Consider the following 57,671-nt stretch of genomic DNA (forward strand, 5'->3'; position numbering starts at 1 on the left):
AAAGCTAGCACAGGTATTAATAAACCAGAAGAAACTAAAAAAGATGATAGTAAAAAAGAAGAGTCAAAACCTGAAATTAATACAAATGCTAAAACCCATACTGTAAAAAAGGGTGAATATTTATATTCAATTGCTAGAAAATATGGTTTAACTGTAAGCAAATTAAAAGCATTAAATAATTTATCCTCAAATGTACTCTTGACAGGTCAAGTGCTAAAAGTCACAGAAGGTGAAATTGATTCAACCATTACTAATCCGGAAACAAGTCCAACTAAGATAAGTACTGATAATCTTCCTGATTTATCTCGTGCTAATGCTATTGAAGTTGATTATGATGTTAAATTAAATTCAAAAACTGAACCATTCAGAACTAGCATAAACCTAGCTTCTAGACCAATTAATGCAGTCAATAAATTTGGTCAACGCTTTACTGTAACTCGCGAATTCTATGAAAATGGTCAAAAATACTTGGAACTTAGTCAAAATGGAATGGTTAAAGGTTATGTTCCAGCAAGTGCCGCTGTAAAAGTGCCAAAAAATTCAAAAGTTATTTATCTAGATGCAGGACATGGCGGAAGTGAAACAGGAGCCTATTCATTTGGTACGGCTGAAAAAAATCTTAACTTAAATATTACCCGTCGTTTGGCCAGTGACTTACGTAAACAAGGTTATACTGTTTATGAATCCAGAACAACAGATAAAGCTATCCCATTAAATCAAAGAACTATCGAACCTAATCGGATTATGCCAGATTTATATTTAAGTGTTCACCATAATGCTATGCCTAATCCAGGTTCTGCCAGAGGAATTGAAACCCTTTATCACAATTCAAGTATTGATGAAGAGGGTTATATGACCATGGCACACCATAAGTACACTAACTTACAAGCAGAAAGCAAACGGTTAGCTGACACAGTTCAAAGCTATCTTATTGCCGAAACCGGAGCAGTAAATCGGGGTGCTCGCCCACAAAACCTTCATGTCACAAGAACAAACGATGCACCAGCTATTTTAGTTGAACTTGGCTTCCAAGATAATTATAGTGAGTATAAGAATCTCACCTCACCAAGTTACCAAAATAAACTGATCAAAGGTTTATTAAAAGGTATCAATGCTTTCTTGAATTAAAGAAATAATTAGACTAGAAACCAGGCAACTAGTTTCTAGTTTTTTTAATTTCAACCATTGACAATTTTTGATTTATCTTAAGTTGCTATGCTATAATAAAAAAGAAACATAGAAAAAAGGAGTTTTAATATGGGATTTTTTGATTTTTTAAAAGGAAATAAGGAAAACACACAAAATCAAGTTCTAGAATTTAAAGTTTATAGTCCTTTAAAAGGTAAACATGTTGCATTGAGTGATGTGTCTGATGCTGCTTTTTCATCAGGAGCCTTAGGAAACGGACTGGCAATTATACCCGAAGAAGGTAAATTATTTGCACCAGTTGATGGTACTATCATGACTTTATTCCCAACCGGACATGCTGTGGGCATTAAATCCGCCGAAGGAGCAGAGATCCTAATCCATATTGGAATGGATACTGTAACCTTAGACGGTGACGGATTCAATATCTTGGCTGCTGCAGATCAAACTGTCAAAAAAGGCGATTTACTGATTGAATTTGATATTCAAAAGATTCAGGCAGCTGGTTTAGAAATTATTACTCCTGTAGTGATTACAAATTCTGGAGATTATGCAAGTGTCACGGATGTTGCAAGTGAGATGGTAACTCCTGGAGATGAGATCATCCAAGTCAATAAGTAATTTCTATTTGCTAAATTGAAAGGAGCTTTCCATGACTAAAGTCTATACTAATTTTTGGCATAGTCGACGTGATAATGTTATCAAGCAGCATGGGAGTTATAAAACCGAAGACGAAGCATTAGAAGGAATCAAAGCTTGGTGGGAAATTCATAAAGAGAAGTTTGAAGATATGCAAACCCGCCGTACAAATTCTGGTGCTTTAGAAATAACATATCTACCTGATGATAATTATTATTATCGGATTGAAGCTAAAGAAATTGAGGGTGCTTTACCAAGTGCAAAACCAAAAAAACGATCTAAAGGTGAAATTGATAAACTAAGAAGTACCCATCAACTAAATGAAGAAGCATTTCTCTTTGAAGAATTACCTGAACCATACCAAGATCGTTTAATTATTTGTATGAATGATGGTAAAGCTTTACTGAACTTTACTTATGATCAACACGGACGGCCAATTAAGAGATTCGCTTAAATATGCAAAATGAAGATTTCCTAGATTAGATTAATTATGTCTAGTCTAGGAATTTTTATTTTTAAAAATTATAATACATATTATGTAAACTAAAACTAGTTTGTTCCTGTTGGTTAGTCCACGATTTCGCTTCTTCTCTTCTACATCTTACGAGGTGGAACTTCCAAGTAGCTAACTGGCATCATTGGAAACTTTATTCTAATGGAACTTGCGACCAAGATGTTAAAAATACCAGTTATACCCAAAAAGGATTGTGAAAATCATTTTCCCCAATTCTTTTTTGCTTTTACTGACAATGTGGAGCCTATTCCACCAACTCATATTCAACGCCGGCATAGACCGAGCTTTGATTGTTAAGGTCTCCACTGAAAAATTCATAACCTTTCCAACGAATTCTTAACACATTATCTACATATGATAAATCTGTCTGGTTAATCGCAACAATAGTAGTATCGTCTTTATCTACTATGAGATGTACACCTGCCATTTGTTCTCGAATGGCTATGAGCATTTCTCGTGGACTTGCTCCATTTTCTTCTAATTCGGTTACCAAAGGAACTAATGATTCAGATTCTTCTTCAACTTTTTCTTCATTGGGTACGGATTTTTTTAAAGATAGGCTTCCATATTTCTTACAAAGCTTAGATTATTTGGCGCAAACAAAACATAACCCACTGCTATTCCCTGGTCATTCAAGAGTAAGAGCCTTTTTCCATGATCTAGATATTCCCGGCAATACATCAGTAGCGTAAAGCGGCACCGTTCTAGGTTGCTTTAATTTTTGGATTACCCGTTTGAATACAGCTTTGGTGAATCTGGGCTTAATAAGCAGCTTGATATGGGATAATTTGCATAGGCTCCCTCCTTCTTGGTTATAATTACAAATAAATAAGACCGACTCTCATGCTATTGTTGCACAGGAGTCGGTCTTTGTATTTATTGCTTAGAATGAATACCTAAGCTTATTTAATATTCCGTGATTCTAAGCCTTCAGCTTCAAGATATTCTCTAAAAGGTACTAAATCTTGCGCTTCATATTTTTCTTTAAAGGCATTGATTTGATCGGTAGAGAAAAGTTTAGGATCGAGTTCTAAGACTTCAACTGGTAATGGACGATGGTGGGTAATTTTGGCATCAATAACCACCGTTTTACCGGCTTTATTGGCAGCTACGGCTTCGGCCATAACCTTGTCCATGTCTTCAATTCGATCGACATGGAAGCCTACCGCACCTTGGGCATCCGCAATCTTTGCATAGTCAACATCCATAAAGTCTACCCCAAATAAGTGTTCATTGGTATCCTCATATTTATTTTTAATGAAGGCATACTCAGTATTTGAGAAGACAACATTGATAACTGGTAAATTATATTGAACGTTAGTAGCAACATCAGGATAAGACATATTAAAGGCGCCATCCCCCATAATATTCCATACTTGACGGTCTGGATTATCTTTTTTAGCTGCAATCCCACCAGGTAATGCAATACCCATGGTTGCAAATAATGGCGAGGTCCGCCACATATTCTTAGAATTCATATGTAAGTGACGAATTGAAGTTTGGGTTGAATTGCCCACATCAATGGAAAAAATAGCATCTTGGTCAGCATATTTATTGATGGCGTTGTATACTTGATACAATTGTAATTCGCCTTCAGTCTTCCCTTCAAGCATCTTCATATAGTCGCGCCAGTTTTGGTTATTTTTGATATTAGCCCGCCACCAAGCTGAATCTTCGACAGGGTTTACCTTATCTAAGATAGCTTGAGCAGCTTGACCAGCATCACCTAGAATAGCTGCATCTAAAGCATGACGTTTACCTAATTTATGTGGGTCAATATCTACTTGAATAAATTTATCAACATTTTTAAAGGCTTCGTAGATTTCTGCAAATGGGAAGTTTGAACCCAAGAAAAGCACAGTATCGGCTTCAAAAACCACTTCGTTAGCAGGTTTCCAACCGACGCGATAAGCAGAACCAGTTAAACCTTCATAATCCCAATCAAAGGCATCAAAGTTCTTACCAGTAGTAATAATTGGAGCCTTGATTTTTTTAGATAATTCAGTAATAACGTCCCCTGCTTGATTACCACCAAAACCAGCATAAATCACTGGGCGTTTAGCTTCATTTAAGATAGCTACAGCTTGATCAATATCTGCTTGGTTTAATTCAGGTAACAAGAATTCTCTTTGATAAGATCCTGAACCATAATATGAATCTTCATCGATTTCTTCCCAACCATAATTGACTGGGATTTCAACGACCGCAGGACCTTTATAAGCAATGGCTGCACGAGCTGCTTCGTCAATAACCTTAGGTAATTGTTCTGCATAAGCCACCCGTTTATTGTAAACAGCGACCCCAGAATACATTGGGTTTTGGTTTAATTCTTGGAAAGCATCTAAATTTAATTCCTTTTCAGGACGTGAACCTAGGATAGCTAAGAAAGGAATATTGTCCATTTTAGCATCATAAATCCCATTTATTAAATGCGTGGCACCAGGACCGCCAGATCCCACCGCAACTCCCAAAGGTCCGCCAAATTTCTTTTGCATAACGGCTGCTAAAGCACCGGTTTCCTCATGACGAACTTGTAAAAATTGGATATCCTTATCTTCTGCTAAAGCATCCATCAATGACCCTAAAGTACCTGATGGAATACCATAGATAGTATCTACACCCCAGGTTTTTAAGACATTTAACATTGCTTTACTTGCGCTGATTTTTCCTTGAGTCAAGATGACTCCCCCTTTAGATTAATAGTTTATATTAATTAACAACATGTACTAAATTATCATATTACTAATAGGGTTTCCAAACAAATGCTCATAAGAAAACGTTTTATTAAAAATAAACTTCAGCCAGCTAATTTAACTTGATCAATCCTTATTAAATAGTATTCGATCTAAATACAATAATTATCAAAATATAGGCTGATAAGACTAAAAGAAACATCAGGATTATGCCCCATCCTGCCCCTAAAACAGCACCGAACTCTGGGTTTTGGCTTATACCTAAGCTTAGTAATTTTGAAACTAAGGCAGTTGAGATTGCCCCCATGTATTGCTGCCCTAAATTCATCAAGGTGTTTGCATCAGCTTCCAAATTATCTTCAATTTGTCCATAGCTTTGAGTCATAATATTCGATAAAGATAAGGCAATTCCTAACATCATCATGACATGAACGACTAATAAGCTCCAAATTGGTAGCTGATGATAATAAATAACAAAGATAAGTAAAGCAAATAAACTAAGCGTCAGTCCTGCTAATATCGGTTTTTTGGGGCCTAGAGAATCATAAAGACGACCAGCAAGGGGTAGAACTAAGGATAGGACAATAGGCCCTAAAAACATGAAATTTCCAGCTTGCGTCGTCGATAGTCCGCGACCAAGTTGTAAATAATTAGGAATAATAAAAGACATACCTAACAATAAGGCCTGATAAGTCAAGGCCCCCCATAAGAAAACCAAATAATGCCCTTTAGAAAATAAATTTAAATTAATCAATGGATTGTTTCTATTGGATTGATAAAAAGCAAAAGCGGCCAGAAAAGCAAGCATCCATTGATACCATAAATTTTGTTCGATAGCTAATAAACTTGTGACCAAGAAAGCTGCCAAACCTATAAAAGCGGGCCAATTAAATACTTCTCCACGCCCTACTGGTTCTTGTGGGATTGCCCAAAGACCACCGGCCAAAGACAGGACTAATAAAGGCAATAATAGCCAAAAAATTGCGTGCCAATCCAACATTTCAGTTAAGATTCCACCATAAGTTGGACCAATGGCTGGCGCAAATGAGGTAGTCATCGATCCAACCCCCATCATCAAGCCGCGTTTATCCTGAGGAACTTTTGTAAGAATGATATGAAACATTAATGGTAATGCTAAACCGGTCGCAAATCCTTGTAAAATTCGCCCCAATAGCAGGATTATAAAGGATTGAGCGAAACTATCAATCACTAGCCCACTCAGGAAAAGTAAATTAGCCGTGATAAAAAGATTTCTAATAGAAAAATTTCTGACTAAGTAAGCAGATGAAGGTACGACAATTGAAACTGCTAATAGATAGGCAGTAGTCACCCATTGGACCTGACTTGCTAATAAATTGAATTGAGACATTAGTAAAGGAAAGGTAACATTCATTGAGGTTTCAACCAGAATGCCTCCAAAGCTCATTACAGCTGTCATTATAACCGCTGGAATGACCCGCCATTGTTTAGTTTCAGACATTAATATTTTACTCCTTGCATGATAAATTACATTAGCTCTTATTTTACCTAAATATTACTATCCTATCAAATTAAAGAGTATAAATGTAAAAAAATAAAAACAACCGAGCTCTTAGGCCCGGCCGTTTTTTAGAAGGCTAAATATTAGATTTTTTTACTTTGTAAGCTATCAATAACTTCGTTAGCTTCAGCAAACATTTCTTCAATAATTTGTTTAACTGGTTTTACTTCTTTAATAATACTTGCGATTTGACCATAAGTAACAATTTCGTTTTCAACATCACCAGTTGATGCAGCTTTAACTAATGAAGGGATAGTATATGCTTCTAATTTTTGGAAAGTCATACCTTCTTCTTTATCCATAGCAATATGTTTTGGAGCAGCCGCATTCTTTTCAATACGCATTGGCGCACCAGAATTGCTACCTGATAATACAGTTGCTGTATCATTTGCTTTAACTACGGCTTGTTTGTAGTTATCATGAATTGGAGCTTCAACAGACGCTACGAAGGCAGTACCAACTTGAACCCCGTCAGCACCTAAAGCATAGGCTGCAGCCACACCATGACCATCTGCAATACCACCTGCACAAACAACTGGAATATGATCAACCGCTGCAACAGCTTGTTGGCAAAGTGTAAATGTAGTAGCCGTACCTACGTGTCCACCTGCTTCAGTACCTTCTACAACAACCCCATCAGCACCATTGTCTTCCATTTTCTTAGCCACACGGCCAGAAGGAACAACTGGGAAGATAATACCACCAGCATCATGAATTGGTTTGATATAAGGAACTGGGTTACCAGCGCCAGTGGTAAAGAATTTAACGCCCTCTTCTAAGAAAATAGGAATAATATCATCAGCGTTACCAGTAATAATTGCAACGTTGGCACCAAAAGGTTTATCAGTTAATTCTTTGATTTTACGGATATCTTCACGTACTGCTTCAGGTTTAGCACCAGCAGTTGCTAAAATACCCATACCACCTGCATTAGAAACTGCAGCAACTAATTCTGGACGAGAAACCCCACCCATAGCACCACAAAAGATTGGATATTGAATACCTAACATTTCAGTTAAACGACCCATTATAACATCCTCCTAAAAATTTATTTAAATCCTAGAGTGACAACAACATTGAAACCTGAGGAGTAAATATATATATATGTTATTCACTTCACAATAAAATCATACCACCATTATGAAAGCGTGTCAATTTATTTTGTGAATTTTTCACTTATCTTTATTAATAGCATTTTAAGAAATTTTAATAGATAATTATTTTGTGTAATGATTTACAATTTGTTAACAATTCGGCTGGTTGGATAAGCCAAATCTACTTGATCATGACTGGCTATATATTCCAATACCTCTTCCCAAATATTATTTTCAATTTCTCGTCGAGTTCGAGGATCACAAAGAAAACGCATGGTTAAGTTTACACCAGACGGTTCTACTGTGGTATACACGATTGGTGTAAAATTATTATAATAGATCATATACTTTCGGGCAGCATTCTTAACTTCTTGTTCTGCATCCGCTGAAAAAATTAAAGCGTGATGATCAACAATTGCAGAAAAATCTGTCTTAGCTTGGCGCCAGTCTGATTCGAAAGTTAGCACTATCGATAATTCATTCCAAATATAAGCAAAGCCCTTGATATCATTAATTAAGGGGTATTGAAAGATAAAGCGGTTAGGGATATCAATGATAGAACCTGTACTCTGTCCCCCTTTATTTGAATCATACAACTGAACTAATGAAAACTGAAACAGTCGAATATCAATGACATCTCCTTTTTGACCATTGATTTCAATCCGGTCCCCCATCCAAAAAGGACGCCGAATAATAATAAAAAGCCACCCGACCATGTTAACAATAATGTCACGTAAGGCAACAGCTAGACCCGCAGAGAATAAACCTAAGAAGGTTGAAATAGAGCCTACCCTACGAAACCAGATAAAAATTAAGGCAAAAACAAAAATAATAGACCCAATATAATTGACCGTCTTACGGCTACGGTATAGTTGATTATTATCCAAATTAAAACTAGCCAGTTTGCGATTAATTAACCGAGTGATTAATAGAATAATGCCTAAAATGATAAAAGAAAGCAGGACCTGGCTTATCCAAAAGCGGTCCTGCAATAAATCATTGATAAAAGCCATATAAGCCCCCTAGTCTTTACTGTCAACGCTTAAAGAAGAGAATTCAGAGAGTGGCCAAATAATGTGGGTCGCCTGCCCATGTAAAGCATCCATATCAACAAAACCGATAACCCGACTATCCGTTGAGTTTTGTCGGTTATCTCCCATAACAAAGACTTTACCCTCAGGCACGGTACTTTCACCTGTTAATTCCTCTAAGCTAAAATCTTCTGTAAACTTGCCGCCAGTATATTCAGATTTTTTGCTATCTAGGTAAGGTTCAGCTACCACTTGACCATTTAAAATTAATTGATCATCTTTAAATTCAATCGAATCTCCTGGCATACCAATCACGCGTTTAACAAATAATTTAGTCTTGTCAGGTGAATCAAGGACAACGACATCAAAACGGTTAATTTTAGCTAATTTCCATAGGAAAAGACGTTCGCCATCTTGAAGGGTGTTATCCATCGAGTGACCATCCACTTGAACTTGTTGAAAAACAAAGGTGGTTAAAAGAATTGCAACTGCAATCCCAATGACAATCGATACGATAAATTCAAAAGCTTCAGATAAAAAGTGTTTCATAAATTTCCTCAATTTCTATTTTTTGAAAAATCCAGTGATGCCGCGGGTAATCATTTTCCCTAATTCCCGTCCAACTGAAGACATCATATTCTTAGTAAACCGGTCCATTTCTGAATCAGTCCGACGACTAGATGTCTTATTCTTTTTAATTTGTTTAGCTAATTCAGCTTCTAGTTCTTTGATTCGGGCATTACTTTCAGAAGTATTTGCTTGGTCGAGCTTACTTTCAGCTTGAGTTTGAACATCTTTTAAATTATCCTCGGAAGCCGCGACAACTTTAGCCAATTGTTCATGGGCTGATTCACGGTTGACTGCTTCTTGATATTTCGCTAATAAAGAAGATTGGTTCATGATAGATAACTTAACTTGAGGGTCAATTAAGCCTACTTTACTCTTTGGCGGATAAATCATCACTGCTTGAGCATAAGACGGTGTGCCATCTTCTTGAAGCGTAGACACCACCGCTTGGCCTGTTTGTAATTCTTGGATGACTTTTTCTAAATCCATATCAGCAGCTTGTCGGAATCCCTGAGCCGCTGCCGCAACATTCTTTAACTCTTTAGGCGTATAGGCTCTTAAGCCATGTTGAATCCGATTACCAAGTTGATTAGCTACTTGGTCAGGAATATCAGTGGGATTTTGGGTAATAAAGAATACCCCTACCCCTTTAGAACGAATTAAACGAACCGTTAATTCGATTTGATCTAACAGGACCTTAGGTGTCCCATCAAACAAGACATGGGCTTCATCGAAGAAGAAGACTAACTTAGGTTTTTCTAGGTCCCCTACTTCTGGTAAATTTTCAAATAGATCAGAGAGAATAGCTAAAAGCACCGTAGCGTACATCAAAGGATACCGGTAAAGTTGCTCAGCCATTAAGACATTAATCATACCTCTACCATCTTGATCAAATCGCATAAAGTCTTCAATTTCCAGGCTAGGCTCACCAAAAAAATTACCTGCACCTTGTTCCTCTAATACTAATAAAGACCGGAGAATTACTCCAATTGAAGCAGAAGAGATATTGCCATAATGACCAGATAGATCTTTAGCGTGTTGACCTACGTAATTAATCATGGCTCGTAAATCAAGTAAATCAATCAGTAATAGACCTTCAGCATCCGCAACCGAAAATACAACATTTAAAATACCCGTTTGGGTATCATTTAAACCTAAGAGGCGGGCTAATAGAATTGGACCCATAGCAGAAACTGTCATTCTTAACGGAATACCTGTTTGACCGAGGATATCCCAAAGTTCAAGTGTAAATTTACTCGGATCATAATCTTCATAATGAGTTGCTTCTAATCGTTCTTGTAAATTATCTGAATTATTTGCTTCAGCAAGCGAAGCTAGGTCCCCTTTTATATCTGATAAAAAAACGGGTACCCCGGCTTGACTTAATTGTTCAGCAATTACCTTAAGCGTCACAGTTTTACCGGTTCCAGTAGCTCCAGCAATTAAACCATGACGATTTAACTTATCTAAACATAGATTAGCTGGCGTGGATCCATAACCAAAGGTAATTTCTTGGCTCATTCCTTCTCCTCCATTCACTGTCTACTGCCTTTATTTTATCACTTGTTTGGCTAATATTCTATTTTTAAAAAATGAAAAATATAAGAATAAAGCGATTAAATTCTATGATACAAAAAAAGAACTGAGTCAACACTCAGTTCTAGAAACAATCAATCAGTCAAATACCGGGTATAATCAGCTGTACGAAGCAGACGATTGGCATTTTCAACCCGTTCTGCTGTAGGGGGTTCCACCCCTTTTAAGCGATAAGGATAACCCAAGGCTTCATACTTGTAAACCCCCATCTTATGATAAGGTAATACTTCAAATTTATGAACATTTCCCAAAGTAGCCACAAAATCGCCTAGGCGTTGTAAATACTCATCGTAATCAGTTCGTGTCGGTACAAGAACATGTCTCACCCAAATGGCTTTATCGATTGAGGCTAAATATTCAGCCATTTCCAAGATATTTTGATTACGGACTCCTGTTAATTTACGGTGTCCCACTGGATCAATATGTTTTATATCAAATAAAACTAAATCAGTGTACTTCATCAATTCTTGGAACTTAGAAAAGAAAGGATCTTCTTTTGTAAATGGCCCACCACAGGTATCTAAAGTAGTATTTACACCATGCTCTTTGCAAATCTTGAAATATTCAATTAGAAAATCAATTTGGAGCATTGGTTCTCCACCTGACACGGTTACACCACCTTTTTCACCCCAAAAAGCCCGATATTTTATTGCTTCATCGAATAACTGTTGAGCAGTATATTCATGTCCGCCAAAGGTATTCCAAGTATCAGGATTGTGGCAAAATTCGCAGCGTAAACGACAACCTTGCATAAAGGTCACAAAACGAATGCCTGGGCCATCAACTGAGCCAAAACTTTCTGTTGAGTGAATATTACCAATGACAGGTGTTTTTACTTCGGTCATTGCCACAACCTCTTTCTACTTGGATTAAATATTACATTGAAGAATGCATTGTACGATTAATTACATCCATTTGTTGTTCACGGGTCAACTTAATAAAGTTAACAGCGTAACCAGATACCCGAATCGTTAATTGAGGGTAGTTTTCTGGGTGATCCATGGCATCTAATAAGGTGTCACGGTTGAAGACGTTGACGTTTAAATGGTGACCACCTTCAACAGAGTAACCATCTAGCATAGAAACTAAGTTAGTCTTTTGAACTTCTTCTTCTTTACCTAAAGCCTTAGGAATGATTGAGAAGGTATTAGAAATTCCATCAAGTGAGTAATCATAAGGTACTTTAGCCACAGATAATAGTGAAGCTAGCGCACCATGGGTATCACGGCCATGCATTGGGTTAGCGCCTGGCGCAAATGGAGCACCGGCACGACGACCATCAGGAGTATTACCTGTTTTTTTACCGTAAACCACATTAGAAGTAATCGTAAGGATTGAAGTGGTATGAATTGCGTTACGATAAGTTTTATGTTTCTTAACCATTGACATGAATTTCTTCAATAAGTCAACCCCAATTTGGTCAGCCCGATCATCGTTATTACCGTATTTAGGGAATTCGCCTTCAATTTCAAAGTCAACAACTAAACCATTTTCATCACGGATCGTTTTAACCTTAGCATACTTGATGGCTGATAATGAGTCGATAGCTACTGAGAAACCAGCAATACCAGTTGCCATAGTCCGTTTGATATTAGTATCCTGTAAAGCCATTTCAATAGATTCATATGAGTATTTATCATGTGAATAGTGGATAACATTTAAAGTATTGATGTATAGTCCAGCTAACCATTCTAGCATTTGATCGTATTTAGCTACGACTTCGTCATAATCTAAGTATTCTGAGTCAATACCTTGATATTGAGGTCCTACTTGAGTTTTAAGACGTTCGTCAACTCCACCATTGATAGCGTAAAGCAAAGCTTTGGCTAAGTTAGCACGGGCACCGAAGAATTGCATTTGTTTACCAATTTCCATGGCAGAAACACAACAAGCAATACCATAATCATCGCCCCAATGTGGACGCATAACTTCATCATTTTCATATTGGATAGCTGAAGTTTCGATTGAAATTTTAGCAGCATAACGTTTGAAGTTTTCAGTTAAACGTGGTGACCAAAGCACTGTTAAGTTTGGTTCTGGTGCAGGTCCTAAGTTAGTTAAAGTATGTAAGAAACGGAATGAATTCTTAGTAACTAACGGACGACCATCTAAGCCAACCCCAGCAATTGATTCAGTTACCCAAGTTGGGTCGCCAGAGAATAATTCATTATATTCTTGAGTACGAGCAAATTTAACTAAACGTAATTTCATTACGAAATGGTCAACAATTTCTTGAGCTTCTTGTTCAGTCAAAGTACCTTCTTCTAGGTCACGTTGAATATAAATATCCAAGAAAGTAGAAGTACGTCCAAGTGACATAGCCGCACCATTTTGTTGTTTAATAGCTGCTAAATAACCTAAGTATAACCATTGGAAGGCTTCTTTAGCATTATTAGCTGGTCTTGATAAATCAAAACCATAGATGTTACCTAATTCTTTTAATTCATCTAAAGCACGATATTGTTCTGAGACTTCTTCACGAAGACGCATCACATCTTCTGCCATATTTCCATCACCAATATTTGCGAAGTCTTTTGATTTTTCTTCTTTTAGACGGTCAATACCATATAAAGCCACCCGACGGTAGTCTCCGATAATACGACCACGGCCATAAGCATCTGGTAGACCAGTAATGATGGCAGCGTGACGTGCTTTACGCATTTCCGGGGTATAAATATCAAATACTGCTTGGTTATGAGTTTTACGGTAATCAGTAAAGATATGTTTTACTTCTTCATCAATTTCATAACCATAAGATTTAGCAGCATCTACAGACATCCGGATACCACCAAATGGTTGTAATGAACGTTTGAACGGTTTGTCAGTTTGTACCCCAACAATTTTTTCTTTATCTTTATCAAGATAACCTGCTTCATGAGAAGTAATTGTTGAAACAATCTTTGTATCTAAGTCTAATACACCACCTGCATCACGTTCTTGTTTGGTCAAGTCCATCACTTGATCCCATAACTCAACTGTTGCTTGGGTTGGTGTTTCTAAGAAACTTTCGTCACCTTCATATAAAGTGTAGTTTTTTTGAATAAAGTCACGTACATTAATTTCTTCTCTCCAAGTTTTACCTTGGAATCCTCTCCATTGCTCCATACAATGCACCTCCAAATTTTTTATCAATTGTGAATTGCTTATCATGATTCTATTTTAAATGATACAGAATTAAATTTCAAGTGTTACAGTTAAAAAAGTTGCATATTTCATAAAAGGCTTAAAATTAATAATGAAAACGAAGTCACAATTTTCATAACAAAACTGTTATAGTATATTTTAGGCTTGTGAATTAAATAAATAATTATAAAATGTAAATAAAAAAGAAGCAAACAAGAAGCTGAAAATTTATAATTTCCGCTTTGTCTGCTCTTTCTAGTCACTAATTATTAAACAGTTTTGCTTTAAGCGTATACTTCATCCACATTATGTTTTTCATCAACCACAATAAATAACCGTTTATCTGCACTAACTTTAGCAGACATGAAGATATTTTCAGTACCGCCCTCTTCGTTGGTTGCGAATGGGAAATAAACTAATTCAGGATCACGATTATCCCAATCAAGGGTAATCCATTCAATGTCACGATTCTTGACCACTGTTTCAAAAATCCCAACTTCTAACGAACCTTTATTAATATCATTTGTTTCGATGGTATCAGCTTCTGGTAAAATTTCAATTTTTAGTCCTTGAGCTGGGTGAATTTCGATAATGTCTCCACCGTTGATGCGGCCAACACTGGTAGAAATACGACGGATCCATAAGTCGCCAATGTGTTTAACATCTACTTTCCAATCGCCACCATTATGAAAATGAAATTTTAAAGATTTTAAGTTTGCAGTCATGAAAATTCCTCTTTTCTATTTATTCGATATAATTAGTTTACCATGAATTTTATGATTTGTTAATGGTATCACATAATTTTCTGAAAATGTTTTCAATAAACTTAATCTGCTACACCTAAAGCAATTTTACCAAAACGACTAATTCGGTCCATCGTCCACATAGGATGGAAAGTCAACTGAAAGTCTACGGCTTCAATTTCATCAATTTCTGAAAGTACATAACGAATATCATTTTCTAGATAATCAACAAGCGGACAACCCGGTGTGGTTAAAGTCATAAGCATAGTGCATAAGCCTTTGTCATCTAAACCAATTTCATAGACTAAACCTAGATTAACAATATCAATTCCCAATTCCGGGTCAATGACCCGATACAATTGATTCACAAAATCTTCCCGCAGGCTTACGGCACGGTCTTTCCAAACAACACCATATTCTTTTTCTTCCATTATGTCACCTCTTTTAATCAAATACTATTTTAGCAAATTAAAATAAGACTCGCAAAATTTCTGAGAGTCTTGTTAACTTATCTAGATTCTTGACTATCTTCTAGTGGCCACCTCCGGGCATCATCCTCATCGAGGTCATATTTGATTCTAAGCTTGCGGTCAGTTAAGACTTTCTTGTCCATTTGAACATGAATAAAGCCAAGCACTTGCCCACTAGCTTCATTCTGGTAAACATAAATAAAATGGTGGCCCCTATCCTGGCTTAATTTTTCAATTTGTCTACTAACTAAATCAAGACTAGCATCATAACCAAGGGCTATATCACAGATATGGCTGATTGATGCGCCTTTCTAATTTTGGCTATTGTTACTTGCATGGTTCTCAGAAATCAAAAGAAAACTCCTCTTTAGCAGTTTTATGAAAGCCAAGAGCTTGGAACATGGCCTGACTTTGCTTATTAAAATTATAAATTTGAGCCTTAACTGAACTTAAACCTTTTTCCTGTGCTCGCATCATGATGGCTGAGACGCATTTTCTTCCTAGATGCTTATTTTGAAATTCTTTACAAATCACAATGGCAATCTCATTCTCATCATAAAGTGAAATATCGCCAATTAATTGATCCTGAAATTTAATATAATAACACTCTCCGTGACTCGTTAAATAATTATACATAGCCTCTAATCGTTCTAGTGAATATGGATAGTCGATATTATCAACTTGTTTACAAAGTTTCAAATCTTGGTACCAAGTTAGAGCCTGTTCAGGTGCGGAATAAAAAGGAATGAGGGAAAGATCTGGATTAATCCTAATGACTTCCAAATTAATTCACCCTTTCTAGTTTAATTATTCACTTTTAAATATTAATTAAAACTTATTCTTGAAAAATCTTAATAAAACGTTTTTGAGTTTTGTCACAAATATAACCTAAGTGTTCATAGAATTGATGAGCTTTAAGACGTTTACTTGCAGAATTTAGACGGATAAATTGGATTTGTTTAGTCACTGCTTCTTGCTCAAGAACTTGTAAAAGTTGCTTTCCGATCCCCTGCCCTTGGTATTTAGGATCTACCGCCAAACCTAAAATATTTAAACCTTGGTCAGAATATAAGCTCTCGTAGAGTTCAGCATGAATAAAGCCAAGCACTTGCCCACAAGCTTCATTCTGGTAAACATAAATAAAATGGTGGCCCCTATCCTGGCTTAATTTTTCAATTTGTCTACTAACTAAATCAAGACTAGCATCATAACCAAGGGCTATATCACAGATATGACGGATTGATGCGGCATCGCTTGTTCTTATCTCTCTAATCAATTTATATCACTCCAGCCTACTTCAATATAATTATAGCAAATATTAGTCTAATCTAAGCAAAAGATTAGCGGACTCAATCATATTTTTTCTTAAAAATTCAATTTAAAAATAAGATTTATCTCAAAAATTGATTAAAAATTTGAAATATAATTATTTTTTTGGAAAAAAGCTGTCAATCCTTTTGAAAATACTAGGGATTGGCAGCTTTTTCTTATTCAAACTGATAATAATTTACTTTTCAAAATTAATATTTGCTGTATAAACACCAATTAGTATAATGATGGCTCCAAGAATCTGAAATATGGAAAAGCTTTCACCTAAAATTAAGTTGCCAGCAAGAATTGAAACCACTGTCGAAATTCCAACAAAAGATGAGGTCCGATTGACACCAATTTTGGAAATTGCATAATTTGACAAGAGAAAGGCGCCAATGGAACAAGCAAACCCTTGATAAATAACCGCCAGTGAAAAAGTATGATCCTTAAATGGAATCATTAGAAGACTGCTTAACTGACCTTGCCATAAAGCCTCGCCTAGGGCTAAAGAACTGAAACAAAGGGCTCCCATTAATAGCATGATATAAGTAATTTCTACATCTGAGTAGCCTACAGCTTTTTCAACAAAAACACTATACAAGGCATAGGCCAGGACTCCCATTAATAAAAAACTATATCCTATAATTGATAAACTAGAGGAAAGTCCCAAAGCAGCTATGGTTAACAGCACCCCAAATAAAGTGGTTAAAATACCTATTATCTGAAATTTACTTGGTATCTCTTTCAAGATGAGCGAGGAACAAATTAGAGAAGCAATTGGGATACACGCTAAGAAAATACCACTTTCAGAAGCAGTGGTATGATTAATCCCCACCGTTTCCCCCAAAAAATAGAGACAAGGACTAAAGATTGAAACTGAAAGTAAGGGCTTTAACTTTTTACCTTTCAGATTTACTTTGATGAAGCCGAACATAACCATTAAGGTCATTATGAAGAAAGCTAACACAAAGCGCCAACCTAATAGAGCCAAGGCAGTGGCTGATCCTGTAGCGGATTTGGTAAACAGATAGGACAAGCCAAACAGACTTTCACAGCAAATAGCCGCCAAAGAACCGCGCCATAAATTATTACTTGCTTTTAGTTCCATTAATGTCCCCACCTATTTAGATTGATAACATTTTTATTATACAAGAGAATGTTCTTGTATAACAGCATCTCCGCTTAAAATTATCTTTGTAAATATAATTTTATATAAAAAAACACCTACTAAAGTAGGTGCTCAACTTCAAATCTCAATCACATTTGTTTGATATCCAATTGCTTCAATAAATTTGAATAAATCTGGTGTTGCTACAAAAATAGTTTTTTCATTGGTGTTAGGATGGAAACTCATCCGTTTCTCATCTACGATTTCTTTATCAAAAAAGACTTGGATATCATGGTCTTCATTATTTAATAAGCCAAATGGTGAAACAACTCCGGCTGGCAAAGCCATCTTTTCAAATAAGCTATCTTCGGAAGCCATCTTCATTTTCTTCTCTTCAACGATTTCAGCAAAGCGATTCATATCGAGACGTTTACTATCATCCATAATTAAAAGATAGAAATTCTTCTTCTTTTTATTGGTTAAAAACATGGTCTTAGTTCTAACCCCTTCGATACCTTCAATAAAGGAATCAGCCTGTTCAGTCGTCAGAGCAGGTTCATGTTCTACCAATTGGTATTGAATACCCAATTCTTTTAGTTTGTCGATGACTTTATCAAAAAGTTCCATAAGCTTTCCTCCTCCTTAGTCTATAATTGTATTATACCATATAGCTAACAAACCATTCCTAAATACAGAGTAAAACTCATGTTAATATTTTTTAACTATAGTTTCCCCCATAAACTGGGAAAAAGCCAAACTCACCGTAACCTTAAATTAATCACTCCTTACGCATATACGAAAAAAGACTACAGCTTCCCAATCTTCTGTTTTAACTTTTAACCTGTTGATGCGTCCAACTTTCTTTATCAGCGAAAATCTTAGCTGTGATAAAAGCAATCATGCATCCTAAAACAATTCCTCCAAGGATATCCGTAGGATAGTGCACATAAAGATAGAGCCTAGAGTATGAAATCAGAATAGCTAATAGCATAGCTGGATACCTTAAAGGGCTCCTTAGCCGCCAGAGTGTAATAGCAACGGCCCATGAAGAAGCCGTGTGTCCTGAAGGAAAGGAATGGCCAATTGGCGGATAGATTAATAAGTCAACATCCACAATTTCAAAGGGACGGGGCCTTTGAATTATGAATTTTAAAACATTACTCAGAACAGCATAAATAACTAAACTGGTGAAAACTTGTTTACTATGATTACGAGTACTAGGAATCAGCCACAAGATTCCACCTAAAATCAACCAAATCAATGTAAAATTTCCTATTTTTGATAAGAATACCATGTAGGAATCAAAATTAGGGTGAGTCAGATGGGCCTGGATATAATCTAAAATGGCTAAATCATAGGTTCTTATAGACATGGTTAGTCCTTTCTAGGGATTAATACATTTAAAGCGTGTGGTACTATTTCTAGCCTTAGAGGAAGTCGTGGACCAGCATCCCCATCAATACGGACACGGTGGCGATGACCATGATCAGTTTGACTAATTACTATGCTTTTACTATGAAAGTAATGATAATTAGGATTTTGACTTGCTTTCTCTCGCCTTAAGCTAGCAAATATACGGCTACTCTTGCTTTTAGAAGGTTCCGGAAGACACAAGATATGAAAGTAACCTGGATATATCTGTGCTTCTGGTACAAAGTCACGGATGCCCCCTAAAGAATCTGTTAAAGCAATTAATACAATTCGCATCCGCCCTTGAATCCGACCATGGTCATGAAGCAATTCCAATTTTGACGAGCGAAAGGTCTTACATATACGAATCAAACTGAATACAAAGGCTAAAAAACCCCATTTACGTTTAGCTTGGGTGGTCACCCGGTTGGCACTTTGGGCTAGATAACCTAAGGTTAAACTTGAAATCATATAATGATCGTTTACCCGTCCTAGATCGATTGCCCTCTTTTCTCCTGTCCCGATTAAGCGCATGGCTTGGTCAGGATTAATAGGAATTTCTAACGACCGAGCTAAGTTATTTACCGTGCCTAAAGGGATAATGGCTAAGCTTGCTTCGTTGGAACTAGCGAGGATACCGGTGATGATTTGACCTAGGGTGCCATCACCACCCATAGCCACAATTAAATCACACCCTTGGGCACAGGCTGATTTAGCCGCATTGCGGCTATCTGCTCCTTTTTTTGTTTGACATAAGATTATATCTTTAGCTAGGTTTTCTTGTTCTAAATACGTTGCAATTTTCTGGGCATAGATTGGAGCCAACCCCTTGCCAGAATTAATATTATAAATGATTCCAATCTTTTGATAAGTCATCAGCCTATACCCCTTTCTATTCTATGAATAGTTTGTATTGTAACATAATTTAGGTTTGTCTAATATCAAAAGGTACTTATTATAAAAGCCCATGTTGATGATGCTTCAACAAGAGCTTATGATTACCTTCAATAATTATTAGACTATTAACTCAGTTATTAGATTAAGACCGAATCCGGTGTTTCATCCGGAAGGTCGCCCAAATTAAAGCAAATAGGCCTATAATGCAAGAAACCAATAAGACCCAAACTGGATCAAAGACTTCCCCAGTAATCGGTAATGATTTAGTGGCATAGACTGTTTGAATCATATCCATGACTTCCCTTGGAATTTTCTGACCAATAAGGTCAAAACTTGGCTTTAAGAGTAATTGTTTTAAATAAATGGTCATATGTGTAAACGGTAACCAGGCTGATATTTTTTGAATATAGTCAGGGAATTGAGATAAAGGCATATAAATACCACTAGTAAACCCGATTAAGGTACCAAACACACCTGATACGGCCCCAAAAGCATTCACTGATTTGATGAAAGTGGTCAATAAAATCATAAAGGCAGTCGAAATGAAAGTATATAGAATTACCAAACCTGTTGCTTTTATCGAAATATCACTAGGATACATAATCCCTGTAGTTAGATAAATTAGAGCCAAGGCTCCCACCCACATTAACAATGAAAAAGTTAAAGTAATCATAAAGGAAGAAGCGAAATAGGCTAAAATTAACTTATAGCGTTTTACTGGGGTTACGATAAAAGCATTGATGCGGTGACTTTCAAGGTCTTGAATCATGGATCCAAGATTTCCTAAAGACAAGGTAATGGTATTGATCACCATAATGCCACTCAAAATTAGTGAATCCACCATAAAGTCAATTTCTTTGGCATTCATTACCTGTTCAAGTACCTCATGTTTATAAGCATTCTTTAGGAATAACAAATAAAGACTAATCAAGATAATCACAGAGAGGAAGGAGAAAAAGACAGCAGATTTATCCCGCAAATATAACTTTATATTCCGTAAGGTTAATTTTCTAATGGATAACATGATGATCACCTACAATCGCTAAAAAGGCATCGTCTAAGGTCCCGTGTGTAACTTCTAACCAAGCAATATTATCCTTTAAATCTTGAATTAAATTAAGGGTCATCGCAATCGATTGGGTGGTAATATGAAATTGGTTGGCAAAGACTTGATAAGTGAGTTTAGCTTGTAGCAAATAATTTTCTAATTTATTTCTGTCTTTTGCGACTAATTTGACTAAATCACGGCTATATTTTTCCTTTAGTTCTGCTGGAGTGCCTTCTGCAACAATCTTCCCCTGGCTAATGATAACAACCTGGTCAGCATTTGCTGCTTCCTCCATATAATGGGTGGTCAGGAAAATTGTTACATCTTCATGCTCATGAATTTCTTTAATAATCTGCCAAACCATCCGACGAGTTTCTGGGTCTAAACCAGTTGTGGGTTCATCCATAATTAATAGCTGAGGTTGGGAGAAAAGGGCTCTCGCTAATTCTACCCTTCTTTTTTGCCCCCCTGAAAGTGTTCGGAATTTTTGATCTTCGATCTCTCGTATATGAAATTTGTCGATTAATAATTGATAACGTTCTTTGAGTAAAGCTTTATCTGTTATATATAAGCTCCCTCGCGTCAATAAATTTTCTTTGACAGTTAATAAATCATCTAATACATTTTCCTGGAAAACTAGACCAATGGATTTACGGATACTCTCAGGGTCCTGACTACCATTCACAAAAATAGTCCCACTATCTTTATCCAACAGAGTAGCAATACATTCAATGGTAGTAGACTTTCCCGCCCCATTTTGACCTAGAAAGGCGAAAAAAGAACCCCGTTTAACCTTAAAAGAAATATCATCCACTGCCTTTAAAGCGCCATACGAAACCATTAACTTATCTACTTCTAAAATATTCTCTGTCTGCATGATTTTCCCCTCATCCATTAAAATCTTCTTTTTTTATTGTCAGCAGTGATTTAAGTGACAAACAAATAAGACCAATACTCATAAAAAGAAATCCATCTTGCAAATCTAGTTGATTTAAGATTGAGAGAACCAAAACAGCCACACCTAAAGCAAGAGGCACCACAGTTAAAATTAAAGTAATAATTGGTTTTTCAGCTACTTTTTGTGGTTTTCCAGTTTTTTCTTTAACTTGCATCAGATCTTCCAAAGAATATTCTAAGGTTTCAGCTAAGTTAGGTATTGATGATAAGTCTGGAAAGGACAAATCACGTTCCCATTTAGAAACCGCCTTGTCTGTCACCCCCATACGTCTAGCTAAGTCCAACTGAGTCATGCCTAATTCTTTTCGCCGGTTAGCAATTAACCGACCCAAACTATCATCTTTCATTCCATTCCCTCCTCTTCTTTTTAGGAAAAGCATACTCTCTTTCTCTGATAAACTCAACCATCCCTTGGTTGACCCCACTCTACCGTTAGTCGAGTCCAAGTAGAGCTTGATATTATCATTTTTTTGATTAATGCGTGTTCTGAAAAAATAGTAAACTTATTGCTTACTTTACAAGTAGGTATAGTGACTCATTAACCTTTTTCAAAAATTATACACCCGCCTTCGGTTGGATGATCTAAAATCAATTGCTTTGTCCTCGAACTTTTATAACCAAGAATTTTAGCGACAATCATTAAATCTCCAACCGCTCCTGCTGTCATAACCGTTCCCAAAAGAGATATTAAGATAGAACCATGCATAAGGCCGATAATGATTGGAATGAGTCCTACAATAAATAAAGGCATTACCCCCCAATGATATAGGCCCGCTTAGTTAAGGGTGCTTTACAGCTACAGTATGGCGTCAAATACTTCCAGATAAACCCAAATTCAATATCAGACCAACCACGAGGGCTAAAAAGTGCCCAAGTGGACCCATGCACCAGTTCATGAAAAATGGTGAGAGCTAGGACCAGAATGATAAAGATTAAACTATCAAGAAAATTAAAAGTAATATCAAGTTCTCTAATGGGATATAACCACAGATAAAGACTAGCGACCACCACAATTAGAAGGATTGAAAACAAAGCGGCTAAAATGTTGGCCATTTTAACATCAATCAGTATGACTTTATCCTGATAGCCTTGACTTTGTAACTCTTTAGTTAATTTCTCATAGTGATGCCAACGCTTAGCTTCGGCTTGGCTTAACTTACGATTTGGTTTTTCAATCAATTATATCGCCTTCTTTCCTTTTCTTGTATTTTAACAAGCAGCGAACTATCTGACTAGTTTAAAGCTAATTTTAAAACCAAGCAAAAAAGCAAACTCAAGCTTAAAACTTGAGTCTGCTTAGAAATTCTTAAGAGTATGCCATTTTAATTAGCCTAACTTTTACTAGCTTTCAACAAGCCTTTATAAGTCAAATCCATCAAGATAGCCCCTAATGGTGCGGTAAATAGAATAGCTACCACTGCCACCGATAAAACGATAATGCCGGCATTAATAATAGCTGGGTTATTTAATTGATTCCCTAAGTCTAATAGCCCGCCACCAATAGCCGCTTGCACCGTTGCCTTAGGTAAATAAGCAATTGACATAAAGGTTCGCTCCTTTTGGTCTAATTGGGTCCCCATAATCGCCAATTGGACCCCGATATTTCTAAAAATCAAACCAATAATAATTGTAACTAGAGCAAGACCTAGTACTTCTAAAGCATAATTAATTTGAATTGACGCCCCCACCAAAGTAAAAAGGAAGATTTCACTGACTACCCATAGCCGATCACACTTGGCTTTCAAGCGGGTGGCGCGAACTTGGGTTTTAAAGAATAAGGTCATCCCCATGGCAATCACGGATAAAAGACTTGAATAAGCAATGAAATCTTGTAAATAGTTTTCTAAATAGACTAAGAAAAAGCTAGTTCCTAATAAAATAATTAATTTCATAGAATCTCTTAGATGAACATGGTCAAATAGATAGGCAAAAATTAATCCAACCACAATGCCTCCAAGGATTCCCGTGATAATTGAAACCGGAATCGTCATAAAACTAGATAATTTCATAGCACCCCCGCCCTCAATTGTGAGGAAGGATGTATAAAAGACAATCATAACAATATCATCCATCGAAGAAGCAGCCGTTATCATTTGGGGAATCCCTTGGTCAGTACCAATACCTTCATCCATTAAACGAGAGGTCCGTGGCACAACGACTGCTGGGGATACAGCCCCCAGTACTGCCCCTAACAAGAACCCTTCAACAAACGAAAGGCCCAGTAGAAAATGGCTAACAATCCCAATGGTGATCATTTCGATACAACAAGGCAGAAAAGACATTAATAAGGCAGGCCGCCCTACTTTCTTCAGGTCCTCCAAATCCAATGATAAACCTGCCTTTAGTAAAATGATAATCAAGGTGATCTTACGAAGCTCACCTGAAACTGCTAAGATTTGCGGATTCATCAAGCCCAAAGAGCCTAAGACAATACCCAACAACATATAAGCGAGCAATGCTGGTAAACGTAACTTGGTAAAAAGATAACCCGCGCCCCCACCAACGACTAAAACGATGGCTAAACATAAAAAGAAATCCATTTATTTTTTCCTTTCTAGCGCAGAAAAAGCTGATGTCTCTGCACACTAAATAAGTTGCAGAAGTCATCAGCTTAACAAGCGGTTTGGCTAATGCCAGGGAGAACTTCATTCCCTTTTTCTATGTTTCTTAGGTTAACAAATATAAGCAATGCTGTCAATGTGAAGTAGACAATTACCAAACCATCTGTGTCAACCAATCACTGACTAGTTTTTCTCGATTGCTTTAGTTAGCTTCTTGCCATTTGCCTAGAACTAATTGACCATGTAATTTTCCATCTAAAAGATATAAGATGCGGTCACAGCGTTGGGCGACCTTGCTATCATGAGTTACCGTGAGGATACTAGTTCCTTGAAAATTCTAGGACTGGTCTTTTTACTGTACTTGAGTTAGAGGCGGTCAATGGCCCGCACATAGATTTGTTGGTCTAAATCGTCAATGACTTTAAAGTAACGATCTGCATAGTCTAAGATTTCTGGAACAATGGTAGCATCTTCAAAGAAAGTGATATAACCTTCTAAGGATTTTGCTTTCATCCGTAAGGGTGCTGACCGTCGATTAATAAAAGTCCGACTCTTATAACGGGCATTCTTGGCTTCCTGAATTAAGTTCATAGCTGAGGCATTGCCATCAAAAGCCAAGATAATCGATTGACGTCGTTTGAAAATATCATAGGCAAAACTCTTATAAACACCCATCGGAGTTGGATCCAAAGCTATCCGAATCGGTAAATTCAAGGTTTCAATGGCAGTTTTTTCCTTAACTGTGACCGCAGCCGGAATCATGGCATAAATTTCAAAACGTCCTTGATTGGCTTCGAGTAGATAATGTTCATAAGCTTTATCTGCATGGCCAATGACGAAAAAAACACGACTAGGATCTGCTTGAGCTAATAAGCCATCTATTGTATCTTTCCCAGCTTGAGTCATTCGAGTTTGGTGACGTAAATTATTAAAACTACCTCCAAGTAAGACTAAAGGAATTTTATCTTGCGGCAAACCACTGATGTGGTCTGCAAAAATCTGATGACTATCATATTTTTCTTCCCCAGCCAAAATCTTACGATAAAGATGGCTGTTTCCCTCTATTCTATCTTGCAAATATGTGGCTACACTGATTTTGCCTTTTTCCTGTTTAAATTTAATCGATTTCTCTGTGAAATCTTTGACTGCTGCTGCAATCAATCGATTTTCAACCTGACACATCGCATGCATTTGGTCATAATTTAAATCTAAAAGATATTGAAGAGCTAATTGTTCATCAAGAGAATCTGTACCATAGATTGCACCTCCATCCGTTCCTTGGACGCAAGCGATCCCATTTTCTAGGTAGGTTTTCAAAGGATGATGTTTTAAATTATTTAAATTATTCAATCGTACATTGGAGGATAGTTGAAATTCTAAAACCACACCATTATCACGAATTTTATTCATTAAGTTTTGGCCTTTTTTGGAACTTAATTTAGCAGTATGTAAGCCATGACCAATCCGAACAGGAGGAAAATTCTCATCAAGTTCTAAACCTGCCTGCACCGCATCAATACTATGGCCCACATTATCCGGCAGGCTATCATTTTCACCAGCATGGATCCGAATAACAAAATTTGGATAGGTTTTACTAATCTTAACCAGTTCTTTAATGACAGGTTTTAATTCACGAATATCATTAATTTCTTCCCCGACAATATCACAGCCCGCTATATAGGGATCGTCTGCCACTGCCTTCAATACTTGGAGGTTTTCCGTGAAATAGTTTTCCTTAGGAATTTGGTCTTTAACAATGGTGAGCGCAATCCGCCGTAAAGCTGCTAAAAAACGTAGGCGGACACCTGTTTCAGCTAGAATAGCTGGCAGGCAATCATGGATTTCTTGGAGTCGTTGGGCTGCTTCAGCCTTCTTTACTAAAGTAGTATCAGCCATTTCGACATAAGTAATACCCTTTTCTTGGTAAGTCCGGCAAATCCATAATAAGCAGTCTTGAAAGAGAGTAAAGGATTGATAAGCCGGATTCGCCAAATCTGCTAACATCTGGGCTAAGGCTTCCACCATATCCGGGTCGGGAATTTCTTGCCAGTGATCTAAGGCAATCGGATTTTGGCTGGCTTGGCCTTTTGCAAAGACATAGCGGTATAAATAGACTTTTTCAAGATTGGTAAAGACCGCTTGCCCATCCTTTAATACAGCTAAGGATGCTCGGATTCTAGGAATATTATATTCGGCTTGATCTAAGTTATTTAAAATTAAATCAGCAAAATTAATAAAGGTGTTATCGTCAATTTTACGGGTCAGCTGTTTACTTTCCAGTGTAGAGTCTTTAAATTGTTGGGCGACTTGTGTCCGGGCTTCTTCAATTGCTTGAGCTTGGTGCGGGCTCAGCTTTAACTTTAATTTTTTCACATAATATAAAGGGTAACGTAATTGGTGCTTAATTCCCAGAGCCATTAAGACATCGGCGGAAAGATTCGCATTCATATGAGTATGCAAGTCAGTCTTGAACTTAGTATCCTGTAAAACATAGGATTTAATGATGGTCTCATTAGCTGATAACTTATAGTCCTTGGTCTGAGACATCAAGGTCTTGGCAATCGCCAAAATACTGGCCTTTTGGTCAATACGCCCATCAGGGTATATATTTGCTATCTTGATATTTGCTAACCGTAAAATATAAACAAGTTCATTATGAGCATTGACATACGCTGGTACTTGACCTTCAATAATCTTCAAACCCTTGGCATCAAAGGATAATGGCAAGTGACAGAGTTCAGCCAGATTAGTAATTAAGTTACCTGTTTTATGATTAGGGGTCCGCAGCACGTAGGTCATTTGATCATGGTCGCGGTACAAGTCAATGATAATGTCCTTTTCAGAATCTAGATAAAAACGATTAAAAAATTCCATGGGCTGCCTCTTTTCATTATTAATAGTTTAATCTTTTCTTGCTTGTTCTTAGAATAGCTAATACTTAAATTAAACTCAACTCTAAACGCTATTTTTTTAAAAAGTCTGGTCTAATTATTAAGACCAGACTTTTGCAAAAATGAAACTATTATTTTTATACTACATAAATACTTTCACTATAATTTACCACTTAAAAATAAGGCCAACTGAGCAACTAATGCACTCCCAACATAAGTGCCTGTAAATACAAATATTGAGATGATAATAATTTTCCAAGTAGACTTTGATAAATCAACTAGCTGATTTGCTACTGATACTCCAGCAAAAGCCAAGATAGGTGTCGTAATTGACAGAAAATTTACAGCTAAAATAGATTCAACAACAAAAGGACTCAGTAAACAACAAATGATAGAAACTATCGATACCCATCCTAATACTGGAAAATTTCTTACAAAATTTATGTTTATTTTATTAGTCAAATCCTTAATTAACACTCCCAAAATACTAAATAATCCTAAAAACCCTAAACCTAGAAATGTAGAGCTGGTAATCGGTTGAGAATTTGGATCCTTCCATAACTTTACTTGTTGTGTAAATAAGATAAAAGCCAAGCTAAGTAAAATAACTAAAGCAATTTGTAAATACGGGTGTAAACCTTTATTCGATTTATTTTCCATGGTCATAATTATCCCCTTTTGTTAGTAAATTATACATAAAGCGTTGTAACGGAATAGCTAAGAAAACCATTGTATATGTACCTAAGAAACTGGTTAATAATTGACTAGCCGATGCATATGCCAAAATTGTTTCTGCTGATTCTGGTTTCAAAGCAGCCACAGCCGATGAAGCAGCAGTCATCATTGATGCTGACCCCATTCCAGAAGCCATCCCCAATGCACGCACATCAAAACCAAAATTTAATATAATTGGGGCAAAGATTGAAAAGAAAATTGAGCCAAATAAGGTGCCAATCAAATAAACGGAAAGAACTCCACGCCCTTCTGCTGATTCTAATGTATATTTTTCAGTGATATAAGCTAATTCACCTTCACGGCCCAGCCCCAAAGTTGCACCGATTGCTTCCCGTCGCAAACCAAGAAGGATTGCAACGGGTAAACCTATAAGAACAGTACCTAAATTACCTAATTCTTGAAATAAGAAAACCCAACCAACCGAAAGAATCTCACCAATCTTTGGTGCCACACTTGCACCATAGTATGCCATTAAAGGTAACATAATATACAATAGATTTTTGGCAGCAAATTCAACGTTATTATCGGAATAAATTACTTTTAGTAACCCTTTACGCCATACTGGAATAGCAAAAACCATGGCGAAGAGTACGGAAAACACCAAGGGTAACACGGATACGTTAATGCTACCTAAGTTAATTTGTTGAAAACCAATTATTTCAGCGGCAAAAACAATAATCAAGGCGAATATAATTAATAATAATAGTTGGTAAAATTTATTCTTCATTTATGGTCTCCTTTTTAATTATCTCATCAATATATTTCGCGTAGTCAATGAAAGGTCGATGGTAGAGTTGATTTTTTTCAACTTTTTCATCCAATCTTTCAATCACTTTACTTAAAAATTCAGGAAAATCCTTTAGAACAAACTCAGGATTAACCATACAGAAGTTATCACCATGAATATCACCTTGAAAACCACCATAAGATATCTGAATACAAGGCATAATATAGGACAAATCACCAATATCACCTGCAGCAGCAATTGCACCACGATCATTAATCATTTTTTTAATTGAAGTCTGTTCGTCAAACACTTGCTGAACAAACTGATTTAAATATCGATCTTGCACAAAAGGAAGATAACCCATCTGGGTTTTAGTTTTAAGTTGTCCACCCAAAGCTTGTGAACTACCTTCAGCAGCATCATCTAATCGCGCTGCGATTTCTTTCATATAACCTACTTCAATCGTACGAACATCAGTTGATACAGTTACTTGATTAGGAATCACATTAATAGAAAAATTACCATTAGCAATCACGGGATTAATCCGCACAAATAAATCCTCCCGAATTTGTTGACGCATCATACCTAACGCAACATTAAATAAAGATGACATACTATAAGCGTTGATACCTGAAAAAGGATCGAAGCCAGCATGAGCAGCTTTACCAATAAAGGTATAATATTTATGTAAAAAACCTGCTAAATCACAGTTAATTTCAACCGTATCACCTGGTTCATTACCAATTGAATGTGTCGCCATCATAAAGTCAATACCATCAAAGGCACCCAATTTCATCATCTCGGCTTTACCACCCGAATAGGTCACTTTGCCCGCATCAATTAAGCTTTGACGATAATCAAGGTCGATAAATTCCTCTGCTGGAACAAAAACAAAAGAAAAATTCATATTAAAATTTTTAAAAGTATCTTCATTCGTTAAAAAACCGAACAAATCTAAAGCAATTGCTACTTGAGAGAAATGTCCACAAGCATGACAAGCTTTAGTCTCAGGATCTGCTTGAAAATGGGTTGGGTTAATTAATGCATCTAATTCAGCCAAAATTCCCATGGTACGGTCCGCTCCGTTGTCTAGGTCAACTCTTAATCCTGTGGTAGTATACTCTTGGATCTTTGCCTTTGGAAAAACTTGTCTAATATAATCAATTACTATTTGTTTAGTTCTAAATTCTTTATAGCCTAATTCAGGATGCTTAAAAATATCATCCGCTATCGCTTTAATTGTGGCATAATTTTCATCAAAATAGGACATTGCTTCTCACCTTTCTACAATAATTAAGGTATTTATCTTAGCATCTGACCTTTAAAAAGCAAAGAAGTAATTAACATTAATTAGAATTTAAATTATTTTGTTCGTGTTTTTAGTTTAGGAAAAACTCAGCAGATAGCATGTAGCTTTATTCCTTATTGTAATAAAGGTAAGACTAAGTTGGCTAAACTTAGAAAAACGAAAAATCCAAGGACATCGGTCGCAGTCGTAATAAAAATTGATGAAGCTAAAGCTGGGTCCAGCTTCATTTTTTTCAATACTAAAGGAATATAATAACCAAAGAAGGCCCCATTAAATAAATTAAAAATCATGGCTAAGACAACGATCAAGGATAAATATATATTGTGATAGGAAATATATAAAACCCCACCTGCCATTAGGCCAATAATCAAGCCATTAACAATTCCTATAGCCAACTCTTTTAAAATGTATTTTCGATCGGAGTGGATATCAATTTTATCTAAAGCAATTCCTTGAATCACTAGAGCTAAAGTTTGTGAGGCAGAATTACCACCCATCCCTGTGATAATCGTCATCGCAGCAGCTAGCGAAGCAACCTGGGAGATGGTTGACTCAAATAAGCCGACTACAAATGAAGCTAAAAAAGCTGTTAAGAGATTTATCGTTAACCAAGGCAGTCTTTTGCTTAATGAAGACCAAAATGAATCGTCTAAGTCTTCCTCCTCGTTAACCCCTGACATCCGTAACATATCTTCTTGATGTTCTTCATTCAAAACATCGAATCACTAGAGCTAAAGTTTGTGAGGCAGAATTACCACCCATCCCTGTGATAATCGTCATCGCAGCAGCTAGCGAAGCAACCTGGGAGATGGTTGACTCAAATAAGCCGACTACAAATGAAGCTAAAAAAGCTGTTAAGAGATTTATCGTTAACCAAGGCAGTCTTTTGCTTAATGAAGACCAAAATGAATCGTCTAAGTCTTCCTCCTCGTTAACCCCTGACATCCGTAACATATCTTCTTGATGTTCTTCATTCAAAACATCCAAGATATCATCCGCTGTCACAATGCCTAAAAGGACATGCCGAGGATTTACCACTGGAATTACATTAATATCATACTTTAAAGATAACTTAGCAACTTCTTCTTGGTCGATCTGTGGTTCTACAGTAATGACTTGTCGATTCATAATATCCGCAAGGATTGTCTGGAGGTCGGCCCGAAATAAATCACGCATAGGTAAATATCCAACTAAGCGATTGTGATTTGAGGTGATAAATAAGGTATCAATGACTTCACTATTGGGAGAAATTTCTCGAATTTTATTGAAGGCTTTATCTACCGTCCAATAATCTTTAAGAGAAATAAAATCCGTCGTCATAATTCCACCGGCTGACTCAGGATCATAAGAAAGCAACTGCCGAATATCTGCTTGATCACTCTGGGTCATTAATTTTACATAGTGTTTTCGGGTCCCCACAGGTAGATTACCTAGGATATCTACAATAATATCTGGCGACATTTCCATAAAAAGATGGGAGACGCGCTCGACAGAAAGTAACTTAATTAAGCGGGACTGACTATCTTCCTCGGCCAATTCAATCATTTCGATTAAATAATCGTCTGGTAAGATTGCCATCTTTTCAATCAATTGATTATCTTCCAAGTTTTCGAAGACATCTAGCACATCCGCTGGATGATAAACTTGACAGAAATGCTTGACCCGCGTCACCGTTAATTCATTTAGTATAGTTTCACCTTGTAAGTCCATAGCTACGCCTCCTCTTCATTAGTATTCTATGATACTAGTCTATCTTATCTAACCTTCAGAACCAAGATTAAAATAATTAATTACATATCTTTCAGAGAAACAAAATCCATAAATGCCTTGGCCGCATGAGAGAGGGGCATATTCTTCGTAATATAGAATCCTACCTGTCTTTGCGGCAACTTAATATCAGTCTCTAGGATAACTAAGTCTTCCACTAGTTCTCGTGCCAAAATGGCCATGCCCAAGCCCTGACGGGCAAATTCAGCTAATAATTCATAATTAGCTAATTCAATGTCCGGCTGTACCCGAATGCCTCGTTTCAATAAATGTGCATCAATTGCTTGACGCGTTTGACTCTTTCGATCAAGCATCATTAGCTTAGCTTGACTTATATTTTGGGCAGTAATCTTTTCTGGAAGAACTTGAGCATAGACTATAGCCGCCACGAAAGACTCATGAAGTGTCATTAATGGATAAAAATCAACCATCGTTTGATTTTTTGGTTCAAAACCCAGCACCACATCCACCTGCCCCCAACTTAACATATCCTGTAATTGACCACTCGTGCCATTTTTAATTTGCATGCGAATGCCTGGATAAATTTTTGAAAAATTTTTCAATCGTTTGGGCAAGATATACCGCGAAATGGTATCCGAGCCTGCAATTCTTAAAGTACCGTGATTTAGATCCTTGAGTTCCTCCATATGATGTCGCGCTTGATATAAATTTTCAAGCCCAATCTTTACTAATTGATAAAAATCTCGACCTTCTTGAGTTAATTCGACCCCTCGATTTTGTCTAACAAACAAATGACAATCTAATTCACTTTCTAACTGGGAAATAATTTGAGAAACCGCTGGCTGACTCATGAATAATTTTTGGGCTGCTTTAGAAAAATTTCCGCACTCTGCTACCGTTACAAATACCTGATAATGATTTAAATTCAATTTGGTATCACCTCCACTTATACCTGACTTATTATAATCTTATTTCACTTATACCACAAGATAAGTTATGATATTAGAGTATCATTCTTAAAAACAAAGGAGATTGTTATGGAAAAAATTGTAGGTACTGTTGTTAGAGGTTTACGCGCCCCAATTTTCAAAGAAGGCGATGACTTAGTTCAAATGATTCCTGACTTATTAGAAGACTTTTACCAAGAAGAAGATATTACCATCGGTAGTAAAGATGTTTTAGCGATAACTGAAAGTGTTGTGGCTCGTACCCAAGGTAATTATGTTACAATTGATCAAGTTGCTAAAGATTTAGACCGTGACTTTGCTGGTAAAGATTTAGGTGTCCTCTTCCCTATCTTGAGCCGTAATCGCTTTGCCATTATTCTCCGTGCCATTGCTTCGAGTCAAGCCAAGAAAATTATCTTACAATTATCCTTCCCTTCAGATGAAGTCGGCAACCATTTAATCTCACTTGATCAAATGGACCAAGCTGGTTTAGACCCTTGGAAAGATACTTTAACTGAAGCTGAATATCGTCATCATTTTGGTTATCAAACCCATGAATTTACTGGAGTCGACTATGTGGCTTACTTCAAAGAACTCGTGGAAGATTTAGGCAAAGAATGTGAAATTATTTTCTCTAATTCACCACTTACAATCCTAGACCATACCGAATATGTCATCAACTGTGATATCCATACTCGCCAACGGACTAAGAAAATCCTTCAAAAGTGCGGGGCCAAATGTGTTCGTTCGCTTGACGATATTATGAATCAGCCAGTTGATGAATCCGGATATAACGAAACATACGGTATCCTAGGTTCAAACAAATCGACCGAAGATATGTTAAAACTCTTCCCTCGCGACTCTAAGACGCTAGTCGAAGCCATTCAAGCTGAATTGAAAAAACGGACCGGTAAGACCATTGAAGTCATGGTTTACGGCGATGGTGCTTTTAAAGATCCAGTCGGTAAAATTTGGGAATTGGCTGATCCAGTCGTCTCGCCTGGTTATACTTCTGGCTTAGAAGGCACTCCGAATGAATTGAAACTTAAATATTTAGCAGATAATGAATTCAAAGATTTAAAAGGTCAAGAACTAAAAGACGCTATTAAAGCTGCTATCAATGCCAAAGCTGATAACTTGGTTGGTCAAATGGCTACCCAAGGAACGACCCCACGTCAATTAACTGACTTACTAGGTTCACTTTGTGACCTAACCTCAGGTTCCGGTGATAAAGGTACCCCAATCATCTATATCCAAGGTTATTTCAATAACTACACCAATTAATTATTACTTAAAATATTAACTCAAAAAGTGTGTCTAGAATTATCCAGACACACTTTTTTAATACAATCTTAAAATGAAGAACATTTATCGCGTCAATCCTATAGCTGGTAAAAAAAGAAATTATGGTAAATACTTTCCTTCTAATTTCCTTTTATTTTTCATATGCTTTCATTTCATTTTTTAAAGTCAGGACCAAAAAAATTTCAAGCACACAAAGAACAGATGCCACAACAAAACCGTTAAAAATCATACCAAGTATTAGAGATATAATTGGAATAATTATTGCAAATATTTTGTAAGCATTTGACTTATACAACCAAGAGTATGGCAATAGATGTGCCCCAAAAACCATCGCATACACCATAATCATCTTTTCTGGGACGGCATTAAGGACCCACATTACAATGAGGAGATAAATTACCTGATTTAAAGTAAATAAAAATCCCAACTGTCCTAATTCATTATCTTCTGCAAAAATATTAACCCCAAGCTTCTTACCAATTATCCAAGCTAATGGCATCAACGGGCATGAACAGATAAATACCATAATATTTTTAATATTAAAACTAATATTTAAACTTGCAACACAAGCAATTAAAAACCAAATAACTACAGAAGTCATAATAAAAGGTAAGCCTTTCTTTTGGCTCTGAATTATATCATCACGTAATTGATCTAAATCCATATCTTTCCTCCTCTTACAGGTCAAATTTATACTTTTATACCCATACTCTACCTTTTATTTCCAGTTTAATCATAATAAATATGTAAATTATTGATTAATTTACAATTAAAATTTCGAAATAGCTTAACATATATAGATACGCAAATTGTTAGCATACTTAATTATAAATATTATAAGTAATTAAGATATGCTTCCTATACTTTTTGACCTTGAGTATTAATCATATTTTTTAAATTTCAGACATATTCTGGAGGTTTAAGTTCACAAAACAATATAAATCATGCTATACTCTAGCTAGAAATATCGAAAAAATTGCTTGTCATTTTTAGACCTTATTCTGTTTTGATTACGAAAGGAGTCCATCTATGAAACGTAAGTTAATCCTGCTTATTCCTCTCTTATTAATATTATCAGCGTGTACCTCCACCCCTATTGATGATTTAATCAATAGTTCGACTGGTAGAAATTCAACTCAAGTCTCTACAAGCGAATATGACAGTGCCTATCAAGATTCACAATCAGTTGCTTATGATGGATCAGCTAGTCTAGAAAGTAAAAATTTCCATAAAGACGCCGAAGATATTATAAAATTAGTCACCGATCAAGATGGTATTATAGTGTCGCAAGATTATTCAGACTACCATAACTATAATGGTGACTATGTTGGAAATCTATTAACTTTAAATGCACAAATTCCTAAAGACAAGTTCCAAGATCTCTTCAATCAAATCAAAGAAAAGTATCAACTGGCTAATTTCAATTTAAATAGTCAAGATGTGAGTAATGAAATGATCAGCCAAGAAGAACAACTTGAAGAGCTTAACAATCGCTTAAAAGAAGTTGAAGAAGACCTCAAAGACGAGGATATTACTTTAGAGCAAAAACAGGCATTACGTGCCGAGAAAAATAGCCTAGAAGATCAAATAAAAGCTTTGGAGAACCAACAAGATTCTACTAACGAATCAGTTGCTTACTCAAACTTGTCAATAAGCCTAAAAGAAGTCAAATATTATTCGAGTGAAAGCTTACCGTTCTGGTTACCATTTGTCAATATCTTTAAAGGATTCTTCCAGTACGCAGCGATTGCCCTCTTTACTAGTTTAATGGGTGTTATCTTTGTTATTCCATTCCTCTTTATCCTAAGTTTAACTTATCTGCTTATTCGTCGTTCTCAGTTTATCATGTTTAGACAACTTGAAAATAAAATTTCCACAAATAGAGATAAGAAAAATTTGACTAAATCAGACAAAAAATCATTCTTAAAACCAAAGATAGAACCAAATAAAGACGACCAATAAAACAATAAAATATAACCACCTATCTCCTAGCTCCTCTGATTATAATTTATAAATCAGTAGAAATTTAGGATAGGTGGTTATTTATTTAATAAAGAATATTAGGTTTATTATGCCTATTTTTCTTTGTAGGAGCCTTTCAAGTTTATATCTCAATCATTCCCATTAATTGCAGTATGGGTATTAATAAGGAAGGTATTGTCATAATAAAATTTATCAGAAAATGACAAACAATGACTGGAAAAAGACGGTTAAATTTTAATACGAGAAGTGCAGAATCAAGACCCCAGACAAAAAACCAAAAAAATATACTAACATAGCATCCAAGCTAGGTGCAAAAAATAAATGTTGCACTGCAAATAGAAAAGATAAACTAACTAAGGCAATCCACTTACCTTTGGCTTGAATAAATAATCTTTGCACTGGTCCCCGGTAAACAAATTCTCAATTGGGGCATTTAGAGGAGCGAAACTTACATTTACAATAAAGCCTAAAATAAGACTTAGTATGGGTTCAAATAAAAGACCATCATTGGGATTATAAAAATCTGTTTCAAAGGCGATAAACATATCTACACCATGGAGTAACCACATAGCAGCCATGATGGCTAAAACAAAAGGTAGATAAAGGACTAATAAGCACAAGAGACCATATAGGAATTCTTTGTAGAGTGGTTTTGTCGCTTGCTGAAAGATAAGATCTTTCAAAGATTGGGTGGCTACAAATCCATTCACTTTTAATTGATGAAAATCAGTAAATTAACCACCAAAAGAACCAAACATGAAATTAAAGCAGTTGGTGGATGTGATACGGCTAAATTCAGACGTGACAATAAAAATACCGCAATTAACTGTAAAAAAACCATCATTAAAATACGGGTCATAATAATCAATAAAGCAGATTGAAGATCTTTATTAGTTTCCATAAATTTCCCCTATTAATAATCATAATGTACTCGCAACATCCAATAAATTTTAACATATTAAACTTTGCTTTGATTATATTATAAAGGTAGAATTATATCACTTCTTAATTAGACAGTAAAAAGCTAATTTTACAAAACAGTGGTTCATTACAAGAATAGTCTGGATCCTTTAGCCAAATCGTCTTCGTCTTCTGCTAATAGTAAGCGCATAGGTTTCCTCCTTTTTAAATATTTATCAGATTAGTCGGTACATCACCGTTAGTCAACTCATATTAAATTTTACTTAATATGATCCTTAAATTAAAGATTCCGGGCTCAAATCAGCAAGCCAAATTACTGTAAAACCCCGGAATCTATTTGATATGATTAACTTAGTATTTATAAAGCTGTTTGGTAGATTAATCGACTGGTTGCTAAGTCTTGGACACCATTTTCGCCAATTTTTTGACCCTTATGTTTTTCTAATTGGGTAATTAAGAAATCGATGTCACTTTCATTAACCCCAACCTGGCTCAATTTGGTTGGCATATTAATGGATTCAAAAAATTCAGCAGTTTTTTGAATTGCTTTATCAATGACAAGTTCTTCATTTTCATCTTGAATATTCCAGATCCGACGACCATATTGAACTAATTTGTCATGTTTGCCATCCCGTCGCACATGCATGGTCGCTAATAAAATAGGAGTAAGCGTCCGGCCATGGTCAGTATTATTTAATACTGTTACTTCATGACCCAAAGCATGAGTAGCCCAATCGCCTACATTTCCCCGAGAGGCTACCCCATTTAGGGCCATGGTACAAGCCCACATAATATTCGCGGCAGCTTCATAATCAGCTTGATCTGGATCACAGTAGACAGGTGCATTATCAATAAAGGTTTTTAGGATTGCTTCAGAGAAACGATCCTGGACATCAGCATGTAAAGCTAGGGTTAGATAGTTTTCCATAGTATGGACAAAACCATCTGCTACCCCATTGGCTAATTGTCTAGCAGGTAAAGTGAAGGTCATTTCAGGTTCTAAAATAGAAAAAACAGGGAAAGTTAAGGAAGAACCAAATGAAATTTTGGCTTTCTTTTCATGGAAAGTCACAACTGAGCCAGAATTCATTTCAGAAGCTGTTGCAGGTAAGGTTAATACTGTTCCAAATGGAAGTGCTTGCTTTATTGGAAGTCCTTGACCTACCCCTTGACCAAAGATATCGATCGGATCCCCCTCAAATACAGAGGCTGCTGCGACAAACTTAGTTCCATCGATGACAGAGCCGCCACCCACAGCGAGAAGATAGTTGTATGACTCTGCTTTAACTTGGTCAACGGCTTTGAGTAACGTTTCAAAGACAGGGTTAGCTTCAATACCACCAAATTCTCCCCATTGGCGATTACCTAAAGCTTCAACCACGCGATCAAACGTGCCAAATTTCTTAACAGAACCGCCCCCATAAAGAATTAAAACTTTTGCATTTTTAGGGATAGACCGGTCAATTTGTTTAATTTGATCTTTACCGAAATAAATCCGAGTCGGGTTATAAAACATGAAATCTTTCATTGCCATATAAATTCCTCCTTAATCTTGCATAAATCTTCTTTTATTTTATTATAAATCTAACTAAATTAGCAAAGTTTAGCTATTAACTTAGTCCTATATCTGATCTAGAATTTCAACCAATTTATTAAACATAGCTGGTTCATAAGGAGAATGGGCTCCTTTTTCGATAATATGTAATTTAGCCTTAGGACAAGCCTGAGCCAATTGATAAGCTCCAACTAATCGACAGTCAACATCATACCGGCCATGAACGATATCTATGGGAATCTCGGCCAAAGCCTGGGCATGATTTAAAATATAATTATCATCCTCAGTAAACATGTGATTAGCAAAATAATGAGCTTCAAGCAGGGCAATTGATAAATCCCCACTGCTTACGTCCTGGCTTTGATTAAATTGGGGGACTAAAGTCACCAAACCAGACTCCCAGTCAGACCAAGCTTTAGCTAGGTTACGAAAACTTTCAATATTTGAATCAGTTTGTATCATTTGATGATAGTAATCATTCACTAGCTTATCGGCTTTATCTGCCCCTACTGCTGCCTGGAAAGCCTCAAACTCTTGAGGATAAAATTGCCCCGCGCCACCATGATAAAGCCAATCAATGTCTTCTTGCCTTCCCAAGAAAATTCCTCTTAAAATTAGGTGTTTAACCCGCTTAGGATGAGCAATTGCATACCATAAGGCCAAGGTCGACCCATATGACCCACCAAAGACCATCCAAGATTCTAAATTAAAATGTTGGCGGATTAGTTCCATATCGGCCACACTGGCTTGCGGGGTATTATTTTTTAAAGATAAAAAGGGGGTACTTTGCCCACAGCCCCGTTGGTCAAACAATATAATAAAGTACTTTTCCGGATTAAAAAAATGCCGACTTTTGGCCGAAATTGAACCACCTGGCCCCCCATGTAAAAAAACAATTGCTTGTCCTTTTGGGTTGCCACAAGTTTCAATGTAAAGTTGGTGTCCCTCAGAACTTTCTAAATGAAAGTAATCAATGACTGGGGTTTCTGTATATGCCTTAACCATAATAAACACTCCCTCGTTTTAATAGCTTAATTATAACAACTTTTTCTTTTTTTCACATAAAAATCTAAGCAATCTCGTTGACTTTTATTCAAATTAAGCTTAGAATTTGGCTGTCATAAAAGGAGGGTCACATGAAAAAATTTCTTTTAATTATTACTCTATTTACCTTATTCCCCAGTACTTGGCTACCTGTTCAAGCACAAGAAAATAATCAAACAAATTCCAGTAACTTAGATTTAACCCCCCAGTCTTACGAACTTTATGCCTTAGACCCCGAGACTTTATCACAATTTTATCAAGACATGTTAGGGATGACCTTAGTGTCTAATGCTGAAAATAATCAGGGCATTAAACTGGGAACGGCTGATCAAACCGTACTCCTAACGATTTACCCAGCTAACCAAGAAAAAACACAAGCTACCACTGGCCTTTATCACACTGCTTACCTCTTTAAAGACCGCAAAGCCTTAGTTTCTATTTTAAAACACCTCTATGAAAGTAAGGCTACGCTTCAAGGCTATGCCGACCACAATGTGTCTGAAGCAATTTATTTAGCCGACCCTGAGGGAAATGGGATCGAACTTTATGCTGACCGTCCAAGAGACCAATGGAAATACGATGATCAAGGAAATGTCATTATGGGAAATGATATTCTTGACCTAAGAACACTCATCAAAGATGTTCCTGCATTTGAGGGGATGACTGCTGATACCAAAATTGGCCATGAACATTTAACCGTTAATAATATTGAAGATACCCAATACTTCTATTCCCAGTTACTGGGCTTTGATGTAACCAGTCAGGATGAAGGCGCCCTCTTTATGTCTTCCCAAGGCTATCACCACCATTTAGGTGCTAATATATGGCTAGGTCAAGACTTACCTAGCCCTCAAGTCGGCGACCAAGGACTTAAACAAGTTAATTGGCAAATCAAGAACGCCGATAGCTTTAAAGCAATTCAAGATCGCTTAACCCAGGCTGGTTGGACTTATGACTTAATCGATGACCAAACTCTAGCAGTGACCGATAACTCTGGTATTCCAATTACAATTAGCTTAGTCAGCTCAAATTAAAATATTATGTATAAAAGGGAGCCCCATCAACTTAGGGTCTCCCTTTTAGCTTATTCTCAATTGATTTGTGGCATATGGTTAATCTAGTCTAATTCACCTAATTTTGCTTGAACCATCGCAATTACTTGCGCTGCATCCTCTGGATTATGTACGACATCAAATTGATCTATATTAATTTTTAAGACTTGAGAAGCATGATAGGATTGGTCAATCCATTCATCATACCCAGACCATAACTTGTGATAATAATCAACCAAGGCAGAATCTTGTTCAAAATCACGTCCACGTGAAGCAATCCGTTCCATAATTTTCTCAAAAGAACCATGCAAGTATACCATCAGATCTGGTGCTTTTTGAGGTAATTCAGCGAGTTCTTCCATCATATTATCTAATAATTTTTCATAAATCTTAAACTCTGTTTCTGAAATATTCCCTATATCCCGGTTTACTTTACAGAAATACCAATCTTCATAAATTGATCGATCTAAAATATTTCGACGATTTCGAAAGGCTTTTTTGATATCCTTATAACGACTGGATAAAAATTCTAATTGTAGGAGAAAAGGATAACGACGTGCTGCCTGCTCAGCTGGACTAGCGGTATAGAATAAAGGTAAGATTTCATTATCATCCACATTTTCATAAAATACCTCTGTTCCATATGCCTCACCTAATAAATTAGCAATGCTCGTTTTTCCAGCACCAATCATTCCACCAATAACTATAATTGCCATCTTCCCCTCTCCTATATTTCTATTATTTATTTATGAAAAATCTTTTACTCTACTTTTATTTGTTCTTGCCTTAGAAATTGACGTAATTTCATTTCAAATTGGTCCAAATTATAATTAACTTTAGTGTATATCCTCTTGCCTTTAGGCAACCGGCGCAGGACCTGGTGATGATGACGTTGATTTAATAGTATTTCTATGTTTTCAGGACTATAAAGCTGCCCTGTTTGGTGCATTACGTAACATTTAGCCAATAAAAGAGACGCTAGACCGTAATCTTGCGTCACAACTAAATCTTCAGCTGATGAAGCTTTAAATATCGCAAAGTCAACTACGTCCGGACCAGGTGATAGATACTGGTAGCGGACATGTTTAGGCAGTGGTCGACTACTATAATGGTCAAAACTAGCGAAAACAATACAGGGTAACTTAAACTCTTCAGTTAGTTTAATAATCTGGACTAAAACTGGGCAAGCATCACCATCAACGAGAATCCGCTTAATCATCAGTCTGTCCTACATGGTCTAAATAATTATTATTTAGATTCATTCTTGTTCCATGCTTATAGCCATCATAATAAGACTTATTTTTATAGGAATCTGGTTGATTAAAAGATAAAGAACCGGTGATTTCTTCTTTAAATTTATCTTTAATTTCTTGTGGTGTTTGAATCACCAGGGCAAATTTTTCGTTTTCTTTTATTAAATCAGCTTTTTGTTTTTCAAACTTATCCTTTAGCCCATCTAAAAAACCTTGGTAATAGGTCTTTCTCAGGCGAGACTTTTGACTGGCTGTCTTAGGGCGTACTTGACCATTAATATACTGGCTGGCATAAAATTTCATGGCATCTTCAGCTAAATAGAACATTTCATAGGCCAAATCAACATCTTCAGGATAACCCATTAAGACTAATTTACGGCCCACATTTTTCTGATAGGGTAGCCGATGACTTTGAATATAAAACATCACTCTAAAGTTATCGGCAATAATCTTCACTAAGACCTTTTCCCACCAAAAAATGCGTTTGTACACTGATAAGGACCGGATAACAATCTCCTGTTTGCCCCTGCTTGATAAATCATTTTGTGAGATCTTATATTTCAGCATTAGCTTTTGGGCCATGAGTAAGGCGGTTTGACTTTCCTCATCATTATTCCCATCCTCAGCTAAAGTCAGTAAGTTCTTTATTTTATCAAGAATTTTATCATTTACTGACATAAGATCCTCCCCTTTCGTGTTCTTCTTATTTTACCACAAATTTAAGTCAAGACCTATGCAGGTGTTTGACTTTTCAAATGATTTTGTAAGTTAATGAAGGATGCGGGTAAAGGGGCGTGAAATTCAATTAACTCATGACTCCTAGGATGGATAAAATGAATTTGACCCGCATGGAGAAATTGTCCTTGGTCAGTTGGCCATAGATTTAAAGAATCTCTATTATAGACAGGATCACCAATGATTGGATGACCAATGTGTTCAAAATGGGCTCGAATTTGATGAGTCCGTCCAGTTTTCAATTCGGCCTGAATTAGACTAGCACTGGGATAGCTTTCTAAAACTTCAAAATCAGTCCAAGCTGGTTTACCTTGGGCATCCGCGTGATATTTCAAACGATTTTTAGGATCACGAGCTAGTGGGATTTCAATACTGCCTTGTTTTACTTCCATCTGGCCTTCTACCAGACAATAATAGATACGTCCTAGGGTATGATCCATAAGTTGTTGACTTAAATAACGGTGACTCTCATTATTCTTAGCCACAACGAGCAAACCCGAGGTATCCTTATCAATCCGATGAACTAAACCAGGACGGTAAGAATCAGACCCAGCTGCCAAGTGATTACCAAAATGATAAAACAAGGCATTTACAAGAGTGTCACGAGGGTGTCCTTTTGAGGGATGGACTACCATGCCTGCCTCTTTATTAATAACTAACAAGTCATCATCTTCATAGATTATATCCAGCGGGATTGCTTGAGCTTCAATTTCAAGTACTTCTTCTTCAGGAACTTGCATTTCAATTAGTTCTTGACCACTTAACTTGTAATTAGCTTTTTCTACTTGACCGTTAACAGTGACCAGGCCCTGCTTGATCAAGCTTTGAATTTGTGTACGACTAAGCTCAGATTCTTCAACCAATACCTTATCTAAGCGACCTGACTGGTCTTCAAGCTGAAAATAAATAATTTCTTTTATTTTTTTTTCTGTCATAAAACATCTAACTCCTCTTTTGAAAACAACTGGATTATCAGCAATGAAATCACTGCCAGTGTCAAAGCCGCATCTGCAATATTGAAAATTGGAAACTCAATAAATAGGGTCCGAAACATGTCAACTACATACCCTAAACGAAGCCGGTCAATTAAATTTCCTAAGGCCCCACCTAAAAGTAAACCATAAGAAATCCTTAAATACCAAGGACCTTTTCGATGTTTGTAGACTAAATAAATAAAATAGATACAGACTAATAGAGTAGCTAACATAAAAAAGGTCATTTGCCCTTGGAACAAGGACCAACCTGCCCCCTTGTTTTGAACATAATAAAAATCCATAATACCAGGCAGAAAACTCATGGACTGGCCTAAACTTAAATGGGCCACAATCCATGCCTTAAAAATTTGATCAATTATAATAATAATGAATAGTGTAAAAAACGATATAATCATTATGTAACCTCACTGTATTAACCTTTAAAAATGTCAGATTTGAATTAACAATAATAATATTATATACTAGTTGAAGCAAATGTACTATTAATAAAAGAAGACTGACGAGGAGACACAATGAAGTTTTTACGCAGATCATTAATGCTTGTCTTATGCTTAGCCTTAGTTGCTTGTAGCCAATCAGTAGAACGCGGCCTGCGGACCACAGAGCTAGTCCAAGATAACATCAACTCTATTACTAACAATCTTAATGAAATTCAACGTTTGGAAAATGCGATTCAGACTGATTTTGAGATGACCTTAAGACAAGGGGATCAAGACCTGTCAGTGTTTAACAAATCAGATAATCCCATTATGACTAATGTGGCGAATCGCAATAAACTATCGGACCAACTTCAAAAGACTTCAGATACAATTGAAGAATTAAATGAAGAAATGGTGTCCCAACTAGAAAAGTCTGATATACCAAAGGATCAAACCAATGAAATTGTAGAACTCGTAGCAGCAATGAAACAAGATTTAAATGTTTATACGAGCGATTATAAGAAAAATCTTGAATTAGAAAAACAGACTTATCAATCGATAGCAAATCCTGATACTAATTATGAGAACTTTTTTGCTGTTTTCAATAATATTGATGTCATCATGACCAATAATCAAATGAATCTTGAAAAAGTTTTAGGTTACTTTGAAAAAATCAACGCTCATTTGATTGACTTCAAAGTCTACTTAACGAATCTCAAAGAAAGTCATTCATAAGCGAAATGAGGTGTGGTCATGTTAAATAAAAATAAATATAATTCTTACATCAAAATTTTATTCTTACTACTAGTTTGTATATTAAGCTTAACAGCTTGTAAGTCTAAAACCCAAGAAGTAAGCAATCAAACTGTAAATTTACCTCAGGTTTCATATAAATACGACCAAGACCAAGTGGTTGACTTTAAGAATCGTTTAATCACGGAAGATACCGCACGTTACGAAGGTCTCGCTCTTTCTGGCAAACCTTTTTTGGTTAAACCGGACGCCTTACCAAGTAGTCTCTTTTATGATTCTGGCATCCATATTGCCTATCCTGAAGATGGTGTCAGAGGTCTATATATTTCTGGTGAATTAATTGGTGATCCAAACTATGTTAACTACATTATTAATTATATTGACAATACGGATTTAAATACTGTCGTAGTTGATTTTAAAGATGACTACGGACAAATTATCCCAGCCAATGATTCCACTGACCCTCTTGTGCAAGCCTCTACTATTAGCAGTGTCGACTACAAATCCATTTTAAAACAATTTGAAGCTCATAAAATTTATCCAATTGCTCGGATAACCTCATTTAAAGATAATATGCTAGCCGAAAATCATCCAGAATTTTCGTTTGTTGATCCAAACACCAATGCGGTTTGGCAAGATGCCAACGGGGCTAGTTTTATTAATCCATTTATGCCTGAAGTACAAAACTATGTCATAAATGTGGCAAAAGAAGCAGCCAAAATGGGCTTCAAAGATATTCAGTTTGACTATGTTCGTTTCCCAGAAGGTTTCTTCGAAATCGCTGATACTCTTCAATACGAATTGGGCGATTATGCCAGTTTTGTATCGGATGATCCGGACAAATCTGGCAGCGAACGGACTCGGGCCATTAATAATTTTCTTAACCTGGCATCTGAAAGCTTGGCCCCTTACGGGGTGAATATCTCTGCCGACGTCTTTGGGTATACAACGGTAGCAGGTGATACCTATGATGTCCGTGGGATTGGACAAAATATTGGTCAAATTGCTGAAAATGTCGATGTTGTTTCCGCAATGATTTACCCGTCGCACTGGGGCAATGGCTTCTTCGGCTTAGACTATCCGGACCTTTACCCTTATGAAGTAGTCGACAATTACATGTATTCTGAAAAAATGGTATTCCAAAATGTTCAAAATAAAGTCACCTCAAGACCTTGGCTCCAAGATTTTACTGATTACAGTAAACCAGAAGGTAGCTTCCAAGTATATGGTAGTGAGCAAGTCCAAGCTCAGATTAATGCTTTAGCCATGAACGATATTCGAGAATATTTATTATGGAATGCTTCCGGTGAATATTCAACCGGGGTAGATTATAAGGTTGAAAAAAATGAATTCGGCGAAGTCCATGTTGACCAAGTGCCAATACTTGATGCTTATGATGAGACTGTGACATACAGTGATAATAATTAAAAGAAAATACAAAAGCTGAGATACATCATATATCTCAGCTTTTTTTATGTATTTTATTTACAGCCTTCTTGTCTACCTTTTTTAAGCAAATTTATAACTAAATAATGCTTTTCATCTTATGCAAAAGAATAAAAATCATCCATTTTTACAATTTCTTTAAAGTCTAGCAGAACCATATAAACCGCGGTCACCGGCTTATGCTTAGCAAGTTGCAAAGCATGTCTATAAATTGAAAATTGAAATTTGTATCCATCCTTAAGCCGGTCAATTTGTTCTTGACGACTATAAGCAGCCAAGTCACGGAACCGGTTCGTTTTATAATCAATCAGAATAATTTGATCCGCTAATTCGATATATAAATCGACCACCCCATGGATCAATAATTGTTCTTGGTCCAAACTTTGAATATCTAACTGATCAAATTGGCCAGCAAACATTTTTTTAGCCGGTAGGAGTAAGGAGAAGGCTTGCTCTTTTTTTATCTGCTCTTGTCTCATCCGTAATTGCTGGGCTAAATCAGATTGGATAAACCACATGATGGATTCTATTTGTGAGTCAGGTAGTTTTCTTAGTTGGTAGTCCCCTTCCATTTGATCAATTACATACTTAAGTTGCATGGATGAGTCTGCAGACTCTACTTCAAGGGCTTGCCATGGTAGTAATTGTAAATACAGGTGGGTCAAAGACCCTATTTCAGTCGCTGATATTGTGCTTTCACTCTCGATAAAACTAGGACTTTTAAAACTATCCTGGGTATAACGAATCCCTTGGATTTGGTCATGGCCTGCTTTGGACGCTTGGGGCCGGCGGTCCCGGTAATAGGAGAGGCTCAAATTATCAGGTTCCTCATAGAGTCGTTTTAACTCAGAAACTGACTGATAAGATGAAGTACGACTAGCCAGCTGATGTGGATAATCAAAGTCTAGGGCTTGACTTTGATTTGTGGAAATAATGCTTGGTTCTGACTCGATATTTGCTATTTGGCTATCTATCCAGCTTAAAGGATTAAAAGACTGATGGGCTGATTCTGCCATATTAAGTTCGTAACCAGTTTGAACTAGGTCTTCTTGATGTTTAAATTCAATCATTAACCGGTCTAAACTAAAATCATCACTATAATTCTCGTGCTGACTGTCAGCTACCGCCAAAGCAATCTGGATCCAGTCCAACCACGATTTTGCCCCCCTACGGTATGCAGAGGCAGCGACTAATTGGTCTGAAGGCGTCATCGTCCTAATCTCAGCTATTTTTTGCTGCCACTTACGTTCATTAGCAATCGAACCGACAATCACCAATTTTTGTTCGCACCGAGTTAAAGCCACGTATAGCTTCCGCATCTCTTCTGCTTTTAACCGCTCAATGGTTTCTAATTGAAAGGCTTTTTTTATCAAGGATGGAAATTGTTGCATTGAATTTAAATCATAATAATCACTTGCAATACCATACTGCTTAGATAATAGGACCCGACTTTTACCATCACTTAAATTAAATTGTTTGCCGGTATTTAGTAAGTACACGATTGGATATTCCAAACCTTTGGAGGCATGAACTGTCATAATCCGAACAAAATTTTCGTCTTGATCTAAGACTAAGGGTTCGGCTAAATCTTTCTCTTCTTTAATAATTTGTTGAATATAATACACGAAATTTGCTAAACCACTATAGCCAAGTTTATAAAAATCTTGAGCGCGGCTGGTTAGAGCACGTAAATTTGCCATTCTCTGTTTGCCATTAGTTAATAAGGCAACATAGTTTAGATATTGACTATCAAGATAAATGGTCCAAATCAAGTCCTCTAAGGGCAGTGTTTTTGATAAATGGACCCAATTTTTATAGTTTACTAAGAAAGATAAACCTTTATTTTTAATATGCTTAAGTGACTCATCGTTAACCTGGTCATCATGCACTAATTGCAAAAAAGCTGCATAAAAAGAACCCTGCGGTTGATATATTCGTATTTGGGCTAAGTCTTCATCCGTTAGACCAACAAAATAGGATTTTAAAATTGCAGCAAAGGGTATATCTTGATATGGATTATCGATAACTTGTAGCAGAGCCAAGACTAATTGAATCTCAAACCGTTGGAAATAGTGTTCTACCTTTTGTGCCTTCAATGGGATTTCAGCTTCTTGAAATTGATTCACAGCCGCGGCAAATGGTCCCCGGGTAGCTGATAAAATCACAAAATCCTTGTAGGTCACTGGCCGCTTAGCATAAGTTATTTGACCGTTTGCTTTCTTAATTTCTTTACTTTTATCATATATTAACTCCCCTACTTGAACGCGCGCTTTGATATCGGCAATCACCAATGCAATTTCAGCCTCTACTGCTGCATCAAAAACTGGACCATCCATAACGCCTAATTCAAGGGTTTCATCCGCTTGGTCTACCTCTTCAGCTTCTTCTTCCTCGCTGTCTGTTTTTACATTTAGGAGTAGTTTCAATTGAATTTCTCCCTCATCTGCCTCAATAAAGGATGGGTTAGCTGTCACCAACCGTTCAGCCGTTTGATAATTCATTTGTCCAAAATTAAGGTCCATGATGCGTTCAAAGATAAAGTTGGTAAACTGGAGCAAATCATGACGGGATCGATAGTTTTTATTTAAAATAACGAGTTGTTCTGGGTTAGTGACCTCTTGATAACTTAAGTATTTATTTAAAAATAGTTGGGGTTCAGCCATCCGAAAGCCATAGATTGATTGCTTAACATCGCCAACCATAAACTGATTATGAGTTAAATCTGGGCGATAGTCATGCGCCAGCCAAGCTAAAATTTCAGCTTGAATTTCATTTATATCTTGGTACTCATCGACTAAAATTTCTTTAAAAGTAGCTTGATAAGTTAATGCGGCTAAGGAAGGCTTTCTTTCTTTAGTCTCAGGATCTATTGGAGCTAGAATATCCAAAGTTAAATGTTCTAAGTCATTATAGTCAATCAGATTCTGACTTTGTTTCAATTCGTTTAACTCTGTTATAAAATTCTGACATAAAATCATTAACTTGGAAAGTGGAGGTCGATTCATAACTTCCACTTTCATTTGGTCAGCCACTGGATAAGGGAAAAGCGTTTGAACCTGATTTTTGATTAGATTCTTGGCTTGTTCTCTTAAGCTCTTAGCTTCATCAACCAAGTCTTTTTCTTCACTAACAGCCTTGACCACCCGAGGCCAAGTATCATACGTTAAAGTTTGAATTTGATTAATGAGACCCACAGCCGCTGTGTCGGCCAGTAACGCTTCTAAAAGCTGATTAACCTGATTTAATTCATTTTCTAACAATGGCTGATAACGTTCAATGAGTGGATGGCTCCCCCCTGCAATTAAATGAAGGGCTTCTTCTAAATACATTCGCCCAGCTTGTAAATTTTCTCTTAGTACAGGTAAAAAGTTCTGCTTAAATAAATCAGATTCCAGAAAATTATCTGACTGAGCTTGAGTTTGGTCAGCTTGGTCTAACCAACTTTGCGGATCCTTCTGCGCCATGGCAAAACGATAAATAGTCAAGACGCGGTCAAATAAGTTTTGGTCAGACCGGCTGTTGCCATGAATTTTAACTAACTTCAAATAGTCTTCTTGACTTAAATTAGGTAAGACAGATCCGTTTGGAACCATAATCTTCTCAATTAAATTTTGCCAAGCTTCTTGATAAAGTAACAAAAGCCGGGTTTCATCGGTCACCAATTGAAAATTAGCTTCAAAATCTGTCAAATAATAAAATGTTTCGACAACTCTTAAACAAAATGAATGCAAGGTACGAATATTAGCTTGGCTCAAGAGTTGAATTTGTTTGGTTAAGCCTTGTTGTTCAACCGGATCCAAGGTTTTATTTACCGCTGTTTTTAAACGGGCCGACATTCTTTCTTTCATTTCTCTAGCCGCTGCTTCCGTAAAAGTTACCACTAAAAAATCTTCGATCGAGTAGCCCTGGTAGATTAATTTCGTCATAATTCGTTCGATCAAAACCGCAGTTTTACCCGATCCGGCTGAAGCAGCAACCAGGATATTAGACCCATCTTGGTGAATCGCCTCCCATTGCTCATCATTAAAACGAGAATTTTCTGGTTTAATTGGAATCTTTGTCATGCTTTTCCTCCTTTAACATCGCCTCTAAATCAAGCTGGATTGCCCCTAAAGCTTCCTTATTTGATACATTCATATGTCGATACCTCGCATAATGCTCTGTTGCATCAAAGGCAGACAATAAGCGATAAGGATAGGTTAGAGAGGGAGTATGACTTAATTCTTTAAAAGGGCTTAGATGAATATCCCCTGCTAGAATCTTACGCCCTGCTTCCTGAATTAAAGCCTGGTTATAGGTTAAGACCAACTTCATAGTCTCCTCGTCAAAATATGACGAATTGGCGCTATAATTGCCATCTTTTTTCACCTGAACAGGATAGACTTGACTTGCCTGTCCCGGTTCTAGGCTAACTTCAATCTCCCTGAGCTTTTCGCTGTCTTGGCTGATAAAGCCTGAAAAACGATGTGATTCCAAGGGATTTTGTGCTTGGTTTGGATTATCAAGTAAGAAAAGATCTATTTTCTTGGATTCAAATTTTCTACCTAAACTTTGGTAAAAAGCCCCCAAGGCTTGAGAGTTTGGATAATTTGCTAAAGCAACTGAAAGATAGGTGACAATCTGAAGGTCCAAACCATAGTAAAGATTTTGTAATTTAAACTCTTTATTACCTGATTTGTAGTCAATCACGCTTAAATAATCCTGCCCTTTGCGTGAAAGTGTATCGATGCGGTCAATTTTTCCGGTTAACCGAATTTCCTGATTGTGACCTAAAGGATAAGCTAAACCTTTAAAATCTTGACGACGGCCTGGCCCAAATATCAATTCCGTATGTAAAGGTTGATTGCCAGTTAAATGGGCCACGGCTAAGTGGTTTAGTAAGACCTGGCTAATGTCCGCTTGCATTAATTGTTGTAAAGCCCGGTTTACGGCAGAAGCTTGGAAAATTTGGTTAGCTTCTATTTCATTAAAGGCTTGAAGCTGATGGTCAAGTAAAATTTGAAGCTGGTCAGGACTCAGATCTTTCAAATGAATTTCTTCTTCAATTAATTGCGACAGAGTCCTATCTAAGATCTCATGATAGTAGTTTCCAGCAACCATAGGATCCATTAAGAACTGGTCGCGTTCTTTTAAGCGTAGTCCATATTGGAGAAAATGAGAATAAGGGTCTTGGAAATAACTTTCTAGACGGGATACCGAAGCAACAAGGGGATTGCCATAAAGTGCAACTGCAGTCTCCGCTTTAATCTGATCCGGTAAGGACTGATTTGTCTTAGCTCTAAGGACTAAATCTTTGATCGCACCCCAAATCAAACCATTCTGCCTATCCCAATTTAGTAATCTCCCTAAGCTTAGCCGTAAATCTTGAGCATGGGCCTGACCTTGCTGACTCTCTGTATCTAAGCGGGTTACGCCCTCTAAAAAATTCATTTTTTGAATAGCAGGACTTGAGTAGACTAATGCCCGACCAGAGTTAGAATCAAGTGGTGGCCACCCTTCTTTAAATTGATGTGTCTTCATTAATTGACTAATAAAAGGTGACCAAGTTTGATTCTCTTCATTGACGTCTTGATGGTAAGCAAAATAAAACCGATCACTTGCCCGAAAAAAGAGTTGATAAGCCAAGAAGAACTCCCGATGGTAAGCATCATCTTCTAATAAGCTCAAATGCTGATAGACCAACATTTTGTCATTCATCGCCTGACGTTGTTGGCGGTTTAAAAATGATTCCTGGACTTGTATTAAAGGAAGTTGGTCCTGATTTAAATCTAAGACAAAACAAATCTTGGCTTGGCGAATTTGAGGACTCTCAATATTAGTAAACCGCACCTGGTCTAAAGTTGGTGGAATTATGTTGAAACTTGACTTTTTTAAGCCTTGAACCAATAAATCTTTAAATAAATCAAAAGATATTTTTTCATTTTTAAAAATAGTGTAAAATTCTTCCAATAATGCCATCAAGGAATCCCAGACTTGCTCATAATGGCGGGAGGCTGCGAGTTGCCCCTCTTCTATGGCTTCATCTCGTAATTCTATAAGACTTTCTTTTATCTTTAATATCTCTAAAAACTGGTAAAACCAAGTGACTGCATCGCCACCTGTTAAAGTTTCTTGGGACCATCTTTTTAGTGGCTCAACCAATTGCCTGTTTATACTTTGCCGTCCTAGCTCAGCCAATTCACCTAAGCTTATGTCAGTGGCTACCCCATAAGGATCTACCATCTTTTGATCTTGATTGGTAAAATGCCATTGAAAAGATTCTTGACTCATGCGGTAAGAGAAGTAACCATTTGCAATCAAAATATTTTCTAGTTGATTCACCCCATTCTCATATTCCGCATCTGTCTTAATGCCTAGTGAGGTTAGATCAAGCTTAAAGTATTGTGATTTCAGTAAGTATAGTAAATCACGGTCTTTAAAATGATATGCCTTTAAGTTTAACAGGGATTCAAAAAAATCAACCAGTGAATGTTTAGCCATAGTCTCAGCATGGTCAAAAAACAAGGGAATCTCATTTAAACTAAAGTACAAAGGCGCTAAAGTCCTGTACTTATCTAAATTTCGCGCTAAAACTAAGATGTCCGAATAACGATATCCTTGTTTCATTACTAATTTACGAATTTCATTGGTCACCGCCATTAATTCAGCTTCCTGACTCGCAAATGCTTGAAAGAAATGATGGTCTTGAGACAGTTTCGGCTGATACCCATTTGTTTGCATTAATTGTATGTCTTTAAATGAAGCCCCTACCTGCATAATTGATGGCAAGGTATCAAGGTTAGTTTCATTGATATCCCAATCAGGTAAAACCTCAATGTTTAAGCTAAGGATTAAATCTTTGATTGAGCGATAGCTTGCTCGCGGTAAATTAATGACTGGATTGTATTGTTGTGATAAGGCTTCTTGATGACTTAAAGGCAGGGTTAACCAGACTTTCTGACAATAGCGGGCGAATTGGGCTAATAAATGACTCTCACGAGCGTTTAAATGATAATGTTGGTCCATAATCAGATAGGTATCTTTAAAGCCTTCAGCCCCCTTTTTTGTAAGGATTTCTTCCAATTGTTGATAAATGACATAGTCATCCAATTGTAAGCGGGAAATTTCTTCTAAAAAGGATTGATATAAATCACTTAATTCCTGAATTTCTCTTTCTTCCTGATTTTGAATTAAAGAATTATCATGGTCTAACCTGGCTAATAGCAAGTCAGTGGCAGTGACCTGAGCTTCATATAATTCTTTAAACTGTTGCAGCAGTTTATCCAGAAAACCCTGGCGATCAATTTGACGACGGAAAACCTGCAAATGGTCTGCTTGCTGTCTGACAACTTGTCGCAAAATCATCGTCAAGCCTGTATCTGTAATTGATTTTTGTTGGTACTTTTTATCTTGGTCAAGATACCACAGTAAGCGTTTAAAACTTAAGACTTGGATATCAAGCATGGCAGCCTGCTCACTCTGATGATAGTCTTGCAGATAACTTAATACATATTCCTCGGCATCAAATTTAATATGCTCAGGTACAATATAATATAATTTTGCCTGTGCATCTTTTTGCTTGATTGACATAAAATTATCTAATAGACGTTTGGCTTTTTGACTAGCTAACTGACCGGTTACAATTTGAAAAGCCATAATTTCACCTCACCTTTTCCTAAGTTTAAGTATATCAAGACCAGTAATTTTCGTCTATTCAAGGTGTCTCTTATTTCTCTATACCCAACAATTTTGTCATCAATAATAAAAAATCCCAAAAATAAAGGAGCAGGCTTTTTTGGCCACCCCCAAATTTTTGGGATTGATTCATTGATACTGGACCACTTACTATTTAGCGTTTAATTCAATAATTTTAACAATAGTTTCGGTAGCTTTAATCATTGATTCAACTGCCACAAATTCAAAACGTCCATGCATATTTTCACCACCAGCAAAAATATTTGGCGTAGGGATTCCCATAAAGGAAATCTTAGACCCATCAGTACCACCACGAATACCATGTATTTGTGGTTCAATACCTAGTTCCTTCATAGCTTGTTCAGCAATGTCAACCGGAGTCATGTCTTTTTCAATCACTTCAGCCATATTATAGTATTGGTCAAATAAATTTAGACTAATTGGATCAGTTGGATAATCAGCATTGACCGTTGCAACAGCTTTTTCCACTAAAGCTTTCCGTTCTTCAAATTTTTCACGGTCAAAGTCCCGAATAATCATAGATAATTGGCCTTCTTCTTCCGTCGCATTCATATATTGAATATGGAAGAAGCCTTCTTTACCTTCGGTCATTTCAGGAACTTCATTTTCAGGGAATTGATTAATAAATTTATTCAAGACCTTAAGGGCATTGATCATTTTCCCTTTTGCGGTACCTGGGTGAACATTTTTACCTTTAACGGTTACTTTAGCCGCTGCTGCATTAAAGGATTCATATTCCAATTCCCCAACTGGACCACCATCCATGGTATAAGCATAATCAACCGCAAAACCTGGTGCATCAAAGTGATCAGCTCCGCGACCAATTTCTTCATCTGGCCCAAAGGCCACTCTGACTTTACCATGTTTAATCTCAGGGTTTTGAATTAAATATTCCATGGCTGATATTATTTCAGCAATACCTGACTTATCGTCAGCCCCTAGTAATGTCGTACCATCGGTCGTAATTAAGGTTTGTCCGACATAGCCATTCAAATTAGGGAAATCAGCTGGGTCTAATACAATATTCTCAGCTTCATTTAAAACAATGGCACCACCTTGGTAGTTTTCATGAACTTGAGGTTGAACATTGACAGAGTTAAAATCTGCTGTATCCACATGGGCAATAAAACCAATGGCAGGCACATCTTTATCCGTATTCGCAGGTAAAGTTGCAGTGACAAAGGCGTTTTCCGGATTTAATTCAACTTCTTCCATGCCAATTTCTTTTAATTCATCGACTAATAAATTCAATAAATCAAATTGAATGGCCGTTGAAGGGATTGTTTCACTACTTTCATCAGACCGTGTATTAATTTTGGCGTAGCGAATTAAACGTTCTTGGGTTGCTTTAAATAAATCCATAATATAACCTCTCTCTATTAATTAAAGTATTGGAATGGGTTGGTGTTGGCCTTTGAAGCTTGGATGGTCACAGCCCACTGCTTCTTTATTTTAGCCTTTTCTAAGATATCTGTCATCTTTTCTATGAAAATAGCTTCAATATAATGACTAGCATCCACGACTAGCATGCCTGTATCAAGCGCTTGGTGACCCACATGGTGACTAATATCACCTGTGACAAAGACATCCACTCCACTGGCTTTAATGTCTTCTAATTCAGAGCCACCTGCTCCACCGATAACGGCTAGGCTTTGATAAGCAGGTTTTTCTTGGCTTTCCATATAAGTCAGAGAATCCACTTTAAAAGCGGACTTAATTTTGGCCAAAACCTGGGTCCGGGTTAATGGTTGAGAAAAGTGGCCCATCCGAGCTAGGCCTGGATTGCCGCTGACTTCATCTGGAGTCACCGCTTGGATATCCTCTAAATCTAAGGCTTGGGCCAACCAATCATTCATTCCATTCGGGGCCACATCTAAGTTGGTATGCAAAGCAAAAACTTTAATATCATGCTTGATTAATTCAGCATACATTGCCACCTCTGGATCAGCATAGTCAAACCGATTAATACCATGAAAAATGGGTGGATGGTGCATGACAATTGTATCTATGCCTAAATCAATGGCTTCCTGAATAACTTGTGGTCTTAATTCCAAGGCCACTAATATCTTTTTAACAGAGTCACTGGCTTGACCAAAGTGGTTGCCCACCTTATCCCAAGATTCCGCCAAAGATTGGGGATACAATTCATTTAAGAAAGCTTGTAAATTACCATAAGAAATCTTATTGCGTGTCATTGGCTAACTCCTTTTCTATTAATGCTAGATGTGCTTCTAATTGAGCAATCCGAGTTTGATTTTGACTTGCCCCTTGCTTCATTGAATCAATAATATAAGCAGTTTTCTGAGCTTGTCCTTGCCAATACCTTTTAAAGACTGGACTCGCCTCTTGTCTTAAATAGGGACCAAAATTAATGGCTTCTTCGCTTAAAGAACCGACTTGATAATTAGGATTATCATGAGCCACCATCACTTCGTAAATGTGTCCTGCTTCTTCGATGATAGCCTCAGCCAAAATCTCATATTGGTGGCGATCTAACCATCGTCTTAGTGTTGCTTGACCGACATTGGCCTGTAAAAATAAATAATGATTGGGCCTTAAACCTTGATAACCCCGTTCTAAAATCTTAGCGATTAAAGCTCCGCCCATGCCACAAATCGATACGGCATTAATCTTATCCTCGAGGGTTAACACCTCGAATCCATCCCCTAATCTAACATCAATCAATGAATTTAAGCCTTGCTTGGCTACTTCCTGTTGAGCTGAATGAAAGGGTCCTGGCACCACTTCTCCGGCTAAACCATAGTCTATATGACCGGCTAAGCCAAGATAAGTTAATAAATAGGCATGGTCACTCCCAATATCTAATAATCGTCTGGGCTTGGGACTATGTTGAACAATATAGTCAGCTACTTGTTGCAGGCGCTTAGAAAGATGTTGCGAATTCATGGTCTCATCCTCTCAAAGTCTTTTTAAAATCAGAATCATTCATATTTTAATAATTTAACAAAGGCTGGGGCGAATTTGCCTCAGCCTAATTTCAGATTATTCTAAGAAATCTTTTAATTGTTTAGAACGACTTGGATGGCGAAGTTTCCGTAAAGCTTTGGCTTCAATTTGACGAATCCGTTCACGTGTTACCCCAAAGACTTTGCCTACTTGTTCAAGGGTTCGAATATTACCATCATCTAATCCAAACCGTAAGCGAAGAACATTTTCTTCTCGGTCAGTTAAGGTATCTAAGACATCTTCTAATTGCTCTCTTAAAAGCGAAGATGAAGTAAAGGATTCAGGACTCATGGCGCCTTCATCTTCAATAAAATCACCTAGATGAGAATCATCCTCTTCACCAATTGGGGTTTCTAAGGATACAGGTTCTTGGGAAATTTTAAGGATTTCACGAACTTTTTCAGTTGGTAAATCCATTTCCGCCCCAATTTCTTCTGGTGTCGGTTCCCGGCCTAAATCTTGTAATAGATTCCGTTGGACCCGGACTAATTTATTAATAGTTTCAACCATATGGACAGGGATCCGAATCGTCCGTGCTTGGTCAGCAATGGCCCGGGTAATAGCTTGACGAATCCACCAAGTAGCATAGGTAGAAAACTTAAATCCTTTAGTGTAGTCAAATTTTTCAACAGCTTTCATCAAGCCCATGTTACCTTCTTGAATTAAATCAAGGAATGACATACCCCGACCGACATAACGCTTGGCAATCGATACCACCAAACGTAAGTTAGCCTCAGCTAATTCTTGTTTGGCTAGTTCGTCC

The 57,671-nt window shown here is 36.8% G+C and carries 54 protein-coding genes, 1 pseudogene and 1 riboswitch (1 of these 56 running past the window's edge); of the genes and pseudogenes, 8 read left to right on the forward strand and 47 right to left on the reverse strand.

Annotated features, from left to right (window positions below; all coding sequences use genetic code 11):
- The 3 genes from G396_RS10680 to G396_RS0108685 form a co-directional block, all read left to right on the forward strand.
- Positions 1-1,128: N-acetylmuramoyl-L-alanine amidase (locus tag G396_RS10680; protein ID WP_034907964.1), on the forward strand; the 1,128-nt coding region annotated here is incomplete at its 5' end.
- 129 nt (positions 1,129-1,257) lie between these two features.
- A complete protein-coding gene (locus G396_RS0108680; RefSeq protein ID WP_034907966.1) occupies positions 1,258-1,767 on the forward strand; it encodes a PTS sugar transporter subunit IIA in 510 nt (169 codons plus the stop codon).
- A 31-nt stretch (positions 1,768-1,798) separates the two neighbouring features.
- Positions 1,799-2,239, forward strand: coding sequence for a hypothetical protein (locus G396_RS0108685; protein ID WP_028125726.1), 441 nt, complete (start codon positions 1,799-1,801; stop codon positions 2,237-2,239).
- Positions 2,240-2,543: 304 nt separating this feature from the next.
- On the opposite strand, the gene G396_RS0108690 is transcribed toward G396_RS0108685, so the two are convergent.
- From G396_RS0108690 to G396_RS0108835, 30 genes and pseudogenes are all read right to left on the reverse strand, one after another.
- The gene (locus G396_RS0108690; protein ID WP_028125727.1) at positions 2,544-2,792 is read right to left on the reverse strand and encodes a hypothetical protein; all 249 of its coding nucleotides are present in this window, start codon (positions 2,790-2,792) and stop codon (positions 2,544-2,546) included.
- 409 nt (positions 2,793-3,201) lie between these two features.
- Positions 3,202-4,977: a pyruvate oxidase gene (spxB, locus tag G396_RS0108695; protein WP_028125728.1), complete on the reverse strand. Its 1,776-nt coding sequence runs from the start codon at positions 4,975-4,977 to the stop codon at positions 3,202-3,204.
- 151 nt (positions 4,978-5,128) lie between these two features.
- Positions 5,129-6,472 (reverse strand): MFS transporter, encoded by a 1,344-nt coding sequence (locus G396_RS0108700; RefSeq protein ID WP_028125729.1) that lies wholly within the window; start codon positions 6,470-6,472, stop codon positions 5,129-5,131.
- 143 nt (positions 6,473-6,615) lie between these two features.
- On the reverse strand, positions 6,616-7,560 hold the full coding sequence (locus tag G396_RS0108705) for an NAD(P)H-dependent flavin oxidoreductase (RefSeq protein ID WP_006417410.1): 945 nt from the start codon (positions 7,558-7,560) through the stop codon (positions 6,616-6,618).
- A 206-nt stretch (positions 7,561-7,766) separates the two neighbouring features.
- Entirely contained in the window at positions 7,767-8,639 is an 873-nt protein-coding gene (locus G396_RS10685) for a mechanosensitive ion channel family protein (RefSeq protein ID WP_034907969.1), read from the reverse strand.
- Positions 8,640-8,648: 9 nt separating this feature from the next.
- Positions 8,649-9,206, reverse strand: coding sequence for a signal peptidase I (gene lepB / locus G396_RS0108715; RefSeq protein WP_028125730.1), 558 nt, complete (start codon positions 9,204-9,206; stop codon positions 8,649-8,651).
- A gap of 15 nt (positions 9,207-9,221) precedes the next feature.
- Positions 9,222-10,745 (reverse strand): helicase HerA-like domain-containing protein, encoded by a 1,524-nt coding sequence (locus G396_RS0108720; RefSeq protein ID WP_006417472.1) that lies wholly within the window; start codon positions 10,743-10,745, stop codon positions 9,222-9,224.
- Between the two features lie 149 nt (positions 10,746-10,894).
- Entirely contained in the window at positions 10,895-11,665 is a 771-nt protein-coding gene (gene pflA, locus G396_RS0108725) for a pyruvate formate-lyase-activating protein (RefSeq protein WP_028125731.1), read from the reverse strand.
- Positions 11,666-11,696: 31 nt separating this feature from the next.
- Positions 11,697-13,925 (reverse strand): formate C-acetyltransferase, encoded by a 2,229-nt coding sequence (gene pflB / locus G396_RS0108730; RefSeq protein ID WP_028125732.1) that lies wholly within the window; start codon positions 13,923-13,925, stop codon positions 11,697-11,699.
- 302 nt (positions 13,926-14,227) lie between these two features.
- Entirely contained in the window at positions 14,228-14,668 is a 441-nt protein-coding gene (locus G396_RS0108735) for a hypothetical protein (protein WP_028125733.1), read from the reverse strand.
- Positions 14,669-14,769: 101 nt separating this feature from the next.
- Positions 14,770-15,117, reverse strand: a complete 348-nt coding sequence (locus G396_RS0108740) for a metal-sulfur cluster assembly factor (RefSeq protein WP_028125734.1) — start codon at positions 15,115-15,117, stop codon at positions 14,770-14,772.
- 381 nt (positions 15,118-15,498) lie between these two features.
- Entirely contained in the window at positions 15,499-15,939 is a 441-nt protein-coding gene (locus G396_RS0108745; protein ID WP_028125735.1) for a GNAT family N-acetyltransferase, read from the reverse strand.
- 52 nt (positions 15,940-15,991) lie between these two features.
- Positions 15,992-16,432, reverse strand: a complete 441-nt coding sequence (locus tag G396_RS0108750) for a GNAT family N-acetyltransferase (RefSeq protein ID WP_028125736.1) — start codon at positions 16,430-16,432, stop codon at positions 15,992-15,994.
- 231 nt (positions 16,433-16,663) lie between these two features.
- On the reverse strand, positions 16,664-17,575 hold the full coding sequence (locus tag G396_RS0108755; protein ID WP_028125737.1) for a DMT family transporter: 912 nt from the start codon (positions 17,573-17,575) through the stop codon (positions 16,664-16,666).
- A gap of 138 nt (positions 17,576-17,713) precedes the next feature.
- Complete coding sequence (locus G396_RS0108760) at positions 17,714-18,202, reverse strand: prolyl-tRNA synthetase associated domain-containing protein (RefSeq protein WP_028125738.1); 489 nt, start codon at positions 18,200-18,202, stop codon at positions 17,714-17,716.
- Positions 18,203-18,404: 202 nt separating this feature from the next.
- Positions 18,405-18,947 (reverse strand): phosphatase PAP2 family protein, encoded by a 543-nt coding sequence (locus G396_RS0108765; protein WP_028125739.1) that lies wholly within the window; start codon positions 18,945-18,947, stop codon positions 18,405-18,407.
- 2 nt (positions 18,948-18,949) lie between these two features.
- Positions 18,950-19,861 carry a diacylglycerol/lipid kinase family protein gene (locus G396_RS0108770; protein WP_028125740.1) on the reverse strand — a complete coding sequence of 304 codons (912 nt, stop codon included), beginning with the start codon at positions 19,859-19,861 and terminating at the stop codon, positions 18,950-18,952.
- Between the two features lie 163 nt (positions 19,862-20,024).
- A complete protein-coding gene (locus tag G396_RS0108775; protein WP_006417445.1) occupies positions 20,025-20,906 on the reverse strand; it encodes an ABC transporter permease in 882 nt (293 codons plus the stop codon).
- Positions 20,893-21,807 (reverse strand): ABC transporter ATP-binding protein, encoded by a 915-nt coding sequence (locus G396_RS0108780; RefSeq protein ID WP_034907994.1) that lies wholly within the window; start codon positions 21,805-21,807, stop codon positions 20,893-20,895. Before G396_RS0108780 ends, G396_RS0108775 begins: the two co-directional genes overlap by 14 nt.
- A gap of 10 nt (positions 21,808-21,817) precedes the next feature.
- Positions 21,818-22,234, reverse strand: a complete 417-nt coding sequence (locus G396_RS0108785; RefSeq protein WP_028125742.1) for a helix-turn-helix domain-containing protein — start codon at positions 22,232-22,234, stop codon at positions 21,818-21,820.
- Between the two features lie 191 nt (positions 22,235-22,425).
- Positions 22,426-22,638 (reverse strand): metalloprotease family protein, encoded by a 213-nt coding sequence (locus G396_RS12190; RefSeq protein ID WP_006417564.1) that lies wholly within the window; start codon positions 22,636-22,638, stop codon positions 22,426-22,428.
- Positions 22,638-23,066 carry a DUF3267 domain-containing protein gene (locus G396_RS12195; RefSeq protein WP_006417440.1) on the reverse strand — a complete coding sequence of 143 codons (429 nt, stop codon included), beginning with the start codon at positions 23,064-23,066 and terminating at the stop codon, positions 22,638-22,640. The genes G396_RS12190 and G396_RS12195 overlap by 1 nt, the downstream gene beginning before the upstream one ends.
- 152 nt (positions 23,067-23,218) lie before the next feature.
- Positions 23,219-24,427 (reverse strand): cation:proton antiporter, encoded by a 1,209-nt coding sequence (locus G396_RS0108800; protein ID WP_028125743.1) that lies wholly within the window; start codon positions 24,425-24,427, stop codon positions 23,219-23,221.
- Between the two features lie 50 nt (positions 24,428-24,477).
- Positions 24,478-24,549, reverse strand: a riboswitch (Fluoride riboswitch).
- A gap of 265 nt (positions 24,550-24,814) precedes the next feature.
- Positions 24,815-27,322, reverse strand: a complete 2,508-nt coding sequence (locus G396_RS0108805; protein WP_028125744.1) for an amidohydrolase family protein — start codon at positions 27,320-27,322, stop codon at positions 24,815-24,817.
- 176 nt (positions 27,323-27,498) lie between these two features.
- Positions 27,499-27,999: a hypothetical protein gene (locus G396_RS0108810; protein ID WP_028125745.1), complete on the reverse strand. Its 501-nt coding sequence runs from the start codon at positions 27,997-27,999 to the stop codon at positions 27,499-27,501.
- Complete coding sequence (locus G396_RS0108815; RefSeq protein WP_028125746.1) at positions 27,989-28,801, reverse strand: DUF3100 domain-containing protein; 813 nt, start codon at positions 28,799-28,801, stop codon at positions 27,989-27,991. The genes G396_RS0108810 and G396_RS0108815 overlap by 11 nt, the downstream gene beginning before the upstream one ends.
- Positions 28,791-30,071, reverse strand: coding sequence for a M20/M25/M40 family metallo-hydrolase (locus G396_RS0108820; RefSeq protein WP_028125747.1), 1,281 nt, complete (start codon positions 30,069-30,071; stop codon positions 28,791-28,793). Before G396_RS0108820 ends, G396_RS0108815 begins: the two co-directional genes overlap by 11 nt.
- Positions 30,072-30,223: 152 nt before the next feature.
- Positions 30,224-30,829 (reverse strand): annotated as a pseudogene (locus G396_RS0108825) (magnesium transporter); the annotation flags it as partial.
- Positions 30,816-31,820: a magnesium transporter gene (gene mgtE / locus G396_RS10690; RefSeq protein WP_248623931.1), complete on the reverse strand. Its 1,005-nt coding sequence runs from the start codon at positions 31,818-31,820 to the stop codon at positions 30,816-30,818. The pseudogene G396_RS0108825 and the gene mgtE, both read right to left, overlap by 14 nt.
- Positions 31,821-31,900: 80 nt before the next feature.
- Complete coding sequence (locus G396_RS0108835; protein WP_028125749.1) at positions 31,901-32,767, reverse strand: LysR family transcriptional regulator; 867 nt, start codon at positions 32,765-32,767, stop codon at positions 31,901-31,903.
- Positions 32,768-32,875: 108 nt separating this feature from the next.
- Between G396_RS0108835 and G396_RS0108840 the strand changes: the two genes are divergently transcribed.
- Entirely contained in the window at positions 32,876-34,069 is a 1,194-nt protein-coding gene (locus tag G396_RS0108840) for a coenzyme F420-0:L-glutamate ligase (protein WP_028125750.1), read from the forward strand.
- Positions 34,070-34,220: 151 nt separating this feature from the next.
- On the opposite strand, the gene G396_RS0108845 is transcribed toward G396_RS0108840, so the two are convergent.
- Positions 34,221-34,754, reverse strand: coding sequence for a DUF7010 family protein (locus G396_RS0108845; protein ID WP_028125751.1), 534 nt, complete (start codon positions 34,752-34,754; stop codon positions 34,221-34,223).
- A gap of 365 nt (positions 34,755-35,119) precedes the next feature.
- Here G396_RS0108845 and G396_RS0108850 point away from each other — a divergent pair, with 365 nt between their 5' ends.
- Positions 35,120-36,052: a DUF4349 domain-containing protein gene (locus G396_RS0108850; protein WP_028125752.1), complete on the forward strand. Its 933-nt coding sequence runs from the start codon at positions 35,120-35,122 to the stop codon at positions 36,050-36,052.
- A gap of 255 nt (positions 36,053-36,307) precedes the next feature.
- Here the strand turns inward: G396_RS0108850 and G396_RS12175 are convergent, their stop codons facing one another.
- The 5 genes from G396_RS12175 to pip form a co-directional block, all read right to left on the reverse strand.
- Positions 36,308-36,472, reverse strand: a complete 165-nt coding sequence (locus G396_RS12175) for a hypothetical protein (protein ID WP_428829645.1) — start codon at positions 36,470-36,472, stop codon at positions 36,308-36,310.
- Complete coding sequence (locus G396_RS0108855) at positions 36,427-36,756, reverse strand: hypothetical protein (RefSeq protein ID WP_155857451.1); 330 nt, start codon at positions 36,754-36,756, stop codon at positions 36,427-36,429. The genes G396_RS12175 and G396_RS0108855 overlap by 46 nt, the downstream gene beginning before the upstream one ends.
- A 29-nt stretch (positions 36,757-36,785) precedes the next feature.
- Positions 36,786-36,974, reverse strand: coding sequence for a hypothetical protein (locus G396_RS0108860; RefSeq protein WP_028125754.1), 189 nt, complete (start codon positions 36,972-36,974; stop codon positions 36,786-36,788).
- A gap of 378 nt (positions 36,975-37,352) precedes the next feature.
- Positions 37,353-38,528: an iron-containing alcohol dehydrogenase gene (locus tag G396_RS0108865; protein WP_006417547.1), complete on the reverse strand. Its 1,176-nt coding sequence runs from the start codon at positions 38,526-38,528 to the stop codon at positions 37,353-37,355.
- Between the two features lie 87 nt (positions 38,529-38,615).
- Positions 38,616-39,554 carry a prolyl aminopeptidase gene (gene pip / locus G396_RS0108870; RefSeq protein WP_034907974.1) on the reverse strand — a complete coding sequence of 313 codons (939 nt, stop codon included), beginning with the start codon at positions 39,552-39,554 and terminating at the stop codon, positions 38,616-38,618.
- 131 nt (positions 39,555-39,685) lie between these two features.
- Here pip and G396_RS10695 point away from each other — a divergent pair, with 131 nt between their 5' ends.
- Positions 39,686-40,627 carry a VOC family protein gene (locus G396_RS10695; RefSeq protein WP_051221271.1) on the forward strand — a complete coding sequence of 314 codons (942 nt, stop codon included), beginning with the start codon at positions 39,686-39,688 and terminating at the stop codon, positions 40,625-40,627.
- Between the two features lie 83 nt (positions 40,628-40,710).
- On the opposite strand, the gene G396_RS0108880 is transcribed toward G396_RS10695, so the two are convergent.
- Genes G396_RS0108880 through lspA form a run of 5 tightly spaced genes read right to left on the reverse strand, consistent with a single transcriptional unit; the run spans position 40,711 to position 44,023 of the window.
- On the reverse strand, positions 40,711-41,361 hold the full coding sequence (locus tag G396_RS0108880; protein WP_028125756.1) for a deoxynucleoside kinase: 651 nt from the start codon (positions 41,359-41,361) through the stop codon (positions 40,711-40,713).
- Between the two features lie 44 nt (positions 41,362-41,405).
- Positions 41,406-41,864, reverse strand: a complete 459-nt coding sequence (locus tag G396_RS0108885) for a DUF188 domain-containing protein (protein ID WP_034907976.1) — start codon at positions 41,862-41,864, stop codon at positions 41,406-41,408.
- Entirely contained in the window at positions 41,857-42,576 is a 720-nt protein-coding gene (locus tag G396_RS0108890; protein WP_028125758.1) for a DUF2786 domain-containing protein, read from the reverse strand. Before G396_RS0108890 ends, G396_RS0108885 begins: the two co-directional genes overlap by 8 nt.
- A 53-nt stretch (positions 42,577-42,629) precedes the next feature.
- The gene (locus G396_RS0108895; RefSeq protein WP_034907979.1) at positions 42,630-43,568 is read right to left on the reverse strand and encodes an RluA family pseudouridine synthase; all 939 of its coding nucleotides are present in this window, start codon (positions 43,566-43,568) and stop codon (positions 42,630-42,632) included.
- Positions 43,565-44,023 (reverse strand): signal peptidase II, encoded by a 459-nt coding sequence (gene lspA, locus G396_RS0108900; RefSeq protein ID WP_028125760.1) that lies wholly within the window; start codon positions 44,021-44,023, stop codon positions 43,565-43,567. Before lspA ends, G396_RS0108895 begins: the two co-directional genes overlap by 4 nt.
- A 117-nt stretch (positions 44,024-44,140) precedes the next feature.
- On the opposite strand from lspA, the gene G396_RS0108905 reads away from it, so the two are divergent.
- Positions 44,141-44,782 (forward strand): YkyA family protein, encoded by a 642-nt coding sequence (locus tag G396_RS0108905; protein ID WP_028125761.1) that lies wholly within the window; start codon positions 44,141-44,143, stop codon positions 44,780-44,782.
- Positions 44,783-44,800: 18 nt separating this feature from the next.
- Positions 44,801-46,228, forward strand: a complete 1,428-nt coding sequence (locus G396_RS0108910; protein ID WP_028125762.1) for a putative glycoside hydrolase — start codon at positions 44,801-44,803, stop codon at positions 46,226-46,228.
- Positions 46,229-46,344: 116 nt separating this feature from the next.
- On the opposite strand, the gene addA is transcribed toward G396_RS0108910, so the two are convergent.
- The 6 genes from addA to rpoD all read right to left on the reverse strand — a co-directional run.
- Positions 46,345-50,310: a helicase-exonuclease AddAB subunit AddA gene (addA, locus tag G396_RS0108915; RefSeq protein WP_028125763.1), complete on the reverse strand. Its 3,966-nt coding sequence runs from the start codon at positions 50,308-50,310 to the stop codon at positions 46,345-46,347.
- Positions 50,291-53,881 carry a PD-(D/E)XK nuclease family protein gene (locus tag G396_RS0108920; RefSeq protein ID WP_028125764.1) on the reverse strand — a complete coding sequence of 1,197 codons (3,591 nt, stop codon included), beginning with the start codon at positions 53,879-53,881 and terminating at the stop codon, positions 50,291-50,293. Before G396_RS0108920 ends, addA begins: the two co-directional genes overlap by 20 nt.
- Positions 53,882-54,070: 189 nt before the next feature.
- A complete protein-coding gene (gene pepT, locus G396_RS0108925) occupies positions 54,071-55,303 on the reverse strand; it encodes a peptidase T (protein ID WP_006417602.1) in 1,233 nt (410 codons plus the stop codon).
- Between the two features lie 17 nt (positions 55,304-55,320).
- On the reverse strand, positions 55,321-56,136 hold the full coding sequence (locus G396_RS0108930) for a Nif3-like dinuclear metal center hexameric protein (protein ID WP_006417433.1): 816 nt from the start codon (positions 56,134-56,136) through the stop codon (positions 55,321-55,323).
- Entirely contained in the window at positions 56,123-56,848 is a 726-nt protein-coding gene (locus G396_RS0108935; protein ID WP_028125765.1) for a tRNA (adenine(22)-N(1))-methyltransferase, read from the reverse strand. Before G396_RS0108935 ends, G396_RS0108930 begins: the two co-directional genes overlap by 14 nt.
- A gap of 96 nt (positions 56,849-56,944) precedes the next feature.
- A protein-coding gene (gene rpoD, locus G396_RS0108940; protein ID WP_006417608.1) for an RNA polymerase sigma factor RpoD crosses the window boundary here: on the reverse strand, positions 56,945-57,671 show its 3' portion. The gene runs 404 nt beyond the window's last position; only the last 727 of its 1,131 coding nucleotides appear in the window; the start codon falls outside the window, past its right edge; the stop codon is at positions 56,945-56,947.

Origin of the sequence: Eremococcus coleocola DSM 15696 (assembly GCF_000428865.1) — a bacterium.
Classification (GTDB): domain Bacteria; phylum Bacillota; class Bacilli; order Lactobacillales; family Aerococcaceae; genus Eremococcus; species Eremococcus coleocola.

Excerpts from the sequence above, each read along its gene's own strand:
- G396_RS0108680 (WP_034907966.1), top strand. The coding sequence starts at position 1,258 with ATGGGATTTTTTGATTTTTTAAAAGGAAATAAGGAAAACACACAAAAT.
- G396_RS0108685 (WP_028125726.1), top strand. The coding sequence starts at position 1,799 with ATGACTAAAGTCTATACTAATTTTTGGCATAGTCGACGTGATAATGTT.
- G396_RS0108700 (WP_028125729.1), bottom strand. The coding sequence starts at position 6,472 with ATGTCTGAAACTAAACAATGGCGGGTCATTCCAGCGGTTATAATGACA.
- G396_RS0108705 (WP_006417410.1), bottom strand. The coding sequence starts at position 7,560 with ATGGGTCGTTTAACTGAAATGTTAGGTATTCAATATCCAATCTTTTGT.
- G396_RS10685 (WP_034907969.1), bottom strand. The coding sequence starts at position 8,639 with ATGGCTTTTATCAATGATTTATTGCAGGACCGCTTTTGGATAAGCCAG.
- lepB (WP_028125730.1), bottom strand. The coding sequence starts at position 9,206 with ATGAAACACTTTTTATCTGAAGCTTTTGAATTTATCGTATCGATTGTC.
- G396_RS0108720 (WP_006417472.1), bottom strand. The coding sequence starts at position 10,745 with ATGAGCCAAGAAATTACCTTTGGTTATGGATCCACGCCAGCTAATCTA.
- pflA (WP_028125731.1), bottom strand. The coding sequence starts at position 11,665 with ATGACCGAAGTAAAAACACCTGTCATTGGTAATATTCACTCAACAGAA.
- pflB (WP_028125732.1), bottom strand. The coding sequence starts at position 13,925 with ATGGAGCAATGGAGAGGATTCCAAGGTAAAACTTGGAGAGAAGAAATT.
- G396_RS0108735 (WP_028125733.1), bottom strand. The coding sequence starts at position 14,668 with ATGACTGCAAACTTAAAATCTTTAAAATTTCATTTTCATAATGGTGGC.
- G396_RS0108740 (WP_028125734.1), bottom strand. The coding sequence starts at position 15,117 with ATGGAAGAAAAAGAATATGGTGTTGTTTGGAAAGACCGTGCCGTAAGC.
- G396_RS0108755 (WP_028125737.1), bottom strand. The coding sequence starts at position 17,575 with ATGGAACTAAAAGCAAGTAATAATTTATGGCGCGGTTCTTTGGCGGCT.
- G396_RS0108760 (WP_028125738.1), bottom strand. The coding sequence starts at position 18,202 with ATGGAACTTTTTGATAAAGTCATCGACAAACTAAAAGAATTGGGTATT.
- G396_RS0108765 (WP_028125739.1), bottom strand. The coding sequence starts at position 18,947 with ATGTCTATAAGAACCTATGATTTAGCCATTTTAGATTATATCCAGGCC.
- G396_RS0108770 (WP_028125740.1), bottom strand. The coding sequence starts at position 19,861 with ATGACTTATCAAAAGATTGGAATCATTTATAATATTAATTCTGGCAAG.
- G396_RS0108775 (WP_006417445.1), bottom strand. The coding sequence starts at position 20,906 with ATGTTATCCATTAGAAAATTAACCTTACGGAATATAAAGTTATATTTG.
- G396_RS0108780 (WP_034907994.1), bottom strand. The coding sequence starts at position 21,807 with ATGCAGACAGAGAATATTTTAGAAGTAGATAAGTTAATGGTTTCGTAT.
- G396_RS0108785 (WP_028125742.1), bottom strand. The coding sequence starts at position 22,234 with ATGAAAGATGATAGTTTGGGTCGGTTAATTGCTAACCGGCGAAAAGAA.
- G396_RS12190 (WP_006417564.1), bottom strand. The coding sequence starts at position 22,638 with ATGCCTTTATTTATTGTAGGACTCATTCCAATCATTATCGGCCTTATG.
- G396_RS0108800 (WP_028125743.1), bottom strand. The coding sequence starts at position 24,427 with ATGGATTTCTTTTTATGTTTAGCCATCGTTTTAGTCGTTGGTGGGGGC.
- G396_RS0108805 (WP_028125744.1), bottom strand. The coding sequence starts at position 27,322 with ATGGAATTTTTTAATCGTTTTTATCTAGATTCTGAAAAGGACATTATC.
- G396_RS0108810 (WP_028125745.1), bottom strand. The coding sequence starts at position 27,999 with ATGGAAAATAAATCGAATAAAGGTTTACACCCGTATTTACAAATTGCT.
- G396_RS0108815 (WP_028125746.1), bottom strand. The coding sequence starts at position 28,801 with ATGAAGAATAAATTTTACCAACTATTATTATTAATTATATTCGCCTTG.
- G396_RS0108820 (WP_028125747.1), bottom strand. The coding sequence starts at position 30,071 with ATGTCCTATTTTGATGAAAATTATGCCACAATTAAAGCGATAGCGGAT.
- mgtE (WP_248623931.1), bottom strand. The coding sequence starts at position 31,820 with ATGGACTTACAAGGTGAAACTATACTAAATGAATTAACGGTGACGCGG.
- G396_RS0108840 (WP_028125750.1), top strand. The coding sequence starts at position 32,876 with ATGGAAAAAATTGTAGGTACTGTTGTTAGAGGTTTACGCGCCCCAATT.
- G396_RS0108845 (WP_028125751.1), bottom strand. The coding sequence starts at position 34,754 with ATGGATTTAGATCAATTACGTGATGATATAATTCAGAGCCAAAAGAAA.
- G396_RS0108850 (WP_028125752.1), top strand. The coding sequence starts at position 35,120 with ATGAAACGTAAGTTAATCCTGCTTATTCCTCTCTTATTAATATTATCA.
- G396_RS0108860 (WP_028125754.1), bottom strand. The coding sequence starts at position 36,974 with ATGGAAACTAATAAAGATCTTCAATCTGCTTTATTGATTATTATGACC.
- G396_RS0108865 (WP_006417547.1), bottom strand. The coding sequence starts at position 38,528 with ATGGCAATGAAAGATTTCATGTTTTATAACCCGACTCGGATTTATTTC.
- pip (WP_034907974.1), bottom strand. The coding sequence starts at position 39,554 with ATGGTTAAGGCATATACAGAAACCCCAGTCATTGATTACTTTCATTTA.
- G396_RS10695 (WP_051221271.1), top strand. The coding sequence starts at position 39,686 with ATGAAAAAATTTCTTTTAATTATTACTCTATTTACCTTATTCCCCAGT.
- G396_RS0108880 (WP_028125756.1), bottom strand. The coding sequence starts at position 41,361 with ATGGCAATTATAGTTATTGGTGGAATGATTGGTGCTGGAAAAACGAGC.
- G396_RS0108885 (WP_034907976.1), bottom strand. The coding sequence starts at position 41,864 with ATGATTAAGCGGATTCTCGTTGATGGTGATGCTTGCCCAGTTTTAGTC.
- G396_RS0108890 (WP_028125758.1), bottom strand. The coding sequence starts at position 42,576 with ATGTCAGTAAATGATAAAATTCTTGATAAAATAAAGAACTTACTGACT.
- G396_RS0108895 (WP_034907979.1), bottom strand. The coding sequence starts at position 43,568 with ATGACAGAAAAAAAAATAAAAGAAATTATTTATTTTCAGCTTGAAGAC.
- lspA (WP_028125760.1), bottom strand. The coding sequence starts at position 44,023 with ATGATTATATCGTTTTTTACACTATTCATTATTATTATAATTGATCAA.
- G396_RS0108905 (WP_028125761.1), top strand. The coding sequence starts at position 44,141 with ATGAAGTTTTTACGCAGATCATTAATGCTTGTCTTATGCTTAGCCTTA.
- G396_RS0108910 (WP_028125762.1), top strand. The coding sequence starts at position 44,801 with ATGTTAAATAAAAATAAATATAATTCTTACATCAAAATTTTATTCTTA.
- addA (WP_028125763.1), bottom strand. The coding sequence starts at position 50,310 with ATGACAAAGATTCCAATTAAACCAGAAAATTCTCGTTTTAATGATGAG.
- G396_RS0108920 (WP_028125764.1), bottom strand. The coding sequence starts at position 53,881 with ATGGCTTTTCAAATTGTAACCGGTCAGTTAGCTAGTCAAAAAGCCAAA.
- pepT (WP_006417602.1), bottom strand. The coding sequence starts at position 55,303 with ATGGATTTATTTAAAGCAACCCAAGAACGTTTAATTCGCTACGCCAAA.
- G396_RS0108930 (WP_006417433.1), bottom strand. The coding sequence starts at position 56,136 with ATGACACGCAATAAGATTTCTTATGGTAATTTACAAGCTTTCTTAAAT.
- G396_RS0108935 (WP_028125765.1), bottom strand. The coding sequence starts at position 56,848 with ATGAATTCGCAACATCTTTCTAAGCGCCTGCAACAAGTAGCTGACTAT.